General features: G+C 68.9%; 49 protein-coding genes (2 of these 49 running past the window's edge). 36 read left to right on the forward strand and 13 right to left on the reverse strand.

Annotated elements, in window-relative coordinates:
• The 5 genes in view from AC1VVG_RS31565 to hutC are tightly spaced (at most 49 nt apart) and all read left to right on the forward strand, a layout consistent with a single transcriptional unit that may run on beyond the window.
• A protein-coding gene (locus AC1VVG_RS31565; RefSeq protein ID WP_482837406.1) for an ABC transporter permease crosses the window boundary here: on the forward strand, positions 1 to 28 show its final stretch. It extends 695 nt beyond the left edge of the window; the window shows 28 of its 723 coding nt (coding positions 696-723); the start codon falls outside the window, past its left edge; it ends in the stop codon at positions 26 to 28.
• A 12-nt stretch (positions 29 to 40) separates the two neighbouring features.
• Positions 41 to 784 (forward strand): ABC transporter permease, encoded by a 744-nt coding sequence (locus tag AC1VVG_RS31570; RefSeq protein ID WP_034191852.1) that lies wholly within the window; start codon positions 41 to 43, stop codon positions 782 to 784.
• Positions 785 to 811: 27 nt separating this feature from the next.
• Positions 812 to 1,603, forward strand: a complete 792-nt coding sequence (locus AC1VVG_RS31575; RefSeq protein ID WP_059562514.1) for an ABC transporter ATP-binding protein — start codon at positions 812 to 814, stop codon at positions 1,601 to 1,603.
• 7 nt (positions 1,604 to 1,610) lie between these two features.
• A complete protein-coding gene (locus AC1VVG_RS31580) occupies positions 1,611 to 3,104 on the forward strand; it encodes an HAL/PAL/TAL family ammonia-lyase (protein WP_482837407.1) in 1,494 nt (497 codons plus the stop codon).
• Positions 3,105 to 3,153: 49 nt separating this feature from the next.
• Entirely contained in the window at positions 3,154 to 3,882 is a 729-nt protein-coding gene (gene hutC, locus AC1VVG_RS31585; protein WP_482837408.1) for a histidine utilization repressor, read from the forward strand.
• 166 nt (positions 3,883 to 4,048) lie between these two features.
• Here hutC and AC1VVG_RS31590 read toward each other — a convergent pair whose 3' ends face one another.
• A complete protein-coding gene (locus AC1VVG_RS31590; RefSeq protein ID WP_051701119.1) occupies positions 4,049 to 5,095 on the reverse strand; it encodes a DNA topoisomerase IB in 1,047 nt (348 codons plus the stop codon).
• Between the two features lie 490 nt (positions 5,096 to 5,585).
• On the opposite strand from AC1VVG_RS31590, the gene AC1VVG_RS31595 reads away from it, so the two are divergent.
• The 4 genes from AC1VVG_RS31595 to yjfF all read left to right on the forward strand — a co-directional run bounded on the left by AC1VVG_RS31595 (position 5,586) and on the right by yjfF (position 10,259).
• The gene (locus AC1VVG_RS31595) at positions 5,586 to 6,548 is read left to right on the forward strand and encodes an ABC transporter substrate-binding protein (RefSeq protein WP_482837409.1); all 963 of its coding nucleotides are present in this window, start codon (positions 5,586 to 5,588) and stop codon (positions 6,546 to 6,548) included.
• Between the two features lie 74 nt (positions 6,549 to 6,622).
• Positions 6,623 to 8,137, forward strand: coding sequence for a sugar ABC transporter ATP-binding protein (locus AC1VVG_RS31600; protein WP_124608709.1), 1,515 nt, complete (start codon positions 6,623 to 6,625; stop codon positions 8,135 to 8,137).
• Positions 8,134 to 9,174, forward strand: a complete 1,041-nt coding sequence (locus tag AC1VVG_RS31605) for an ABC transporter permease (RefSeq protein ID WP_049029265.1) — start codon at positions 8,134 to 8,136, stop codon at positions 9,172 to 9,174. The genes AC1VVG_RS31600 and AC1VVG_RS31605 overlap by 4 nt, the downstream gene beginning before the upstream one ends.
• A complete protein-coding gene (yjfF, locus tag AC1VVG_RS31610; RefSeq protein ID WP_200086730.1) occupies positions 9,171 to 10,259 on the forward strand; it encodes a galactofuranose ABC transporter, permease protein YjfF in 1,089 nt (362 codons plus the stop codon). Before AC1VVG_RS31605 ends, yjfF begins: the two co-directional genes overlap by 4 nt.
• Positions 10,260 to 10,318: 59 nt before the next feature.
• Here yjfF and AC1VVG_RS31615 read toward each other — a convergent pair whose 3' ends face one another.
• On the reverse strand, positions 10,319 to 11,407 hold the full coding sequence (locus tag AC1VVG_RS31615) for an aldose epimerase family protein (protein ID WP_175026818.1): 1,089 nt from the start codon (positions 11,405 to 11,407) through the stop codon (positions 10,319 to 10,321).
• Between the two features lie 27 nt (positions 11,408 to 11,434).
• The gene (locus AC1VVG_RS31620) at positions 11,435 to 12,628 is read right to left on the reverse strand and encodes a XylR family transcriptional regulator (protein ID WP_124608713.1); all 1,194 of its coding nucleotides are present in this window, start codon (positions 12,626 to 12,628) and stop codon (positions 11,435 to 11,437) included.
• A gap of 264 nt (positions 12,629 to 12,892) precedes the next feature.
• On the opposite strand from AC1VVG_RS31620, the gene xylA reads away from it, so the two are divergent.
• The 6 genes from xylA to AC1VVG_RS31650 all read left to right on the forward strand — a co-directional run bounded on the left by xylA (position 12,893) and on the right by AC1VVG_RS31650 (position 20,048).
• Entirely contained in the window at positions 12,893 to 14,215 is a 1,323-nt protein-coding gene (xylA, locus tag AC1VVG_RS31625; RefSeq protein WP_482837410.1) for a xylose isomerase, read from the forward strand.
• Between the two features lie 4 nt (positions 14,216 to 14,219).
• Entirely contained in the window at positions 14,220 to 15,698 is a 1,479-nt protein-coding gene (gene xylB / locus AC1VVG_RS31630; RefSeq protein WP_482837411.1) for a xylulokinase, read from the forward strand.
• Between the two features lie 104 nt (positions 15,699 to 15,802).
• Positions 15,803 to 16,831: a D-xylose ABC transporter substrate-binding protein gene (gene xylF, locus AC1VVG_RS31635; RefSeq protein ID WP_482837412.1), complete on the forward strand. Its 1,029-nt coding sequence runs from the start codon at positions 15,803 to 15,805 to the stop codon at positions 16,829 to 16,831.
• A 60-nt stretch (positions 16,832 to 16,891) separates the two neighbouring features.
• Positions 16,892 to 18,451: a D-xylose ABC transporter ATP-binding protein gene (gene xylG, locus AC1VVG_RS31640; RefSeq protein WP_034191841.1), complete on the forward strand. Its 1,560-nt coding sequence runs from the start codon at positions 16,892 to 16,894 to the stop codon at positions 18,449 to 18,451.
• Positions 18,448 to 19,683, forward strand: coding sequence for a sugar ABC transporter permease (locus AC1VVG_RS31645; RefSeq protein WP_124670020.1), 1,236 nt, complete (start codon positions 18,448 to 18,450; stop codon positions 19,681 to 19,683). Before xylG ends, AC1VVG_RS31645 begins: the two co-directional genes overlap by 4 nt.
• Positions 19,684 to 19,718: 35 nt before the next feature.
• Complete coding sequence (locus AC1VVG_RS31650) at positions 19,719 to 20,048, forward strand: hypothetical protein (RefSeq protein ID WP_482837413.1); 330 nt, start codon at positions 19,719 to 19,721, stop codon at positions 20,046 to 20,048.
• Between the two features lie 89 nt (positions 20,049 to 20,137).
• Here AC1VVG_RS31650 and AC1VVG_RS31655 read toward each other — a convergent pair whose 3' ends face one another.
• The gene (locus AC1VVG_RS31655; protein ID WP_482837414.1) at positions 20,138 to 21,094 is read right to left on the reverse strand and encodes a mannuronate-specific alginate lyase; all 957 of its coding nucleotides are present in this window, start codon (positions 21,092 to 21,094) and stop codon (positions 20,138 to 20,140) included.
• Between the two features lie 178 nt (positions 21,095 to 21,272).
• On the opposite strand from AC1VVG_RS31655, the gene AC1VVG_RS31660 reads away from it, so the two are divergent.
• The 6 genes from AC1VVG_RS31660 (at position 21,273) to AC1VVG_RS31685 (ending at position 28,156) form a co-directional block, all read left to right on the forward strand.
• Positions 21,273 to 22,769, forward strand: a complete 1,497-nt coding sequence (locus AC1VVG_RS31660; protein WP_069704969.1) for a sensor histidine kinase — start codon at positions 21,273 to 21,275, stop codon at positions 22,767 to 22,769.
• On the forward strand, positions 22,751 to 24,136 hold the full coding sequence (locus AC1VVG_RS31665; RefSeq protein ID WP_482837415.1) for a sigma-54-dependent transcriptional regulator: 1,386 nt from the start codon (positions 22,751 to 22,753) through the stop codon (positions 24,134 to 24,136). The genes AC1VVG_RS31660 and AC1VVG_RS31665 overlap by 19 nt, the downstream gene beginning before the upstream one ends.
• A gap of 168 nt (positions 24,137 to 24,304) precedes the next feature.
• Positions 24,305 to 25,075: a hypothetical protein gene (locus AC1VVG_RS31670; RefSeq protein WP_482837416.1), complete on the forward strand. Its 771-nt coding sequence runs from the start codon at positions 24,305 to 24,307 to the stop codon at positions 25,073 to 25,075.
• 40 nt (positions 25,076 to 25,115) lie between these two features.
• Complete coding sequence (locus AC1VVG_RS31675) at positions 25,116 to 25,661, forward strand: hypothetical protein (RefSeq protein ID WP_034191835.1); 546 nt, start codon at positions 25,116 to 25,118, stop codon at positions 25,659 to 25,661.
• 13 nt (positions 25,662 to 25,674) lie between these two features.
• The gene (locus tag AC1VVG_RS31680; protein WP_482837417.1) at positions 25,675 to 26,940 is read left to right on the forward strand and encodes an MFS transporter; all 1,266 of its coding nucleotides are present in this window, start codon (positions 25,675 to 25,677) and stop codon (positions 26,938 to 26,940) included.
• 37 nt (positions 26,941 to 26,977) lie between these two features.
• Positions 26,978 to 28,156: an arsenic transporter gene (locus AC1VVG_RS31685; RefSeq protein ID WP_482837418.1), complete on the forward strand. Its 1,179-nt coding sequence runs from the start codon at positions 26,978 to 26,980 to the stop codon at positions 28,154 to 28,156.
• Positions 28,157 to 28,186: 30 nt separating this feature from the next.
• Here the strand turns inward: AC1VVG_RS31685 and AC1VVG_RS31690 are convergent, their stop codons facing one another.
• Entirely contained in the window at positions 28,187 to 30,292 is a 2,106-nt protein-coding gene (locus AC1VVG_RS31690) for a TonB-dependent siderophore receptor (RefSeq protein ID WP_482837419.1), read from the reverse strand.
• A 401-nt stretch (positions 30,293 to 30,693) separates the two neighbouring features.
• Here AC1VVG_RS31690 and AC1VVG_RS31695 point away from each other — a divergent pair, with 401 nt between their 5' ends.
• The 9 genes from AC1VVG_RS31695 (at position 30,694) to AC1VVG_RS31735 (ending at position 39,770) form a co-directional block, all read left to right on the forward strand.
• Positions 30,694 to 32,277 carry an acetolactate synthase large subunit gene (locus tag AC1VVG_RS31695; protein ID WP_049036232.1) on the forward strand — a complete coding sequence of 528 codons (1,584 nt, stop codon included), beginning with the start codon at positions 30,694 to 30,696 and terminating at the stop codon, positions 32,275 to 32,277.
• Positions 32,278 to 32,326: 49 nt separating this feature from the next.
• Entirely contained in the window at positions 32,327 to 33,139 is an 813-nt protein-coding gene (locus AC1VVG_RS31700; protein ID WP_034191831.1) for an SDR family NAD(P)-dependent oxidoreductase, read from the forward strand.
• 15 nt (positions 33,140 to 33,154) lie between these two features.
• A complete protein-coding gene (locus AC1VVG_RS31705) occupies positions 33,155 to 34,192 on the forward strand; it encodes a WD40/YVTN/BNR-like repeat-containing protein (RefSeq protein ID WP_175027691.1) in 1,038 nt (345 codons plus the stop codon).
• Between the two features lie 12 nt (positions 34,193 to 34,204).
• Entirely contained in the window at positions 34,205 to 34,720 is a 516-nt protein-coding gene (locus AC1VVG_RS31710; RefSeq protein WP_175027692.1) for a VOC family protein, read from the forward strand.
• Positions 34,721 to 34,770: 50 nt separating this feature from the next.
• Complete coding sequence (locus AC1VVG_RS31715) at positions 34,771 to 35,376, forward strand: amino acid synthesis family protein (RefSeq protein WP_175027693.1); 606 nt, start codon at positions 34,771 to 34,773, stop codon at positions 35,374 to 35,376.
• Between the two features lie 26 nt (positions 35,377 to 35,402).
• Entirely contained in the window at positions 35,403 to 36,287 is an 885-nt protein-coding gene (locus AC1VVG_RS31720) for an alpha/beta fold hydrolase (RefSeq protein ID WP_482837420.1), read from the forward strand.
• Positions 36,284 to 37,912 (forward strand): bifunctional 3-(3-hydroxy-phenyl)propionate/3-hydroxycinnamic acid hydroxylase, encoded by a 1,629-nt coding sequence (locus AC1VVG_RS31725; RefSeq protein WP_473375812.1) that lies wholly within the window; start codon positions 36,284 to 36,286, stop codon positions 37,910 to 37,912. Before AC1VVG_RS31720 ends, AC1VVG_RS31725 begins: the two co-directional genes overlap by 4 nt.
• The gene (locus tag AC1VVG_RS31730; protein ID WP_034191827.1) at positions 37,902 to 38,234 is read left to right on the forward strand and encodes an NIPSNAP family protein; all 333 of its coding nucleotides are present in this window, start codon (positions 37,902 to 37,904) and stop codon (positions 38,232 to 38,234) included. The genes AC1VVG_RS31725 and AC1VVG_RS31730 overlap by 11 nt, the downstream gene beginning before the upstream one ends.
• Before the next feature lie 84 nt (positions 38,235 to 38,318).
• On the forward strand, positions 38,319 to 39,770 hold the full coding sequence (locus tag AC1VVG_RS31735; protein ID WP_175027740.1) for an NAD-dependent succinate-semialdehyde dehydrogenase: 1,452 nt from the start codon (positions 38,319 to 38,321) through the stop codon (positions 39,768 to 39,770).
• A 42-nt stretch (positions 39,771 to 39,812) separates the two neighbouring features.
• Here AC1VVG_RS31735 and AC1VVG_RS31740 read toward each other — a convergent pair whose 3' ends face one another.
• Positions 39,813 to 40,541, reverse strand: coding sequence for an IclR family transcriptional regulator (locus tag AC1VVG_RS31740; protein ID WP_034191825.1), 729 nt, complete (start codon positions 40,539 to 40,541; stop codon positions 39,813 to 39,815).
• A 306-nt stretch (positions 40,542 to 40,847) separates the two neighbouring features.
• Between AC1VVG_RS31740 and AC1VVG_RS31745 the strand changes: the two genes are divergently transcribed.
• Positions 40,848 to 41,903, forward strand: a complete 1,056-nt coding sequence (locus AC1VVG_RS31745; protein WP_124670012.1) for a porin — start codon at positions 40,848 to 40,850, stop codon at positions 41,901 to 41,903.
• Positions 41,904 to 41,931: 28 nt separating this feature from the next.
• Here the strand turns inward: AC1VVG_RS31745 and AC1VVG_RS31750 are convergent, their stop codons facing one another.
• From AC1VVG_RS31750 to AC1VVG_RS31775, 6 genes are all read right to left on the reverse strand, one after another.
• Positions 41,932 to 43,080 (reverse strand): porin, encoded by a 1,149-nt coding sequence (locus AC1VVG_RS31750; RefSeq protein WP_482837421.1) that lies wholly within the window; start codon positions 43,078 to 43,080, stop codon positions 41,932 to 41,934.
• A 193-nt stretch (positions 43,081 to 43,273) separates the two neighbouring features.
• Positions 43,274 to 43,837 (reverse strand): cytochrome b, encoded by a 564-nt coding sequence (locus AC1VVG_RS31755; protein WP_175027696.1) that lies wholly within the window; start codon positions 43,835 to 43,837, stop codon positions 43,274 to 43,276.
• 142 nt (positions 43,838 to 43,979) lie between these two features.
• A complete protein-coding gene (locus AC1VVG_RS31760) occupies positions 43,980 to 45,344 on the reverse strand; it encodes an aspartate aminotransferase family protein (protein ID WP_034191821.1) in 1,365 nt (454 codons plus the stop codon).
• Between the two features lie 62 nt (positions 45,345 to 45,406).
• Positions 45,407 to 46,852, reverse strand: a complete 1,446-nt coding sequence (locus AC1VVG_RS31765; RefSeq protein ID WP_482837422.1) for an aldehyde dehydrogenase family protein — start codon at positions 46,850 to 46,852, stop codon at positions 45,407 to 45,409.
• A gap of 260 nt (positions 46,853 to 47,112) precedes the next feature.
• Positions 47,113 to 48,552, reverse strand: a complete 1,440-nt coding sequence (locus AC1VVG_RS31770) for an APC family permease (RefSeq protein WP_049028482.1) — start codon at positions 48,550 to 48,552, stop codon at positions 47,113 to 47,115.
• Between the two features lie 283 nt (positions 48,553 to 48,835).
• Positions 48,836 to 49,780, reverse strand: a complete 945-nt coding sequence (locus tag AC1VVG_RS31775; protein WP_034191818.1) for a helix-turn-helix domain-containing protein — start codon at positions 49,778 to 49,780, stop codon at positions 48,836 to 48,838.
• Positions 49,781 to 50,321: 541 nt separating this feature from the next.
• Between AC1VVG_RS31775 and AC1VVG_RS31780 the strand changes: the two genes are divergently transcribed.
• Complete coding sequence (locus AC1VVG_RS31780; RefSeq protein ID WP_482837639.1) at positions 50,322 to 51,650, forward strand: MFS transporter; 1,329 nt, start codon at positions 50,322 to 50,324, stop codon at positions 51,648 to 51,650.
• A gap of 230 nt (positions 51,651 to 51,880) precedes the next feature.
• Here AC1VVG_RS31780 and AC1VVG_RS31785 read toward each other — a convergent pair whose 3' ends face one another.
• Positions 51,881 to 52,582, reverse strand: coding sequence for a FadR/GntR family transcriptional regulator (locus AC1VVG_RS31785; RefSeq protein ID WP_069704844.1), 702 nt, complete (start codon positions 52,580 to 52,582; stop codon positions 51,881 to 51,883).
• A gap of 234 nt (positions 52,583 to 52,816) precedes the next feature.
• Between AC1VVG_RS31785 and AC1VVG_RS31790 the strand changes: the two genes are divergently transcribed.
• The 4 genes in view from AC1VVG_RS31790 to AC1VVG_RS31805 are tightly spaced (at most 42 nt apart) and all read left to right on the forward strand, a layout consistent with a single transcriptional unit that may run on beyond the window.
• Positions 52,817 to 54,361: a sugar ABC transporter ATP-binding protein gene (locus tag AC1VVG_RS31790; protein WP_059562590.1), complete on the forward strand. Its 1,545-nt coding sequence runs from the start codon at positions 52,817 to 52,819 to the stop codon at positions 54,359 to 54,361.
• Positions 54,354 to 55,385 (forward strand): ABC transporter permease, encoded by a 1,032-nt coding sequence (locus tag AC1VVG_RS31795; protein ID WP_034191814.1) that lies wholly within the window; start codon positions 54,354 to 54,356, stop codon positions 55,383 to 55,385. Before AC1VVG_RS31790 ends, AC1VVG_RS31795 begins: the two co-directional genes overlap by 8 nt.
• Positions 55,386 to 55,427: 42 nt before the next feature.
• Positions 55,428 to 56,375 carry an ABC transporter substrate-binding protein gene (locus AC1VVG_RS31800; RefSeq protein ID WP_124608726.1) on the forward strand — a complete coding sequence of 316 codons (948 nt, stop codon included), beginning with the start codon at positions 55,428 to 55,430 and terminating at the stop codon, positions 56,373 to 56,375.
• 38 nt (positions 56,376 to 56,413) lie between these two features.
• Positions 56,414 to 56,438, forward strand: partial view of an aldo/keto reductase gene (locus AC1VVG_RS31805; protein WP_482837423.1) — the 5' portion only. The gene runs 992 nt beyond the window's last position; the window shows 25 of its 1,017 coding nt (coding positions 1-25); its start codon is at positions 56,414 to 56,416; its stop codon lies beyond the right edge, outside the window.

Genomic DNA, 56,438 nt, shown 5'->3' on the forward strand with positions numbered 1-56,438 from the left:
GTTCCGCCGCAATTTCGCGCGCAACTGACGGAGAACGCGCATGTCCATCGATTTCGGCTTTCTCCTCGATACGCTGCGCCAGCTGCTCGCGGCCGTGCCGACCACGCTCGGGCTGTTCTTCGCGTCGCTCGTGCTCGGCGGCCTGCTGTCGCTCGTGATCGTCACGATGCGCGTGTCGCCGCACTGGCTGCCGAACCGTTTTGCGCGCGCGTACATCCTGGTGTTTCGCGGCTCGCCGCTGCTGATCCAGATGTTTCTCGTGTATTACGGGCTCGGCCAGTTCGGCGTGATCCGCGAGAGCTTCATGTGGCCGCTGCTGCGCGAACCTTATGTCTGCGCGGTCCTGTCGCTCGCGCTGTGCACGGCCGGCTACACGGCCGAGATCCTGCGCGGCGGGCTGATGGCCGTGCCGGTCGGGCAGATCGAAGCCGGTTACTCGATCGGTCTGTCCGGTTTCGCGCTGTTGCGGCGCGTGATCGGCCCGATCGCGCTGCGCCAGTGCCTGCCCGCGTATTCGACCGAGGCCGTGCTGCTCGTCAAGTCGACCGCGCTCGCGAGCCTCGTCACCGTGTGGGAGGTGACGGGCGTCGCGCAGCAGATCATTCAGCAAACCTATCGGACGACCGAAGTGTTCGTTTGCGCCGCCGTCATCTATCTGGGCCTGAACTTCATCGTCGTGCGCCTGCTCGGCGCGCTCGAATGGCGGCTCTCGGCGCACCTGCGTGCGCCGAAGCCGTCCAGTGCGCCCGCGTCGGCCCGCAATGCCCGGCGCGTCGCCTCCTGAGCGCGCCATTCCTTCCTGGAGAATTCGATGAACACCGCTGCTCCCGTTGCGCTGTCGGTCAAGAACATCCACAAGTCGTTCGGCGATCATCATGTGCTGAAGGGCATTTCGCTCGACGCGCATGAGGGCGACGTCATCTCGATCCTCGGCGCGAGCGGATCGGGCAAGAGCACGTTCCTGCGCTGCCTGAACCTGCTCGAGACCCCCGACGACGGCTCCGTCGCGCTCGCGGGCGAGGAACTGGCGATGAAGCGCGCGCGCGACGGCAAGCTGCACCCGAGCGACCGCCGCCAGGTCGACCGGATCCGTTCGCAGCTCGGCATGGTGTTCCAGAACTTCAACCTGTGGTCGCACATGACGGTGCTCGACAACCTCGTCGAAGGGCCGCTGCGCGTGCAAAAGCGCAGCCGCGCCGAAGCGGTCGAGGAGGCCGAGGCGCTGCTGGCGCGCGTCGGCCTCGCGGACAAGCGCGGCTACTATCCTGCCCACCTGTCGGGCGGGCAGCAGCAGCGCGTCGCGATCGCCCGCGCGCTCGCGATGCATCCGAAAGTAATGCTGTTCGACGAACCGACGTCGGCACTCGACCCCGAGCTGGTCGGCGAGGTGCTGCGCGTGATGCGCTCGCTCGCGGAAGAGGGCCGCACGATGCTGGTCGTCACGCATGAAATGGGTTTTGCGCGGCACGTGTCGAATCGCGTGATGTTCCTGCATCAGGGCGAGGTCGACACGGACGGGACGCCCGACGCGGTCTTCGGCGGCCAGACCTCCGAGCGCTTCCGGCAATTCGTGTCGAGCCACCACGACCGCACCACCAACTGAGGCCGTCATGACCGTATTCCGCGCGGCACGGCCGCTCGACTGGCGCCAGGTTGCGGCGGTGGCGGCAGGCGCGCCGCTGGCATTGACCGACGACGCCCGCGCGCGCGTCGTCGCCGCTCGCAAACTCGTCGACGAAATCGTCGCGCGCGGCATTCGCGCGTACGGCGTCAACACGGGGGTCGGCGCGCTGTGCAACGTGATCGTATCGCCGGCCCAGCAGAGCGAGCTGTCGCGCAATATCCTGATGAGCCACGCGGTGGGCGTCGGCGTGCCGCTCGGCGCGGCGGAAACGCGCGCGATCATCGCGGCGGCGATCAACAATTACGTGCACGGGTATTCGGGCGTGCGGGTCGACGTCGTCGAGCAGCTCGTCGCATTGCTCGAGCACGATTGCCTGCCCGAAGTGCCGGCGCACGGGTCGGTCGGCTACCTGACCCATATGGCGCACGTCGCGCTCGTCTGCATCGGTCACGGTCATGCGCGCCATCGCGGCGAGCGCATGTGCGGCGACGAGGCGCTGCGCCGTATCGGTCGCGAGCCGCTCGTCCTCGGCGCGAAGGAAGGGTTGAGCCTCGTCAACGGCACACCGTGCGTCACCGGCCTGGCCGCGCTCGCCCTCGCGCGCGCGGAACGGTTGCTCGACTGGGCCGACTGGATCGCGTCGATGAGCTTCGAGAACCTCGGCGGGCAACTCGCGTCATTCGATCCGGCGTCGCTCGCGCTGCGGATTTCGCCGGGCATCGGGCAGGTCGGGGCGCGCTTGCGTGCGCTGCTGGCGGGCAGCGGGATGCTGTGCGCGGCGAGCGGCCGGCATACGCAGGATCCGCTCAGCCTGCGCACGATTCCGCACGTGCATGGCGCGGCGCGCGACGTGTTCGCCGTGACGGCGGAGGTGGTCGATCGCGAGCTCGCGTCCGTCACCGACAATCCGATCGTCGCCGGCACGCGGGAGGCACCCGTCGCGCATTCGCAGGCCCATGCGGTCGGTGCGGGTATCGCGCTCGCGATGGACAGCCTCGCGGCCGCGATGGCCCAGGTCGCGGCGATCGCCGAGCGACGTCTCGACCGGCTCGTGAATCCGCTCGTCAGCGGGCTGCCGGCGTTTCTCGCGACGCCGGGCGGCAGTTGCTCCGGTTTCATGATCGCGCAGTACACGGCGGTCGCGCTGGTCGCGCAGAACCAGCGGCTCGCGGCGCCGGCGAGCCTCGACGGCGGTATCACGTCGGGGCTGCAGGAAGATCACCTGTGTCATGCGACGCCGGCCGCGCTGAAGGCGCTCGACATCATCGAGAATACGACGCGCGTGCTCGCGATCGAGCTGCTGGCCGCCGCGCAGGCATACGACCTGCAATCGGGCGAAACGGGGCGGGCCGCGTCGACCGATGCGTTGTGGCGGCAGGTGCGCGAGCGCGTGCCGGCGTATCACGACGACCGGCCGCTCGCGGACGATATCGCGATCGCGGCAGGCATCGTCGCGGGCGTGCCGCCGTCGTTGCAGTGACGATGACCGGGCGCGGCGAATCATCCAATTTTCATTCGGTCGAGGGCGCATGAACGAAACGGAACGCGAACTTTCCGCCCGGCCGGCGCGTGCACTGCCGGCCTATCAGCAGATCAAGCGCTACGTGGTCGAACGGATCGCGAAGGGCGACTGGAAGCCCGGCGGCGCGATTCCCACCGAGGCCGAACTGGTCAAGGAATTCGGCGTGGCCCGGATGACGGTGTCGCGCGCGCTGCGCGAACTGACGGCCGAACGCGTGCTGACCCGCATCCAGGGAGCCGGCACGTTCGTCGAACGCCGGCATTACGAATCGACGGTGCTCGAAATCCGCAACATCGCGGACGAGATCGCGGAGCGGGGCCATCGGCACAGCGCGCGGGTGCTGCTGATCGAGCGCAGCGTCGACCCGAAAGCGATCGATGCGCTCGGGCTGCGGTCGGGGCCGGTGTTTCACTCGCGCATCGTGCATTTCGAGGAAGACGAGCCGATCCAGTTCGAGGATCGCTACGTCAATCCGGTCTTGTTTCCCGACTATCTCGAGCAGGATTTCACGCTCGAGACGCCGAATCACTACATGGTGCGACTGGCACCGATCCAGCGTGCCGAGTTCAGGATCTACGCGGAGAAGCCCAATGCGCAGGTGCGTCGGCACCTCGTGATGGAAATCGGCGAGCCGTGCCTGTTGCTGCGGCGTCGCACCTGGGTGGGCGATCACGTCGCGACGTCGGTGCAGCTTTGGCATCCGGCATCGCGGTTTCATCTGGCGGGCCGCGTCTAGGGGCGGCCGGGCTGGCATGCAGCGGCGTCGTGCGGGCCTGTGGTGTGAACGAGTTCGGGGAAACGGGCAGATCCGGCTGTCGGTCATGCGCCCGGAACCCGGTTGAAGACGACACGGGTTCCGGGCAGTGCCGGTCGCTAAACGGGCGGCGGCACGATGCGCACGGTCATTTCGCCGCGCGCCGGCCGACGGCGCCGAGCACCGCCACGAAGGCCGCTTCGTCCGCACGCAGGCCGCGCGGCGTCCGCTCGACCGCGAGCGCGGCGAGCGCACCCGCCTCGAAGGCGTCCAGCACGGCCGGATGGATGTAGCAGCGCCGGCACACGGCCGGCGTGTTGCGCAGCAGGTCCGCCACCGCGCGCACGGTCTCGACGATCTGCTTGCGCGCGTGCGTGATGCCGCGGTGCTCCACGCGCCGCAACAAGCCGAGTGCGTGCACGCTGCCGGCCCAGGTCCGGTAATCCTTCGCGGTGAAATCGGCGCCGCCGGCGTCACGCAGGTAGTCGTTCACGTCGGACGAGCCGACCGGATGGCGCGCGCCGTCGTCGTCCACGTACTGGAACAGCTCGTGACCGGGCAGCTCCGCGCAGCGCCGCACGATCCGCGCGACCCGCGCGTCGTCGACCGTCACGTCGTGTTCGATCCCGCTCTTGCCGGCGAAGCGCAGCCGCACCTGGCCGGGCTGGATCTTCAAATGGCGCTTGCGCAGCGTCGTCAGCCCGTACGAGCCGTTTTCCCGCGCGTATTCGGCGTTGCCGATCCGTGCGAGCGTGGTGTCGAGCAATCGGACGATCGTCGCGACGACCTTGTCGCGCGGCATGCCCGGCAACGCCAGATCACGCGCGACGCGCGCGCGGATGCGCGGCAGCGCCCGCGCGAAGGCGGCCATACGCGCGTACTTGTTCGCGTCCCGCGTCTCGCGCCACAGCGGGTGATAGCGATACTGCTTGCGCCCGCGCGCGTCGCGGCCGGTTGCCTGCAGATGTCCGCGCGGGTCCATGCAGATCCATACGTCGGTGTACGCGGGTGGAATCGCAAGCGCGTCGATGCGGGCGATTTCGTCGGCGTCGCGAACCCGCGCACCGTCAGGTCCGTAATAGGCAAAGCCGTGGCGGAGCCGCCGGCGCGTATAGCCGGGGCGACGGTCGTCGACATGACGCAGGGGCCCGCCGGGCATGCGCGCATTCGGCCGCGATGTCGCGCGTTTCGTCATGCCGCGGCGCGTCGATCGACGCGTGTGCCGATCCGCGTATCGCCGGGCCGTGTTCCGGGCGGACATCCTGCACGCATGTTCTGCTCCTGGTCGTTCGTCGGTTCGAGCCCCGGGGAGCAAGAATCGTGCGCCGATCCCGGCCCGGCTGCGGCCGCGATACCACGCGTGCGAACGAACACACGATGACGAAGGCGGCATTCGGCGGATTCGCCGAACGGAACATGGCGTGGCGGGCGAGTGCGTCGCAAACGCGGCCAGGGCCGGCTGTAACGGGCGGGGCGTGCGTTTAGGTGTTTATACGTATGCCGATTCCGATATCGCCTCAATCCAATATTTCATTGGAAGGTTATCGGACTTGTTCCTAGACTGATGCGGGGCATGCAGACCGGGCCGGCCGAACGCGCCGGCCGGCACCGGCCCCGCACCGCGTTCGCGCCATGCAGAATCAGAACAGCGCCGCGGCAGACAATTACATCATCGGAGACGGACCATGACATTCATCAGGAAGCTGGCGGCCGGTGCGCTCATCGCCGCGGCGACGGTATGGGCGCCGGGCACGTTCGCCCAGCAGAAGCCGATCACGCTTGGGTTCTCGCAGGTCGGCGCGGAAAGCGCGTGGCGCACCGCGAACACCGTGTCGGTGAAGAGCGCGGCGAAGGACGCCGGCATCAACCTGAAATTCTCCGACGCGCAGCAGAAGCAGGAGAACCAGATTCGCGCGATTCGCTCGTTCATCGCGCAGAAGGTCGACGTGATCGCGTTCTCGCCGGTCGTCGAATCGGGCTGGGAGCCCGTGCTGACCGAAGCGAAGGCCGCGCACATCCCGGTGATCCTGACCGACCGCGCGGTCGACGTGAAGGATCCGTCGCTGTTCGTGACGATGATCGGCTCGGACTTCCTCGAGGAAGGGCGCCGCGCGGGCCACTGGATGGAAGAGCGCTACAAGAACGACCCGGGCCCGATCAACATCGTCGAGCTGCAGGGCACGGTCGGTTCCGCGCCGGCCAACGACCGGCGCGCGGGCCTGCTCGAAGTGATCAAGAACAATCCCAAATTCAAGGTGATCGCGTCGCAGAGCGGCGACTTCACGCTCGCCGGCGGCAAGCAGGTGATGGAAGCGTTCGCGAAGACCTACGGCAAGCAGATCAACGTCGTCTACGCACACAACGACGACATGGCGCTCGGCGCGATCCAGGCGATGGAGGAAGCCGGGATCAAGCCCGGCAAGGACGTGAGCGTCGTGTCGTTCGACGCGACGAAGGGCGGCTTCCAGGCGATGATCGCCGGCAAGATCAACGTCGACGTCGAATGCAGCCCGCTGCTCGGCCCGCAACTGATGAGCGCGGTGAAGGACGTCGTCGCCGGCAAGACGCTGCCCAAGCGCATCGTCACGAACGAGACCGTGTTCCCGATGAGCGTCGCCGCGCAGGTGATGCCGACCCGCAAGTACTGACCGGCCCGGCAGGTCCGGCTCGGGCCGCCGCATCGCGGCCGCCCGAGGATCGCAACCGCTTCGAGGGAGGCTGCATGGAGAGTCCGCCGGTGGTCGAGATGATCGGCATCGACAAGTCGTTTCCGGGCGTCAGCGCGCTGCAGCGCGTGAACTTCCGGCTGTTTCCGGGCGAGATCCACGCGCTGATGGGCCAGAACGGCGCGGGCAAGTCGACGCTGATCAACGTGCTCACCGGCGTGCATGCGCACGATGCAGGCGAGATTCGCGTCGGCGGCCGGCCGGTGCGCTTCGCCGCGCCGCGCGAGGCCGAGGCGGCCGGCATCCAGACGCTCTACCAGGAAGTGAACCTGTGCGCGAACCTGTCGGTCGCGGAGAACATCTTCGCGGGCCGGCAGCCGATGCGGCGCGGCGCGATCGACTGGAACGCGATCCATGCGCGCTCGCGCGCGGCGCTGGCCGAGCTCGACCTGTCGCTCGACGTCACGCGCTCGCTCGATGCGTATCCGATCGCCGTCCAGCAGATGGTCGCGATCGCGCGCGCCGTGTCCGTCGACGCGCGCGTGCTGATTCTCGATGAGCCGACGTCGAGCCTCGACGACGGCGAGGTCGCGCGGCTGTTCGACGTGCTGCGTCGGCTGAAGGCGTCGGGCATCGCGATCCTGTTCGTCACGCACTTTCTCGAGCAGACCTATGCGGTGTCCGACCGGATCACCGTGATGCGCAACGGCGAGCGCGAAGGCGAGTATCTGGCGCGGGACCTGCCGGTCGACGCGCTGGTCGCGAAGATGACCGGCCGCGAACGGATGTCCGACACGCTGCAGGCCGGCGCGGCGGCCGTCGAGCGCACGGCTGGCGGCGCCGCGCCGTTCCTGTCGATGCAGCAGGTTGGCCGGCGCGGGATGATGAGCGCGCTCGATCTCGACGTGCGCCCGGGCGAAATCGTCGGGCTGGCCGGCCTGCTCGGCTCGGGACGGACCGAAACCGCGCAACTGGCGTTTGCCGCCGAGCGTGCGGACACCGGCGCGATCGAGATCGACGGCGCGCGCACGCGGCTCGCGTCGCCGCACGATGCGGTCCGGCACGGCATCGCGTACTGTCCGGAGGATCGCAAGAAGGAGGGCATCGTCGCCGCGCTGTCGATCCGCGAGAACATCATTCTGGCGCTACAGGCGCGACGCGGCTGGTGGCGGCTGATCGGGCGCGCGCGGCAGCGCGAGATCGCCGAGACGTACATCGCCCGGCTCGGCATCAAGGCGCGCGACGCGGAGCAGCCGATCGGGCTGCTGTCGGGCGGCAACCAGCAGAAGGTGCTGCTCGCGCGCTGGCTCGCGACGGCCCCGAAGCTGCTGATCCTCGACGAGCCGACGCGCGGCATCGACGTCGCCGCGAAGTTCGACATCATGGAGCGCGTGCTCGCGTTGTGCGCGACCGGGCTCGCGATCCTGTTCATCTCGTCGGAGATCGGCGAGGTGGTGCGCGTGAGCCACCGGATCGCGGTGCTGCGCGACCGGCGCAAGGTCGCCGAACTGACCGGCGCCGACGCTTCCGAGGAGCAGGTGTACCGGCTGATCGCGGGAGGCCAGTCATGACGCGGCTGCGCACGCTGTTTCGTCATCCGCTCGCGTGGCCGGTGCTGACGCTCGTACTGCTGCTGGCGCTCGACGTCGCGTATCGTCCGGGTTTCCTGTCGATCGCGCTGCTCGACGGTCACCTGTTCGGCGCGCCGATCGACATCCTGAACCGCGCGGCGCCGCTCGTGCTCGTGTCGCTCGGCATGACGCTCGTGATCGCGACGCGCGGGATCGACATCTCGGTCGGTGCGATCGTCGCGATTGCCGGCGCGGCCGCGGCGATCGTGCTCGATGCGGACCCGTCGCGGGTCGGCCTGGCGCTCGCGGCCGCGCTCGGTGTCGGGCTGCTGGCCGGCGCGTGGAACGGGCTGCTCGTCGCGTTCGTCGGGATGCAGCCGATCATCGCGACGCTGATCCTGATGGTGGCCGGCCGCGGCGTCGCGCAACTGCTGACGGGCGGTCAGATCATCCCGATCGGCGCGCCGGGCTACCTCGCGCTGGGCGGCGGTTATCTCGCGACCGTGCCGTGCGCGGTGTGGATCGCGGCCGCGACGATCGCGGCGACCGCGCTGCTGGTGAACCGCACGGCGCTCGGGCTGTTCATTCGCGCGATCGGCGTGAACCCGGTCGCGACGCGGCTCGTCGGGCTGCGCTCGGGCGCGGTCGTGTTCGGCGTCTATCTGTGTTCGGGCGTGATGTCGGCGCTGGCCGGCATCCTCGCGAGCTCGAACGTGCGCAGTGCGGACGGCAACAACGCGGGCCTGCTGCTCGAACTCGACGCGATCCTCGCGGTGACGCTCGGCGGCACGTCGCTGCTCGGCGGCCGCTTCAGCCTCGCCGGCTCGGTGCTCGGCGCGCTGATCATCCAGACGCTCACCTACACGACCTATTCGATCGGCGTGCCGCCGGAGGCGACGCTCGTCGTCAAGGCGGTCGTCGTGATCGTCGTGACGCTGATCCAGTCGGACGCGGCGCGTGCGCTCGTCGTCCGGTTCGCGTCGCGACTGCTGCCTGCCGCGCGTTCGCGCGCCACCACCGGAGCGACGCCGCGATGAACCGATTCCTCGCACGGCTTGCCGATCCGCGCACGCTGCCGATCGTCGTGACGATCGTGCTGTTCGCCGCGCTGTTCGGCTTCGGGTCCGTGATGTACACGGGCTTCTTCTCGATGCAGGTGCTGACCGGGCTGCTCGTCGACAACGCATTCCTGCTGATCGTCGCGATCGGGATGACCTTCGTGATCGTGTCGGGCGGCATCGACCTGTCGGTCGGCTCGGTCGTTGCGCTGACAACGATCTTCTGCGCGGTCGGCGCCGAGCGGCTGCACTGGCCCGTGTGGGTGATCGTGCCGCTCGTGCTCGCGTTCGGCGCGCTGTACGGCGCGGCGATGGGCGCGCTGATCCATTACTTCCGTCTGCAGCCGTTCATCGTCACGCTGGCCGGGATGTTTCTCGCGCGCGGCGCGTGCTTCCTGATCACGACGCAGTCGATCACGATCAACGAACCGGTGTTCCATGCGATCGCGGGCATCAGCGTGCCGGTCGGCGGCGGGATGCTGAGCGCGGGCGCGCTGATCGCGCTCGCGACGCTGGCCGTCGCGATCTACGTCGCGCATTTCACGCGCTTCGGCCGCAACGTGTATGCGATCGGCGGCAACGAGCGCTCGGCGCTGCTGATGGGGCTGCCGGTCGCGCGCACGAAGATCGGCGTCTACGCGCTGAGCGGCTTCTGTTCGGCGCTCGGCGGCGTGGTGTTCACGCTGTACGTGCTGTCGGGTTACGGGCTGCAGGCGCAGGGGATGGAGCTCGACGCGATCGCCGCGACCGTGATCGGCGGCACGCTGCTGACGGGTGGCGTGGGCTACGTGATCGGCTCGGTGTTCGGCGTCGGCATCCTCGGCACGATCCAGGTGCTGATCACGTTCGACGGCACGTTGAGTTCGTGGTGGACGCGAATCGTGATCGGCGCGCTGCTGTGCGTGTTCTGCGTGCTGCAGCGCGTGATCGAGCGGCATGCGACGCGGCGGCGCACGGGCGGCACGGGGCTCGGTGCGCGGCCGGCCGATGCGGCGCCGGCGGCACGGCCGGCCGGGACGGGCGAGGATGCGGCGCTGGTATCGGCGACGATGCGGCGCGTGTAGCGGATCGCGCGACAACGCGTGCGGCGCGGCGGCTCGACAGGTCGACGCCGCGCGCCGCGTCATGCGCGAACGCCGACGCGGTATTGCGTGGTCTGCCGATAGACGGCGCCCGGTTGAACGATGACGTCGTCGCGCAGGTCGGCCATGTTGACCTGATCCGGAAAGCCGCCGGCCTCGACGCACAGCGCGGCGTGTCGCGCGCAGCGCGTGCCGCCGCTCACGCGCACGCCGTCCAGATAGTTGCCCGTATAGAGTTGCAGGCCGCGCTGATCGGTCGACACGATCAGCTCGCGGCCGCTTTCCGGATCGTAGATGGTCGCGACCGGCCTGACCGCGCGCGCGCCGTCGCGCAGCACGAAGCAGTGATCGAAACCGCGCGCCCGCGCGAGTTGCGCGTGCGGCCAGTCGAGGCGCGCGCCGAGCGGCGCGCTCTGCCGGAAGTCGAACGCCGTGCCGGTCACATCGGCGGTGCCGGTCGGGATCAGCGCGTCGTCGACTTCGAGGAACGCGTCCGCGTCGATGCTCAGCACGTGGCCGCGTACGTCGCTGCCCGCGCGGCCGCTGAGGTTGAAGTAGCTGTGATTCGTCAGGTTGAGCGGCGTGGGCGCGTCGGTGACGGCGGTGTAGTCGATCGTCAGCGTGCCGTCGTCGTCGAGCGCGTAGCGAACCTGCACGCTCACGTTGCCCGGAAAACCGGCGTCGCCTTCGGGCGAATCGAGCTGCAGCGTCAGCCCGCCGCCATCGTCGACGACCGCCCAGCGCTGGCGGTGAAAGCCGTTCGCGCCGCCGTGCAGCAGGTTGTCGCGCTCGTTGCGATCGAGCCGGTAGTCGACGCCGTCGAGCGTGAAGCGCGCGCCGGCGATCCGGTTCGCCCACCGGCCGATCGTCGCGCCGAGGTAGACGCCCGAATCGACGTATTCGGCGGGCGTGTCGTGCGCGAGCACGATATCGGCGAAGCGTCCGGCACGGTCGGGTGCGAGCCACGACACGACGGTCGCGCCGAGATCGCTGACGACCACGCGCATCCCGTGCGCGTTGCGCAGCGTATAGCGCCGCACCGCGTCGCCGTCGGGCAGCGTGCCCCACGGCTCGGCATGCACGCGTGCGGCGCCGGGCGCCCGGTGGAGAGAGTCGGTATCGATATGCATGGGCGGATTCGATGGGTAAAGGCGGCTTCAATGCGCGGCGATCGCGCGTTCCTGGTATTCGCGCGGCGTGCAGCCGAGTTCGCGCCGGAACACCGCGTACATGTACTGGAGCGACGTGAACCCGCAGCGGATCGCGACTTCGGCGCTCGACGCCTGCCGGCCGGCGAGCAGCGCCTGCGCCGCTTCGAGCTTGTGGCGCAGGATTTCCTGGTGCACGGTGCGCTGCAGTTCGCGCCGGAAGTGTTCCTCGAGCAGCGAGCGCGACACGCCGACGTAGTCGGCGACCTGCTCGGTCTTGATGCCCTGGCACGCGTACTGGCGGATGAAATGGCGTGCACGCATCACGTACGGGCTCGTGAGCGGCTGGTGGCGTGTCGATTCGAGCACGTTGATCCCGACGGGCGGCACGAGAATCCGCCGGTCGGGAAAACGCGCGCCGCGCAGCATCTGGTGCAGCAGGTGCGCGGCGGTCCGGCCCATTTCCTCGGTGCCCTGGATCACGGACGACAGCGGGATGCGCGTCAGCGTGCGGGTGAGCGGATCGTTGTCGATGCCGATGATCGCGACCTGTTCCGGCACCGCGAGGCCGGCGATCAGGCAGGCCTGCAGCAGGTGCCGCGCGCGCGCATCGGTCACCGCGATGATGCCGACGGGCTTCGGCAGCGCGTGCAGCCAGCCGATCAGCTGCTCGATCGCGTGGTTCCAGGCCGATGCGCTCGTCGACAGCCCGCGGTAGATCGGCGCGTCGAGCCCGTCCGCGCGCGCGAGCCGGTCGAACGCCAGCTCGCGCTGCTGCGCCCAGCGGTTCTGCTGCGCGACGGGCAGGCTGTACATCGCGAAGTGCGCGAGCCCGGCGCCGATCAGGTGCGTGTACGCGAGCGACACGAGCTTCGCGTTGTCGGTCGCGATATACGGCACGCCGTCCGGATACTGCGCCGGATCCTCGTAAGACGAGCCGAGCGCGACGATCGGCAGCGGCGAGCCGGCGAGCGCGTCGGCCACGGCCGGATCGTCGAAGTCGGCCATGATGCCGTCGCCGTCGAAGTGCTCGATGCCGGCGAGCCGGCAGCGGAAATCGTCTTCGAGGAACAGGTCCCACACCACGCGCGTCGAGCGCAGGTACTGGCCGATGCCGCTGATGATCTCGCGGTCGTAGACCTTGTTGGCGTTGAACAGCAGCGCGATGCGGTGCGGTGTCTGGCTGGAAGGGGCGCGGGTCATCTCGGTCTCGAAGCGCGCGCAGTGCGGGGCGTCGCGCCGTTGTCTCCGGGGGCGCGGGGCGTGCCGCGCGATGGTTGGGTGTTCGGCGATTGTAGGACGGAACGCATGCCGTGCGCAGCGTGCTGGCAAGAAACGTTAAGCGTACTGCGCAATTTCGCAATTGCGGGCGGGCAGGCGCACGGGCACGATCCAGCCAGATCGAATTCGGCCCGCGTGCCCACGCGCCGCGCGCCGCACTGCAACAAGAAACCGCACGGAGACGCCATGTCGTATTTCGAACAGATTCCCGCGATTCGCTACGAAGGTCCGCAATCGGACAATCCGCTTGCCTACCTGTATTACGACCGCACGAAGCAGGTGCTCGGCAAGACGCTCGAGGCGCATCTGCGCATCGCGGTGTGCTACTGGCACACGTTCGTGTGGCCGGGCCACGACATGTTCGGCCAGGGCGCGTTCCGGCGGCCGTGGGACCAGCCGGGCGATGCGCTCGAGCGGGCGCGGCAGAAGGCGGATGCGGCGTTCGAGTTCTTCACGAAGCTCGGCACGCCGTTCTACACGTTTCACGACACCGACGTCGCGCCGGAGGGCGACAGCCTGCGCGAGTACGTCGAGAACTTCGCGCGGATGACCGACTACCTCGGCGAGCGTCAGCAGGCCACGGGCGTCCGGCTGCTGTGGGGCACCGCGAACCTGTTCTCGCATCCGCGCTTCGCGGCGGGCGCGGCGACCAACCCGAATCCCGACGTGTTCGCGTGGGCGGCGACGCAAGTGCGTCACGCGCTCGATGCGACGCACCGGCTCGGCGGCGAGAACTACGTGCTGTGGGGGGGCCGCGAAGGCTACGAGACGCTGCTCAATACCGATCTCGTGCGCGAGCGCGAGCAGTTCGCGCGCTTCCTGTCGATGGTCGTCGAGCACAAGCACCGGATCGGCTTCACCGGCGCACTGCTGATCGAGCCGAAGCCGCAGGAGCCGACCAAGCACCAGTACGACCACGACGTCGCGACCGTGCACGGTTTCCTCACGCAGTACGGATTGCAGAACGAGATCCGCGTGAATATCGAGGCGAACCATGCGACGCTCGCCGGCCATTCGTTCCATCACGAGATCGCGAACGCGTTCGCGCTCGACGTGTTCGGCAGCGTCGACGCGAATCGCGGCGATCCGCAGAACGGCTGGGACACCGACCAGTTTCCGAACAGCGTCGAGGAACTGACGCTCGCGTTCTACGAGATCCTGCGCCACGGCGGTTTCACCACCGGCGGCATGAACTTCGACGCGAAGGTGCGCCGCCAGAGCGTCGATCCGGAAGACCTGTTCCACGGCCACGTGGGCGCGATCGACGTGCTCGCGCTGGCGCTGGAGCGCGCTGCCGTGCTGGTCGAGAACGACCGGCTCGACGCGCTGCGCCGGCAGCGCTACGCGCAATGGGACAGCGCATTCGGCCGCGAGATCCTGGCGGGCGGCTACACGCTGGAGTCGCTCGCCGCCGACGCGCTCGCGCGCGGCGTGAATCCGCAGCATGCGAGCGGCGGGCAGGAGCGGCTCGAGAACATCGTGAACCAGGCCATCTACGGGCTGCGTTGACGCCATGTATATCGGAGTCGACCTCGGTACGTCCGGCGTGAAGGCCGTGCTGCTCGACCGCGACGGTGCGGTGCGGGCCAGCGCGAGCCAGGCGCTGACGGTGAGCCGGCCGCGGCCGCGCTGGTCCGAACAGGCGCCGCGCGACTGGTGGGACGCGGCGTGCGGCGCGCTGGCGGCGCTGGTCGCCGACGCGCGCGCGGCCGGCATCGATCCGCACGACATCGGCGCGATCGGGCTCACCGGGCAAATGCATGGCGCGACGCTGCTCGATGCGCAGGGCGACGTGCTGCGCCCCGCGATCCTGTGGAATGACGGCCGCGCGGACGTCGAGTGCGCGGAACTCGAGCGGCTGGCGCCCACGTTGCGTGCCGTCGCCGGCAATCTGGCGATGCCCGGTTTCACCGCGCCGAAACTCCTGTGGGTGCGCCGGCACGAGCCGGACGTATTCGCGCGGATCGCTCACGTGCTGCTGCCGAAGGATTATCTGCGCTACCGGTTGACCGGCACGTTCGCGACCGACCCGTCGGATGCGGCCGGCACGCTGTGGCTCGACGTCGCGAAGCGCGACTACGACGACGGGCTCCTGGCCGCATGCGGGCTGTCGCGCGCGCAGGTGCCCGCCGTGTTCGAGGGCAACCGCATCGCCGGCACGCTGCTGCCGGGCGTCGCACGCTCGCTCGGGTTGCGCGAGATTCCGGTCGTCGCGGGCGGGGGCGACAACGCGGCCGGCGCGGTGGGCGTGGGCATCGTGCGGCCCGGCGACGCGCTGCTGTCGCTCGGCACGTCGGGTGTCTATTTCGCCGTGTCGGACGGGTTTCGCGCGAATCCCGAATCGGCGGTGCACAGTTTCTGTCATGCGTTGCCGCACACCTGGCACCTGATGTCGGTGATGCTGAACGCGGCCGGCTGCATCGATTTCACCGCGCAACTGGCCGGGTACGACGGCGTGGCCGCGCTGCTCGCCGACGCGCAAGACAACGCGCGCGCGGAGCGCCCGTGGTTCCTGCCTTATCTGAGCGGCGAGCGCACGCCGCACAACGACGTGAATGCGAAGGGCGTGTTCTACGGGATGACGCCCGATACGCGGCGCGCGGATCTCGCGAACGCGACGCTCGAAGGCGTCGGCTTCGCGCTGCTCGATGGGATCGACGCGCTGCATGCGGCCGGGCTCGCGCCGGACGGCATCACGGTGATCGGCGGCGGCTCGCGCAGCGCGTACTGGACGCAGATGCTCGCCGATCTGAGCGGCCGCGCGCTGACCTTGCGCGCGGGCGGCGAAGTCGGCCCGGCGCTCGGTGCCGCGCGGCTCGCGCATCTCGCGCTCGAACCGGAGGCGCCGCTCGACGCCGTGTGCCCGCAGCCGCCCGTCGTCGCGGTGCGGGAGCCCGACATGGCGCGCCACGCGTGGTATCGGGACGCGCGGCGCCCGACGTTTCGCGCGTTGTACCGCGCGCTCGAACCGGTGTTCGCGGCAGGCGCGTAGCACGCCGTACGATGCCGTGCCGCGCGGTGGCAAGACGATGGGCGACCGGTTTGGGTGGCCGCCCGGCGTTCGTGACGTTGTCCAATAAAGAGAGGAATGGAGACATGAAATCCGTGAAACGTCGTACCGTATTGAATGCGCTGGCCGGCGCCGCCGCGCTGGCGGTCCTCGCGCTGGGCGCGCCGCTCGCGCATGCGAGCAAGGACAAGCCGGAAATCGGCTTCTGCATCGACGACCTGCGCGTCGAGCGCTGGTCGCGCGACCGCGACTATTTCGTGGCCGCCGCCACGAAGCTCGGCGCGAAAGTGTCCGTGCAGTCCGCGGATGCGAGCGAGGAGCGGCAGATCTCGCAGATCGAGAACCTGATTTCGCGCGGCGTGGACGTGATCGTGATCGTCCCGTTCAATTCGAAGACGCTTGGCAACGTGGTGGCCGAGGCGCGCAAGGCCGGCATCAAGGTGGTGTCCTACGACCGGCTGATCCTCGACGCCGACGTCGATGCGTACATCTCGTTCGACAACGAGAAGGTCGGCGAACTGCAGGCGCAGGGCGTCGTCGACGCGAAGCCGAAGGGCAACTATTTCCTGCTCGGCGGCGCGCCGACCGACAACAACGCGAAGATGCTGCGCGAAGGGCAACTGAAGGTGCTGAAGCCGGCGATCGATCGCGGCGACATCAAGGTCGTCGGCCAGCAGTGGGTGCCGGAGTGGAGCGCGTCGACCGCGCTGCGGATCGTCGAGGATGCGCTGACCGCGAACAACAACCGGATCGATGCGATCGTCGCGTCGAACGACGGCACCGCGGGCGGCGCGATCCAGGCGCTCGCCGCGCAGCACCTGGCCGGCAAGGTGCCGGTGTCCGGGCAGGATGCGGATCTCGCCGCCGTCAAGCGCGTGATCGCCGGGACGCAGACGATGACCGTCTACAAGCCGCTCAAGCTGATCGCGAGCGAAGCGGCGAAGCTCGCGGTGGATCTCGCCAAGGGCACGAAGCCCGCGTTCAATGCGCAGTACGACAACGGCAGGAAGAAGGTCGACACGGTGCTGCTGCAGCCGACGCTCCTGACCAAGCGCAACGTCGACGTCGTCGTGACGGACGGCTTCTATACCCAGGCACAGCTGGCGAGCCAGTAACGGCGCGGTGCGCGGGCGGCCCACCGGCGCGTCCGCGCGCACACTGCGAGGCATGAGCGAATGACCGAACCCTTGCTGACGATGCGCGGCATCGTCAAGGAATTCGACGGCGTGAAGGCGCTGGACGGCATCGACCTGATGGTGCGGCCGGGCGAGTGCGTGGGGCTGTGTGGCGAGAACGGCGCGGGCAAATCGACGCTGATGAAAGTGCTGTCGGGCGTGTATCCGCACGGCACGTGGGACGGCGAGATCCGCTGGGAGGGCGCGCCGCTCGTCGCGTCCGGCGTGCGCGACACCGAGCGTGCGGGCATCGTGATCATCCACCAGGAATTGATGCTCGTGCCCGAGCTGTCGGTGGCCGAGAACATCTTCCTCGGCAACGAGATCACGCTGCCGGGCGGGCGCATGAACTTCGCGGCGATGGTGCAGCGTGCCGAGGCACTGCTGCACGAACTGCGGATCGACTCGATCAATGTCGCGCAGCCGGTGATGAACTACGGCGGCGGGCACCAGCAACTGATCGAGATCGCGAAGGCGCTGAACAAGCGCGCGAAGCTGCTGATCCTCGACGAGCCGTCTTCGTCGCTGAGCGCGTCCGAAACGCGCATCCTGCTCGACATCGTGCGCGACCTGAAGCGCCGCGGCGTCGCGTGCGTGTACATCTCGCACAAGCTCGACGAGGTCGAGGCGGTGTGCGACACCGTGACCGTGATCCGCGACGGCCGTCATGTCGCGACCGAGCCGATGCGCGCGCTGACGACCGACCGGATCATCGCGATGATGGTCGGCCGCGAGATCCGCGATCTGTATCCGCGCGAGCCGCACGATATCGGCGAGGTCGTGCTGGAGGCGCGCCACGTGACCTGCCGCGACGTGACGAACCCGCGCCGCAAGCGGGTCGACGACGTGTCGTTCAGCGTGCGGCGCGGCGAGATCCTCGGCGTCGCGGGGCTCGTCGGCGCGGGCCGTACCGAGCTGATGCAGGCGATCTTCGGCGCGTACCCGGGCGCGTGCACGGCGACCGTGCTGATGAACGGCCGGCCGTTGTCGATCCGGACGCCTGCCGATGCGATCCGCGCCGGCATCGCGATGGTGCCCGAGGACCGCAAGCGTCACGGCATCGTGCCGCAGCTCGGTGTCGGCCACAACATCACGCTGGCGGTGCTGCGGCGCTTCGCGGTGCGCGGCCGGATCGACGCGGCGGCCGAGCTGGATGCGATCCGCACCGAGATGCAGCGGCTGTCGGTGCGCGCCGCGCATCCGTTCCTGCCGATCGCGAGCCTGTCCGGCGGCAACCAGCAGAAGGCCGTGCTCGCGAAGATGCTGCTGGCCGAGCCGCAGGTGCTGATTCTCGACGAGCCGACGCGCGGCGTCGACGTGGGCGCGAAGGCCGAGATCTACCGGCTCGTGTTCGCGCTCGCGAAGCGCGGCGTCGCGCTGATCGTCGTGTCGTCGGAAATGCCGGAGGTGCTCGGGCTCGCCGATCGCGTGCTGGTGATCGGCGAAGGCGAGCTGCGCGGGGATTTCGTCAACGAAGGCCTCACGCAGGAACAGATCCTCGGCGCCGCGCTGAAATCCGGCCGGCGGCCGACCGAACCCACCGCAGCGAGTGCGACATGAATCCAGAACTTTCCTCTTCCACCCCGGCGACGCAGGACGCGGAGGCGCGCCGTTCAAGCGGCCACGACGCGGTGCACGCCGCGGGCCGCCCGACCGGCAGCCAGCTTCGCCAGGTCTTCGTGCGCTACAAGATCCTCGCGCTGCTGCTCGCGGTCGCGGCGATCTGGGCCTTCTTCTCGGTGCTGACCGACGGCGCGTTCGTCACGCCGCGCAACGTGTCGAACCTGCTGCGGCAGATGTCGATCACCGGCATGCTCGCCTGCGGGATGGTGTTCGTGATCATCGCGGGCGAGATCGACCTGTCGGTCGGCTCGCTGCTCGGGCTGCTCGGCGGCGTCGCGGCGATCCTCGACGTGAACCGCCACTGGCCGGTCGCCGCGACGGTGCCGGCGGTGCTCGCGCTCGGCGTGCTGATCGGGCTCTTCAACGGCTGGTGGTCGACCTACCGGCGCGTGCCGTCGTTCATCGTCGGGTTGGGCGGGATGCTCGCGTTTCGCGGGATCCTGCTCGGCGTGACGGGCGGCTCGACGATCGCGCCGGTGTCCGACGGCTTCGTGTTCCTCGGGCAGGGCTACCTGCCGCGCATGGCCGGGGACGGCCTCGCGCTGCTGCTGTTCGCGCTCGTCGCGCTGCTGGTCGTGCGCCAGCGCGGCACGCGGCGACGCTATCGCCTCGCGGTCGCGCCGCCGTGGCAGGACGCCGTCAAGATCGTGGGCGCGGGCGCGGTGCTGTTCGCGTTCGTCGCGACGCTCGACCGCTACGGCGGCATCCCGGTGCCGGTGCTGCTGCTGCTCGCGCTGCTCGGCGTCTTCTCGTGGATCGCGACGCAGACCGTGTTCGGGCGGCGCATCTACGCGGTCGGCTCGAATCTCGAGGCGACGCGACTGTCGGGCGTCGACACCGACCGCGTGAAGCTTGCGATCTTCGCGCTGATGGGGCTGATGTGCGCGTTCGCCGGCATCGTGAACACCGCGCGGCTCGCGGCCGGCTCGCCGTCCGCGGGCACGATGGGCGAACTCGACGCGATCGCCGCGTGCTTCATCGGCGGCACGTCGATGCGCGGCGGCTCGGGCACCGTGTACGGCGCGCTGATCGGCGCGTTGGTGATGGCGAGCCTCGACAACGGCATGTCGATGCTGGACGTCGACGCGTACTGGCAGATGATCGTCAAGGGCGCGGTACTGGTGCTGGCGGTGTGGATCGACGTGGTGTCGCGGTCGAACCGGCGGTGACGCAGCGTGCGGCCGCCCGTCAACGGGAGAGGGACATGAAACGGAACACGGTGCCGATGCCCGGCATCGCCAGGCTGGCGGCGCCGGCGCACGGAGCGCCGGCCGTCGAACCGGGCCGCGGGCCGGTGCTCGGCCTGGGCGATCCGCGCGACCGCCGGATCATCGCGGATGCATTGCGCACGCTGTTGCGCGAGCGCTCGGAAGCGCTCGCGTTCGCGATGCGCGTCGCGCGCGAGCACGATCGGCCGACGCCGGACGCGAACGATTTCGCGCTGACCGACATCATCCGGCTCGCGCGCATCGTCGAGCGCGCGGAGCGCGTCGGCGGCACCGTGAACGAGGTTGCGCACGAGGGCATGCGTTGACGCGCGGAAGAGGCGGCGCAACACCGTTCGCGCGGTCGGCATGACTCGATGCGCTCGCGCCGCGCGTGTCCCGCATCGTGCGCGGGCCGTTACGGCAGCGGCGCACCCCACGCCGCGGTCACGTCGCCGCCGAGCCGCCATTCGCTGAACGGGCGGCGCGGCGCGATGATCGCGGGCAGCCGGCGATCGCCGAAGCGTGCGTAGTACGGCTCGACCCAGCTCAGTTCGTCGCGGAACGTCCACGGGAACAGGTCCTGCCTGACCGGCGTGATCTTCCTGAAGCTGTCGGGGTTCTCCACCGCGTCGATCACGAGGTTGGCCAGGCGGCCGATCGCGCCGCCGTTCTCGCGGTACAGGTCGATCTTGCGCCGGTGCACGAGCTCCGCCGCGAACACGAGCGGCAGCAGCGCGAAGGTGTGATAGTGCAGCGCGCGGTTGCCGCGCTTGACTTCCCGCGCCAGCGAACCGTCCGCGGCGATGTCGCGGATTCCTTCGCGCACGCGCAGCAGGCCCGAGTCGATCAGGCTCGCGTTGTCGGTCACGGTGCCGATGGCGATCAGGTCGAGGCCCGCCCAGTACACGAGGTTGTTGTGCAGGCGGTTGATTGCCTCCGAATCGCGGGTGGCGATCGCGATGCGTTCGAGCCACGGGTCGATCGCGTTGAATGGCGCGCGGTTCGCTTCGCGCACGCCGGGCGGCATGCGCAGGATCACCATCGCGAAGTCGGTGCCGGCCCACGAACGCTCGAAATATCCCTGATAGCCGGAGATCTTGCCCATCAGCGCATCCGATTGCGCCCAACTGTCGAGCAGCGTCAGCGCGCACGACCAGTCGGCGCGTTCCGCCGCGGCGTTCAGCTTCGCGACGAAATCGCGCATCGGCTTCACGTCGCGCGCGTAGCCGGTCGGGTCGTCGTAGTAGCCGGGCGGATCGATCGTCCGCACCGGGGCGGGCACGTCGCAGGCGCGGCTCGCGGACGCGGTGCCGAACAGCGCACCGGCGGCGAACAAGGCGACGGAGAGTCTTCGGAAGGCAATGGCGCGCATGCTGTCCTCGAGGGGAAGGGGCGGGAGTGTCGAGCCGCAGGCAGTCTAGCGCTTGGTTCTTTCAGCGGCCTTTCCCGATGGCGACCGTTGCCGTCCGGCGCGACGCGTCGTATTCGCGCGGGTCCCGGCGTCGCATGCTTTACGTTATCCTGTCGCCCTCGACCGCATGCCCGATCCGATGAAGCGTCCGCCGTTCTCCACTCAACTCGTCATGCTCTGGGCGCTCGTCGCGGCGCTCTGCGCGACGCTGGTCGCGGTCGTCTGGGTCATGGCCAGTTCCGCCGAAGGGCAGCAGATCGCCGGTGCGCGGGCCGCGGGCGCAGCGGCCTGCGAAGCGGTCGCGTCGCGTTACGATACGTCCGCGCCGGCCGGCGCGCAGCCGGATGCCGCGCTGATGCATGCGATCCTCGATATCGTCCTCGCGCGCGCGCCGGACATGGAAGGCGGTTTCTGGACGGCGGGCGGCGGCGCCGCGGCGAGCGGTTTTCTCGCGTATTCCTTTCCCACCTATCAGGGCAGCGGCATCAAGCGCGACGTGCCGGACGCGGAAACGCCGCTGATTCTCCGCACGCTGCGCGCGGCCGCCGCGACGCGCGCCGCGACGTCGAACGCCGTCGAGGGCGCGCAGGACGCCGTGATCGCGGCGGCGTGCCCCGTCCGCGCCGGATCGGGCCTGTTCGTCTGGATGCTGACGCGCGCCCGCCCGCCGCTCGGCCGGCACGGCGAGCTGCTGGCGCTGGGCCTCGCCGGCGTGCTCGCGGTGATTCTCGCGATCGCGGCGGCGCTGGCCATCGGATTGCGCCGCTGGAAGCGCAATCTCGCGCGGATCGAGACCGGGCTCGGGCCCGACGGTCGCGAACCGCACCTGCCTTACGTCGGCGAGTCGGATCTCGACCGGATCATCGAGGCGTTCAACGCGCGCGCACGGCGTGCCGAACACTTGCAGCAGCAGGCCGCCGAACTCCGCACGCGGCTCGCGCAGGCGGAACGCTTCGGGATGCTGGGCAAGCTGGCCGCCCAGGTCGCGCACGAGATTCGCAACCCGATGGGCGCGATGCGGCTGAAAGCCGAAAACGCGCTGGCCGGCGACAGCGGGCGGCAGCAGGATGCGCTGCGCGTGATCCTGGCGCAGATCGAACGCATCGATGCGCAACTGTCCGGCCTGCTTGCGCTGACGCAGCCGGTCAGCCCGCATGCGACGCGGGTCGATGTCGACGTGTGGCTCGCGCAGGTCGTCGACGCGCACCGCGAGCTGGCGCAGCGCCGGTCGATCGAGCTCGCATGGTCGCGCGGCGAGCCTCGCGAACGCGTGGCGGAGCCCGCCGGTTTCCCCGTGTTCGATCCCGACCAGATGCGCCGCGCACTGGACAACCTGGTGCTCAATGCGCTGCGCCATGCCGGCGACGGCGGCGCGGTCACGCTGACCGCCGCGCGTCGCACCGATGCCGGACGCGACTGGCTGAGGATCACCGTGTCGGATACCGGCCCCGGCGTTCCCGCCGAGCAGCGCGACCGCATTTTCGAGCCGTTCGTGACGGGACGGGCGGACGGCACGGGCCTCGGTCTTGCGGTCGTCCGCGAAGTGGCCGCGGCGCACGGCGGCCAGGCCTGGCTCGACGACGTGCCGCGCGGCGCCTCCTTCGTCATTGAAATCCCATGGCAACCATCCTCATAGTCGACGACGACGCGGCGTTTCGCGACGGCCTGGCCGAGACGCTCGCCGATCTCGGCCATCGCGTCGTCGAAGCGGAGGCCGGGCAAGCGGCGTTGAGCGTGCTGCGCGATGGCGTCCGCGTCGATTGCATCTTTCTGGATTACCGCCTGCCCGACCTGGACGGGCTCGCGGTGCTCGCGCAATTGCGCGACGATCCCGCGCTGGCCGCGATTCCGGTCGTGATGCTGACCGCCCATGCGACCAGCGACAACACGATCGACGCGATGCGGCTTGGCGCGTTCGATCACCTGACCAAGCCGATCGGGCGTCGCGACATCGCGCAACTGCTCACGCGCGTCGTGTCCGCGAACACGCCGCCGGCGGCCGTCGAGCCGCACGGCGACGGGTTCGCGCGCGAACCCGTGTCGACCCGCCCCCGGCTGCTGGGCGTGAGCGCCGCGATGCGCGACGTGCAAAAGCAGATCGGCCGCGCCGCGACGAGCGACGCGACCGTACTCGTCACCGGCGAGACGGGTACCGGCAAGGAAGTGGCGGCCCGCGTGCTGCATGCGGCGTCGGCGCGGCATGCGCAGCCGTTCGTCGCGGTCAACTGCGCGGCGATTCCGGCCGATCTGCTCGAAAGCGAATTGTTCGGGCATCGTCGCGGCGCGTTTACCGGCGCGCATGCCGATCGCGCCGGACGGCTCGTCGAGGCCGACGGCGGCACGCTGTTTCTCGACGAGATCGGCGACATGCCCGCCGCGATGCAGGCCAAGCTGCTGCGCGCGCTGCAGGAGCGCCAGGTGACGCCGCTCGGCGCGGATCGTCCGACGGCGATCGACATTCGCGTGGTGGCCGCGACGCACCGCGATCTTGCCGCGGCGGTCGCGAACGGCACGTTTCGCGAAGATCTGTTCTATCGCCTGAACGTCATTCCGCTGCACTTGCCGCCGCTCGCGGAGCGCGTGGCCGACATCCTGCCGCTGGCCGCGCATTTCCTGGCGGGGGCGGCAGGCGCGCGTCCGTTGCACCTGACGAACGACGCGCAGCGGGCGTTGCTCGATCATTGCTGGCCCGGCAACGTCCGGGAACTGCGCAACGTGATGGAGCGGGCGGCCGCGCTGGCGCCCGGGCCGGCCATCGGTGCGGCCGATCTCGGGCTGGCCGCCGTGCCCGCGCTTCAGAACGGCAGCGACACGCTCGCGCTGCCGGCCTCGCTGTTCGACCTGCCGTTGCCCGATGCGCTGGCGGCGGTCGAGCGCGCCGCGATCCTGCGCGCGCTCGAGCGTGCGAACGGCAATCGCGCGGAGGCCGCGCGGCAGCTCGGTATCGGCCGGCAATCGCTCTACGCGCGCATGGCTCATCTGGGGATCGAGCGCGACGACTAGCCGCGCCGATGTGACTGTCGGAATCTCCGACAACGGCGGGTGAAACATGTCGGGAATCCCGACACGTCTCGCACGGTTCATCGTCCGGAACACCGCCCGGCGGGCGCGCGCGTGCTGGCACGCGTGTTGCAAATATCGACGCATCGCAACCCGTTGCCGGAGCCCGCCATGATGTCGACCCCACTTGCCGCGCGTTCGCGGCCGCCGCGGCGCGCCGCCGTTCGCCGCACCGCTGTCGGACTGTGCGCCGTCGCGCTGCTTGCCGCGGCGACCGCCTGCGCCGCGCAGATTCCGCCCGCGCCGCGTGCGGACGAGCCGCCCGGCGCACCGCCGCGCGCCGGCCTCGACCCGGCGCCGCCGGTCGGCGTGCCCGGCGGCGGCATCGCTCCCGACGCGCTCGTGTCCGGCACGCTGGCACGCATGACGATCAACCCGGAAGGCGACGTCGACGGTTTCGTGCTGACCGACGGCACGCTCGTCCGCCTGCCGCCGCATCTCGGCACGCAACTGGTCGCGCTCGCGCGGCCGGGCGAGCGCGTCACGGTGGCCGGGGAACGCCGCCTCGGCGACGACTTCCACGCGCGCGTCGTGCGCAACGACCGCACCGGCGCGTCGCTGTCGGACCAGCCGCCGGCACCTGCCGCGCCGATGCCGCCCGCGCTGCGCGGCGTCAATCTGACCCGGATCAGCGTGTCCGGCGTCGTGCGGCGCGTCATGCGCGCGCCGCGCGGCGAGCCGGACGGCGTGATGCTCGACGACGGCGCGATCGTCAAGCTGACCGTGCCGGCCGCCCAGCAATTCGGCGGGCTGCTCGTGCCCGGCGCGCGCGTGGCCGCGGTCGGGTACGGCACGCGCAACGCCTATGGCGAAGCGCTGCAGGCCACCGCGTTCGGTGCGCCGGGCCGCGTCGTGAATCTCTATGACGACGTCGCGCGCTGATCGCGCGTCGTTTTCTCTTCATCCAATAAGGAGTCCTGCCATGCACTGGATCGATCCCGCCTGCCTGCCCGAAACGCGCGGCCGCGTCACGCAGTTCCTGCTCAACCCGCACGGCGACATCGACGGCCTGGTCCTGAACGGCGACCTGCAGGTTCACGTGCCGCCGCATCTGGGCCGCGAACTGGTTCGCCACATCGAGGTAGGCGACCGCATTCGCGTGCGCGGCGTCAAGATGCGCGGCGCCGAGACGATCGCCGCGGTGCAACTGACCGGGCGCCACGGCGTCGAGATCGTCGACGACGGGCCCGTGCACGGTGCGCCGAAGCCGCCGCATGGCGGCCGCAAGCCGATGGAGATGAGCGGCGAGGTCGCGTTCGCGCTGCACGGCCCGAAAGGCGAGCTGAACGGCGCGTTGCTGGCGAACGGTGCCGTGCTGCGGGTGCCGCCCCATGCGGCGGCCGAACTGAGCGACTATCTGCGCGCCGGTGTCCATGTCATGGCGTGGGGACAAGGCGTCGTCACGCGATACGGCGCCGTGCTCGATGTCAGCGAGATCGCCGAACTCGTCGATGCGGAAGACGAATGACCGCCCGTCGACCATGAGACCGACGCGCGCGCTCGAGGCGCTCAACTTTTTCCTGGCCGACGTGCAGGCCGGCATCGGCCCGTTCGTCGGCGTGATCCTGCTGTCGCGCGGCTGGAGCGCCGACGCGATCGGCTCGGTCATGACGCTGGCCGGGCTCGCCGCGATGGCCGCGACGCCGCCGGCCGGCGCGCTCGTCGATGCGCTGCGCGCGAAGCGCGCGCTGATCATCGTGGCCACCGCCGTGACGGCGCTCGCCTCGCTGGCGCTGATGATCGCCGACGGCTATCCGGCGGTGGCGGCGTCGCAGATCCTGGCCGCCGTCGGCGGCGCGGCGCTGGCGCCGGCCGTCGCGGGCGTGACACTCGGCATCGCGCGCCGGCAGGGTTTCGACCGGCAGTTCGGCCGCAACCAGATGGCGAACCACGCGGGCAACGTGGTGGGCGCGGCGCTCGCCGGCTGGCTCGGCTGGCATGCGGGATTCGACGCGGTGTTCGCGCTCGTCGCCGTGTTCACGATCCTCGCGATCGCGAGCACGCTGGCGATTCCGGGGCAGGCCATCGACCATGCGTGCGCGCGTGGCCTCGACACCGAGCCTGCCGCGCCGCGAACGCTTGCCGCGCACGACGACCGGCCCGCGGGCGCGCCGACGATGCGCGTCGGCGGCATGCGCACGCTGGCCTCGAACCGGCCGCTGGTCCTGCTCGGTGCGTCGCTCGCGCTGTTTCATCTCGGCAACGCGGCGATGCTGCCGCTCTACGGGATGGGCGTGGTCGCCACGCATCGCAGCAACGCGAGCATGTTCACCGCGCAGACCATCGTCATCGCGCAGCTCGTGATGATCGCGGCCGCGTGGCTCGCACCCCGGTTGATCCGCGCGCACGGCTATTGGCGCGTGCTGCTGCTGTCCTATCTGGTGCTGCCGGTGCGCGGCGCGCTCGCCGCCGTCCTGATGAGCGAGGCGGGCGTCTGGCCGGTGCAGGTGCTCGACGGTATCGGCGCCGGCCTGCAGAGCGTCGTCGTGCCGGCGCTCGTCGTACGCCTGCTGCACGGCTCCGGCCGCGTGAACGCCGGGCAGGGCGCCGTCGCGACCGCGCAGGGCATCGGCGCGGCGCTCAGTCCCGCGCTGGGCGGCGTGCTCGCGCAGCACTTCGGTTATCCGGCCGCATTCGTCGTGCTGGGCGCCGTGTCGACCGGGTCGCTCGCGCTCTGGCTCGGCCAAGCGCGCGCGCTGAGCAGCGTGTGCGGCAAGCCGGCCGATCTGCCGGCCACGTCGTCATGAACGTGCCTGTCCTCTCCATGTCATTTCCGACTTGTCCATGAATTCCGTTTCGCTTGCATGGCTGATTTCCGCGCTCGCCACGGCGGGCGTCATCGCGCGTCCGTTCGGCTGGCCCGAGGCGACCTGGGCGGTGAGCGGCGCGCTGCTGCTGGTCGCATGCGGCCTGCTGCCCGTGCATCCGGCGCTCGAGGCCGTCGCGAAGGGCGGCGACGTGTACCTGTTCCTGACCGGCATGATGCTGCTGTCCGAGGTCGCGCGGCGCGAAGGGCTGTTCGACTGGGTCGCGACGCGCGTCGTCAATCGCGCGCAGGGTTCGCCCCGGCGCCTGTTCGCGCTCGTCGCGGCCGCGCGCCGCGCGAAGGCCGAGCCGCTGCCGCTGCTGTACATCTGCGCGTTCGTCGCGAACGCGGCGAGTTTCGTGCTGCCGATCTCGAACCCGGCGAATCTCGTGCTGTACGGCGCGCGCATGCCGCCGCTCGGCGCATGGCTGGCCCACTTCGCGGTTCCGTCCGTCGTGTCGATCGCCTGCACGTACGGGATGCTGCGGATCACCCAGCGACACGCGCTGCGCGGTGGTTGCGAATCGGGCCTGCCGACGCGGCCGCTCACCGGCGGCGGCCGTATCGCGCTGGCCGGCATCGCGGTCACGGCCGCCGCGCTGATGGCGGTGTCGGCGCTCGATCTTCCGCTCGGGTTGCCGACCGCAGCGGCGGGTGTCGTCACGGTCGCGTGCGTGCTGGTTCGGGATCGCATGGCAGCCGTGCCGATCGTTCGCGCGATTTCATGGAGCGTGTTGCCGCTCGTCGCCGGGCTGTTCGTCCTGGTCGAGGCGCTCGACCGGAGCGGCGCGGTGCGTGCGCTGGCCGGGCTGCTGCGCGCGCTGACGGCAAGCGGCGAGCAGACCGCCGCGGCCGTGGCGGGCGTCGCGATCGCGCTGGCGTCGAATCTGGTCAACAACCTGCCGGCCGGACTCCTCGCGAGCTCGACGATCGACGCCGCGGGCAGCCCGCACCGGGTGATCGACGCGATCCTGATCGGCGTCGACCTGGGGCCGAACCTGTCCGTGACCGGATCGCTCGCGACGATCCTGTGGCTCGCGGCTATCCGGCGCGAGGGGCTGCAGGTCGGCTTCCGCGCGTTCCTTGCGGTCGGCGCGTGCGTGATGTTGCCGGCCCTGCTGCTCGCGCTCGCCGCACGGCTCGCGCTCGGCGCGTGACCGCGGTACGCGGCGGCCGGCCGATTCCGGCTAGAACGCGTAGGCGAGCGACGCGAACAGGCTGCGCGGCGCGCCTGGCGTGACCCACAGGCTGTTGTAGGAGCTGACGTAGGTGGTGCGGTTGAACAGGTTGTTCAGCACGACCGACGCGCGCAGGTGCTTGTCGATCTGCACATAGCCGTTCAGCTGCACGGTCGCATAGGCCGGCAGGTCGAACCCGTCCTGCGTGTTCGCGGTATTGCCGGCCCTGCGTCCGACGTAGATCACGCCGGCGCCGGCGCCGGCCTTGTCCGCGAACGGCACCGCGGTTTCGTACAGGAGCAGCGCGCTGCCGCTCAGGCGCGGAATGTCGACGAGGCGTGCGCCGGGCGTCAGCACCGCGTCGCGCGTGACCGCGGCATCGACATAGGCGACGTTGACGAGGCCGCGCACGCCGTGACCCAGGTCGCCGTTCCATTCGAATTCGACGCCGCGGCTGCGCACCTCGCCCGCCGCGCGGGAGAAGCCGGCGTTGGCCGGATCGGCGGTCAGCACGTTGCGCTTGTTGACGTGGAATGCCGCGACGGTGGCGAGCCAGCGTGCGCCGGCCCATTTCGCGCCGACTTCGTAGCCATGCCCCTTCTCCGGATCGAACGCGCGGCCGTTTACGTCGGCGCCGTTGTTGGGCCGGAACGAATACGCGGTGTTCGCATACAGCGACAGCGCGGGGCTCATCTCGTACACGATGCCGAGGCGCGGACTCAACGCGGTCTGCAACTGGTGGCTCGTCGTGCCCTTCAGGCGGTTCTCGACCGACTGGTGAAAGCGATCCCAGCGCAGCCCCGCGAGGATTTTCCAGTGCGGCCCGAACGCGAGCGTGTCCTGCGCATAGACGCCCTGGCCGTCGTCGCGCTCGAGCAGGTTGGTCGCGGTGCGCGGCACGGGCGCCGGCTGGCCGTAGACGGGATCGAAGATGTCGATCGCATACGGCGCGGCGGCCGTGGGTGTCGAGCGCGCGACGAACTGGTCGTAGTTGAAGCGGTACGCGTCGATACCCAGCACGAGCGTGTGGCCGATGCCGCCGGTGCGGAACTTGCCGGCCGTTTCGACGCGGCCTTGCAGGTCGTTCGAGTGGAACGCGACTTGCCGGTAGCGGCGCCACAGCGTGCGGCCGTCCGGCTGCAGCGCGAACGCCTCGGACGAGCGGCCGGACAGGTCGGTGGTGCGCTGCGCGAAGCCGGCGTTGACCGACCAGTTCGCATCGACGCGATGCTCGAGCGTGAACTGATGGCCCGTGTTGCGCACGTCGAAGTCGCCGTCGCGCGGCTCGCCGAGGAAGCGCGACGCGGGAATCGCGCCGAGCTGCCCGCCCACCGCGACCACGCCGCGATCGAGCGGCGCGCGCTGGCGCACGCTCTCGAATTCGTAATGGAGCGTCGTGTCCGCGCCGATGTCCCACGTGAACGACGGCGCGAACAGGTAGCGCTTGCTCGACACCGTATCGCGGAAGCTGCCGTTGTTCTCGTTCATCGCGACGAAGCGGTACGCGAGCGATTTCGTCACGGGGCCGGTCGAATCGAGCGTCTCGCGCAACGCGCCATAGCTGCCGGCCGACACGCCGACGGTATTCGCGCGCGTGAACTGCGGCTGCTTCGTCGTGTAGCTGATGAGGCCGCCCGGATCGCCGCGCCCGTACAGCGCCGACGCCGACCCCTTGAGCACTTCCATGCGCTCGAGGTTGACGGTGTCGCGCGGGACGCCGATGCCGCGATTCCACGAAAAGCCGTTGACGAGGTAATCGGTGCCGGACGTGTTGCCGTCGCCGGCGAAGCCGCGCACCGCGTAGTTGTCCCACAGCCCGCCGAAGCTGTTTTGCCGCGCGACGCCCGCGACCCAGTCGTACAGGTCCTCGCCGCGTGTCGCCGCGACGGTCCGCACGAGTTGCGCATCGACGCTGCTGACCGCGAACGGGATCTCCATCACGTCCGCGTCACCACGCGTGGCGCTCGTCGAGTCACGCGTGCGAAACGGCGCGCTCGCGCGCTGCCCGGCGATCTCGATGGTCGGCAGCGTCGCCTCCTGCGCGTCGGCGGTGCCCACGCCGGCCGCGCCGACGACGATGGCCATCGGTGCGGCCGCCCATTTCTTCCTGCTCATACCCTGTCCTTTGATGTGGTTGGCGTTCGGGCAGGGCTGACGGTTGCGCATCGGCATCTGTGTTCCAAACGGTACATTTGCGCGGAAATTTAATGTAAATGAGAGGCATTTGCAATCGTAAGCTCGCATTTTTGTGTGCGACGCGATGCGGCTCGTCACAGGCACGCGGCCATGGAAGTTGGCGCAATCGGTGGATTTCGTGAATTCCGAATGGCGGGAATTTGCGACGAGCTCAGGACATGGGAAATCGCCGGGGTTGAGCCTTGATAGCACTATCCAGTCGAATTTTTTCCGGGTAAACGAGGATCGGTTTGGCGTTATTCGCGCACTGGCGAGTTTGACAAATCCCGTAATTCGGGATTAAAGTGGTCTCCACTTCATTCAAACCGTCGAGCGGACGCATGAACATCCCACAGTTGGACATCGATGCCGGAACACGAAGCGGGGCGGGCGTCGTGCTCGCCACGGCGCGCGACGCGGGCGTCGACGTCTGTTTTGCGAACCCCGGTACCACCGAGATGCCGTTCGTCGGTGCGCTGGATACCGTGGCGGGCGTGCGCCCGATCCTCGGGCTGTTCGAGGGCGTATGCACCGGGGCGGCCGACGGTTACGGCCGCATGGCCGGCAAACCCGCGATGACGCTGCTGCACCTCGGGCCCGGGCACGCGAACGGCATTGCGAACCTGCACAACGCGCGCCGCGCCCGCACGCCGATCCTGAACATCGTCGGCGATCACACGCGCGATCATCTGAAGTACGACGCGCCGCTCACGTCCGACATCGAATCTCTCGCCCGCCCGGTGTCGGTGTGGTATCGCAGCGTGGCGCGCGCCGCGGATCTCGCGACGGATACGGCCGACGCGATTGCGGCCGCGATGGGCGCGCGGCGCGGCGTCGCGACGCTCGTGCTGCCGGTGGATCTGCAGTCGGTCGCGGTGCGCGGCGGTTCGGTGTCGCCGGCCGTCGTTCGCGCGGCCGCGGTGTCGTTCGACCGAACCCGGGTCGAGCGGGTCGCCGATCAGTTGCTCGGCGGCCGGCCGGCCGTGCTGCTGCTGGGCGGCCGCGCGCTGTCGGCACGCGGGCAGCGCGCGGCGGCGCGCATCGCGGCGGCGACCGGCGCGACCTGCTTCGGCGAGACGTTTCCGGCGCGCGCCGAGCGCGGCGGCGGCCTGCCGGACATCGACCGCCTGCCGTATTTCCCCGAGCCGGCGCTCGCCGCGCTGGCCGGCCGGCGCGTGGTGCTGGCGGGGGCGCTCGCTCCCGTCACCTACTTCGGCTACGAAGGCATTCCCGGCGAACTCGCGCGCCCCGAGGACATCGTGACGCTGGCCGAGCCGGGCGACGCGGCGGACGACGCGCTGGACGCGCTGGCCGCGCGCATCGGCGCGCCGGAGGGCGCCGGCGGCGTGCCCGTCGAGCGCTGGCAGGTGGAAAGCGGGCCGCTGACGCCGCAAGCCGTCGGTCGCGTGCTGGCGAATGCGTTGCCCGACGACGCGATCGTGTCGATCGAGGGCGGCACGTGCGGTTATCCGTTCGTGACCGCGTCGGCGCGCGCGCGCCGTCACACGATCCTCACGAATACCGGCGGCGCGATCGGCCAGGGTTTGCCGGTGGCGCTCGGCGCCGCCGTCGCGTGCCCGGCACGCCGCGTGTTCGCGCTGCAGTCCGACGGCAGCGCGCAGTACACGATCCAGTCATTGTGGACGATGGCGCGCGAGCGTCTGCCGATCATCATGCTGATCGCCTCGAACCGGCGCTACGGCATCCTGCAGACCGAGCTCGCACGCGGCGGCCTGCCGGCCGACACGCCGCACGCGAGCCGCCTGACGCTGCTGGACGATCCGCCGATCGACTGGCTCGCGCTGTCGCGCGGCTACGGCGTACCGGCCGAGCGTACGAGCACGGTGCAGGCGCTGTCCCAGGCGCTCGACGACGCACTCGCGCACACCGACGGGCCGCGGCTCATCGAAATGTGCCTGCCCTGATCGCGCCGCCCGCTGGCTTCTTCACTCCCGACTCTGATCTTTCATCGTTATGGACCTGCAACTCCACGGAAAAGCCGCATTCATCACCGGCGGCAGCATGGGCATCGGCAAGGCGGTCGCGCTCGAACTGGCGCGCGAAGGCGTCAACGTCGCCATTGCCGCGCGACGCCTCGAACACCTCGAGGCCGCCGCCGCCGAGATTCGCGCGACGCTCGCGCCGCTGGGCGACGCGGCCGGCGCGATCCTGCCCGTCACGCTCGACACGACCGACATGGCGTCCGTCGAAGCGGCGATGGCGGCGAGCGTCGAACGTTTCGGCCGGCTCGACATCCTGCTGAACGGCGCCGCGCATCCGGGCGGCCTCGTGCGCGCGGAGCTGGAGCACGCGGATCCGCAGGGGCTGCTCCAGGACATCGACATCAAGGTCGTCGGCTACCTGCGTTGCGCGAAGGCGGCAGCGCCCTACATGCGGCGCCACGGTTTCGGCCGGATCGTCAATGTCGGCGGGCTCACGGGCCGCGGCAGCAAGCAGCTGTCCGGCATGCGCAACGTCGCGATCGTGCACCTGACCAAGACGCTGTCCGACCAGCTCGGCCCGTTCGGCATCACGGTCAACACGATTCACCCGGGCGTCGTCGAGACCCCGCACATTCACGAGCTCTACGAGAAGGAAGCGCGGAAGCAGGGGCTGACGGCCGCGGAGGTCGAGGCCAACTACGTGAAGGTCACGCCGATCCGGCGCGTGCTGCAGCCGGAGGAAATGGGATGGATCGTGGCGTTTCTCGCGTCCCCGAAGTCCGGCTCGATCACCGGCGAGTCGATCGGCTGCGACGGCGGGCTCACGCGCGGCATTTTTCTCTGACACAAGGAGCATCGCATGACTGCAACCGTACTGGTCGCCACCGCCGGACAAGGCATCCTGCGCTCGAACGACGACGGCAAGACCTGGCATCGCCTCGGGCTGGACGAGCCCATCGAGTTCGACGGCATCGTGCGCGCGCTCGCGGTGGACCCCGCGACGCCGTCGCGGGTGTATGCCGGTGCCGATTCGGGGCTGTGCATCAGCGAGGATGGCGGCGCGCACTGGTTTCGCCCCGAGAACCTGCTGAACGGGCAGACAGTCTGGTCCGTCGCGATCGATCCCGCGAATCCGGCCGTGCTGTATGCGGGCACCGGCGCGCCGTCGCGCGCCGCGCTCTACAAGTCGAGCGACGCGGGTCTGACCTGGGCGCGAACGGCTCCCGAGTTCCCGGAGTTCTGTTCGGGCGTCAATCGTCCGCGGCTGCTGACGATCTGCGTGGACCCGGAGGACGGCCGCAACGTGTGGTACGGCGTGGAGGAAGGCGGCGCATGGCGCAGCCGCGACGCCGGTGCGACCTGGACGCGCGTGGACGGCCCCGGCACGGCGATCCGCAACAGCGACATTCATGCGATCGCCGTGCTGCCCGCCGGGCCGCACCAGCCGAAGACCACGGTGCTGCTGACGGTGAACGCGGTGCACGTGAGCGACGACGACGGCCTGACCTGGGACGGCAAGCTGTCGCGCGACCGCTTCGACGGGCTGTACTACACGCGCACGGTCGTCCAGCTGGCGGCGCCCGGCGGCGACCTGCTGATGGCGATCGGCGACGGCACGCCTGGCACGCGCAGCCGTATCTACCGCTCGCCCGATCGCGGCCGTGCATGGCACGAGACGGATCTGCACACGCCGCCGAATTCGACGTTCTGGGCATTCGGCGTCCATGCGGCGCGGCCCGGGCTCGTCTATGCGGGGACCAAGTACGGGCACCTGTTCCGTTCGCACGACGGCGGCCGGAGCTGGACCAAGGAATGGCGCGATTTCAGCGAGATCACGGCCGTGGCGTGGACGCCGTTCGAAGCGCCGCTCGTCGCCCACGCGCAGTCGACGCATTGAGCGGAGCGAGCGATGACCCAGCCTGACCTCCAGCAACGGGCGGCGCATGCGAACGCGCTTGGGCTGCCGCTGCCGGTACCGCGCGTGCAGCGCACGCACCTGTCGCTGTTCGTGCGCGATCCGGTGCGCTCGAGCATCTGGTATGCCGACGTGCTCGGCATGACGGAAACCGCTCGCGGCGAGCAGTGGGTGTTCATGTCGTTCGGCCAGAAACACCATGACATCGCGCTGATTCGCGCGGCGTCCGATGCGGAACTCGGCACGATCGGCCTGCAGCACTACGGCCTCGAAATCGCGGGCGGCCTGACCGAACTGCGTCGGCTGTACGGGATGCTGATCCGTCGCGACGTGCCGATCGTGAAGATCACCGATCACAAGGTCGGGATCGGCGTGTATTTTCCGGACCCGGACGGCAACCGGCTCGAATTCTTTTGCGAAACCGTCACGGACGACGAGGAAGGCAAGCGCGTGCTGCACCGGTACAACGCGCCCAGCGATCCCTTCCAGCTCGAACCGCTGTTCGACTGACGCGCCGTCCATTCATTCCAACATCATCGATACTTTATAGAGGATTACTGATGAGCAAGATCGCCAATTTCGAAGGCTTTCATATCCGCAAGTGGTATACGCAGATCGAGGATTCGCTCGCGAACGAGTCCGGCCAGCTCGCGGACGGCGAGCCGCTGCGCAAGATCGTGATCGCCGCGGCCGTGCACAACCCGTATGCGGGGCGGTACAGCGAAAATCTTGACGATCTCGTACGCCCGTCGCCGGCGCTCGGGCAGGAATTCGCGCGACGCATCGCGTCGCTCGCGGCGGGCCAGGCGATCGAGAGCTACGGCAAGGCGTGCCTGGTCGGCTCGGCCGGCGAATACGAACACGGCAACGCGTTCCTCACGTCGATCTTCGCGGAGCCGATCCGTGCCGCGCTCGGCGGCGGGAAGTCGTGGGTGCCGTCGAGCGGCAAGCGCGGCCCGATCAACACGGTGATCGACGTGCCGCTCGCGCACAAGGATGCGCTCTACGTGCGCTCGCATTACGACACGGTGACCTGCCTGTTTCCCGACGCGCCCAACGACGACGAAGTGCTGGTGATCTTCGCGTTCGCGACGCGCGGCCGCCTGCACGCGCGGCTCGGCGGCCTGAAGGCGAGCGAGATCGTCGGTCGCGACGGCCTGGTGTGAAAGCAGGGGCTGCCGGAGAGCGAATGATGAATACGGTGTCCGTCAAGGATGGATGGGTCGAGAGCGACGGGTTGCGGCTGCACTACGTGAGCTGGGGGCGCGACGATGCGCCGGCCGTGGTGATGCTGCACGGCTTGCGCAGCTACGCGCGGACGTGGGAGCCCGTCGCCGACGCGCTGGCCGACCGCTACCGGGTCGTTGCGCTCGATCAGCGCGGGCGCGGGCTGAGCGACTGGGATCCGCGGCGGGACTATTACGCGGCGGCCTACGTGCGCGATCTCGATGCCCTGGTGCGCGCGCTCGACCTGCGACGATTAGTGCTGGCCGGGCATTCGATGGGTGGCGCCAATGCGTTCGTCTACGCGGCATCGAATCCGGACCGGCTTGCCGGTCTCGTGATCGAGGACATGGGCCCGGGCGCGTCGGCCGGCTCGCAAGGTGCCGAGCGCATCAAGCGCGAGCTGAAGGAAACGCCGGACGCGTTCGCGTCGTGGGACGACGCGCGCGCATTCTGGCGGCATCAGCGGCCGAACATCGCGGAATCCGCGCTCGATTCGCGGGTCGCACACTCGCTGAAGGAAGACGCGCACGGACGGATCGTGTGGCGGCACGACGCCGCCGGGATCGCGGCGGCACGGCTGGCCGCGACGCCGGAGCAGCTCGTCCATCTGTGGCCGCTCGTCCTCAACCTGCACGTGCCCACCCTGCTGTTGCGCGGCGGCGCGTCGGACTTCCTGTCCGCGGAAGTGGCGGCCGAAATGGCGGCCGCCAATGCGGGAATCGAACGGATCGACCTGCCCGGCGCGACGCATTACGTGCATGACGACCAGCCCGATGCATTCAATCGCGCACTGCGATCATGGCTCGATCGTCTCGACGATCCGGCGTGGCGGACGGGGGCCGACGCATGAAGGCGAACAATCCGGAGCGGACCTCGGTCGCTATCGTCGGCGCGGGGCCGAACGGCGTGGCGATGGCGAATCTGCTCGGCCTCTACGGCATCGCGACGGTGATCGTCGAGAAGGCCGCGGAGATCGTCGAATTTCCGCGCGCGGTCGGCATCGACGACGAAGCGTTGCGGATGTTTCAGACAGCGGGGCTCGCCGACGAACTGAGCCGCGACATCATCCAGAACGTGCCGCTGCGCATGTTCAAGGCGAACGGCGAATGCTTTGCCGATATCCGCCCGTCGATCCGCGAATTCGGCTGGTGGCGGCGCAACATCTTCATGCAGCAACTGGCCGAACGAACGCTGCGCGCCGGGCTGGCCCGCTATCCGCACGTGTCGCTGCGGACCAGTCAGGAAGTGGTGGATGTCGAACAGGACGACGGAGGCGTCACGTTGCAGGTGCGCCGCGCGGACGGCCGGCAGTACGCGCTCCAGGCCGACTACGTGGTCGCGGCCGACGGCGGACGCAGCCCGATGCGCGAGCTGCTCGGCGTCATGCTCGCCGGCACGACGCATCCGATCAAGTGGGTCGTGGTCGACGTGAAGAACGCCGGCCTCGACCAGCCTTGCACGGCGCTGAACTGCGACCCGCGTCGCCCGAACGTCTGCATCTATCTGCCGTTCGATTTCCGGCGCTGGGAATTTCTCGTGTTTCCGCACGAGGACGAAGCGGCGATCGCCCAGCCCGACTCGATTCGCGCGCTGATCGCGCCGTACGTCGACGACATCGATCGCGTCGAGATCGTGCGGGCGCGCACCTACACGCACCATTCGCGCGTGGCCGAGCGTTTCATCGTCGGTCGCGTGGCGTTCGTCGGCGATGCCGCGCACCTGAGTCCGCCGTGGATCGGCCAGGGCCTGAACGCGGGCCTGCGCGACGTGGGCAACCTCGCGTGGAAGCTGGCCGGCATCGTCCGTGGCGCGTTGCATCCCGGCGTGATCTCGACGTACGAATCCGAGCGGCGCGATCACGCGAAGGCGATGATCGACCTCGCGGACACCTTTGGCGCGATGCTGATGCCGACCAACCGGCTCGTCGCGTTTCTGCGCGATCGCGTTCTCGGGCTCGTCCGCTTTGCACCGGGGCTGAAGGACTACATCCTGCAGATGCGGTTCAAGCCGATGCCGAGCTACACGCGCGGCATCGTGCTGCCGGGCGGCTCGGATGCGGTCGGCAGGATGATCGTGCAGCCCGACGTCGAAACGGCCGATGGCCTGCGCCGCAAACTCGACGACGTGCTGGGCCCGTGGTTCTCGATCGTCGGCTGGCAGTGCGATCCGCAAGCGTGCCTGAGTGACGACGATCGTGCGTACTGGACGTCGCTCGGCGCGACCTTCGTGCAGGTCAGCCGTTCGCGCAGCGGGACGAGTCGCGCCCGGCGCGTGACCAGCGTGCACGGCAGCGCTTGCGTCGAGGACGTCGACAACGCGCTGGCGGCATGGTTCGACCGGCATGCCGGCCCGCTCGTGGTGGTGCGCCCCGATCGCTACGTGGCGGCGCAGACGGACGCCGCGGGGATGGCCCGCGCGACCGCGGCCTTTCAGGCGTTCGCGCCGCGACAACGGGAGGAAGCGCATGTTTGTTGAGCAACGCACCTATACGCTGGTGCCGGGCGGCGTCGCCGAATATCTGCGGCTGTATGCGGAATGCGGGCGCGCCGCGCAGGAGCGGGCACTCGGCACGATGATCGGCTGTTTCGCGACGGAAGTCGGGCCGCTGAACCAGCTCGTCTATCTGTGGGCATTCGATTCGCTCGACACGCGTGCGCGGCGGCGGGCCGCGCTGATGGCCGATCCCGAGTTCGGGACGTTCCGCGGCAAGGTCCGGCATCTGCTCGTCAGGCAGGAAAACCAGATTCTCCGGCAGGAAATCGGCGGCTTGCTGCAAGCGCCGCAACAGGCGGCGTGACACGACCGTCGCACCGTCCGCGCCCACCGCGCACTTTCAACCGAGGGTACCGTCTTGATTCCGTTTACGCCGCTGACTTCGCGCATGGTGCCTGATGCGTGCGCCGATTATCCGCCGCTTCGTCTGTATGTCGATGGGCGGTTCCTGCCGGCCGACGGCCGGCGCACGCAGCCCGTCGTCGATCCGGGCAACGGCCGCGTGCTCGGCGACCTGCCGCATGCGACGCGGGCCGATATCGACGCCGCCGTGCATGCCGCGCATCGCGCGTTCGCGGCATGGCGCCGCGAGTCGCCGCTCGTGCGCTCGGACATCCTGCGCCGCGCCGCTTCGCTCGTGCGCGAGCGCGCCGAGTCCATCGGCCGCCACATCACGATGGACCAGGGCAAGCCGCTTCGGGAGGCGGTCGCGGAGGTCGTGTCGTCCGCGGAACAGCTCGAATGGCACGCGGAGGAGGGGCGTCGCACCTACGGCCGCGTCGTGCCCGCGCGTTCGCCGGACGTGATGCAGACGGTGCTGCGGGAGCCGATCGGCGTGTGCGCGGCGTTTTCGCCGTGGAATTTCCCGTTCAGCCAGGCGATGCACAAGATCGCGGCCGCGCTTGCGTCGGGGTGCACGCTGGTGCTGAAGGGGCCCGAGGAATCGCCGAGCGCGATCGTCGCGCTCGCGCACCTCTTCCACGATGCGGGGTTGCCGCCGGGCTGCCTGAACATCGTGTGGGGTGTGCCGGGCGACGTATCGACGCAGCTGATCGAGGCGCCGCAGGTGCGCAAGATCTCGTTCACCGGTTCGGTGCCGGTCGGCAAGCGGCTGGCGGCGCTCGCCGCGTCGCACATGAAGCGCATGACGATGGAGCTGGGCGGACACGCACCGGTGATCGTCTGCGCGGATGCCGAGATCGAGCGCGCCGCGACGATGCTGGCCGCGTACAAGTTTCGCAATGCCGGGCAGGTGTGCGTGTCGCCGACGCGGTTCTTCGTGCAACGCGCGGTATTCGACCGCTTCGTTGCCGCGTATCTGGAAGCGGTCGGCAAGATCCGCGTCGGCTACGGACTGGAGGAGGGCGTCACGATGGGGCCGCTCGCGCATGCGCGGCGCGTGTCGGAGATCGACGCGTTCGTCGCCGACGCGAAGGCGAACGGCGCGGCGATCGTCGCGGGCGGCACGCGTTTGCCGGGGCCCGGCCATTACTTCGCGCCGACGGTCGTCGTGGCGCCGCCGCGCGAGGCGCGCCTGATGAACGACGAGCCGTTCGGCCCGATCGTCGGGATCGTGCCGTTCGATGCACTCGACGATGCGCTCGCCGAAGCCAATCGTTTGCCGTTCGGCCTGGCATCGTACGCATTCACGACATCGGCACGCAACGCGCACCGCATCGGCCGCGCGCTCGAGGCCGGCATGGTCAACATCAATCACTTCGGCATGGGGCCGGCGGAGATCCCGTTCGGCGGCGTGAAGGACAGCGGCTTCGGCAGCGAGGGAGGCACGGAGACCTTCGACGGTTATCTGGTCACCAAATTCATCACGCAACTGAACTGACGGTGCGCACGCCGGCGCCCGCGCGCGGCGTCGCGCCAGCCTTCAGGTAGCTTCGCCGATCTGCGCGGTGGCGTCGATCAGCAGCTTGCCGAGCACGTGCTCGTCGAACAGCGCGAAGTGCTCGGCGCGGAAGACCAGCGACAGGCTGCTGTTGATCTCGCCGCTGCTGGCGGTGCGGATCGGGGCGGCGATGCCGACGAAACCGGCGTCGAGTTCGCCGCGCGAGATCCAGTAGCCGGTCTCGACGATCTGCTGACAGTGCCGCCAGAACTGCGTCCAGTCGGCCGCGAACTCGCCGAACGCGGCATTGTGCCGTTCGTGCAGCCGTTTCAGGCGCGCGCGCGACATCGCGGCCACGATCACTTTCGACGACGCGCCCTGGAACAGCGGCATGATGCGGCCGCGGCCGAAACCGAGCTGCAGGTTCTCGGCGCCGGTTTCGTGCATGACGTTGATGATCTGTTCGTCGAACAGCGTCGACACGAGCGCATCGCCGCCGGTGACCTGGACCAGTTTCTGGATGACGGGCTTCGCGGCGGTGAGCGTCGGGTCCGACTGCCGCATGTTGTAGTCGAGATGGATGATGCGCGGGCCCAGCGTATAGCGGCCGTTGGTGCCGACAAGCAGGCCGACGGAAGCCAGTTCCTTCACGTAGCGATAACACGTGGTGCGTGAAAAACCCAGGTGTTCGGCGATTTCCTCGGCGGTCATCGACGTCGCGGACGAAGAGAAGACGTCGAGGATGGACAGCATTTTGGTGAGGCTCGACATGACGTGATCCGGAAATCAGGCGGCTTGCGGCAATGGAACGGGACGATCGGAAACGGCTCGCGCCGCGGTCGCGGGTGACGCGACACATCGGCGACGGCAGGGCCGTAGTCTAACTTAAGTCGTGGCGGCGGCAACGGGACTTGCATCAAGGAACGCGTCTGGCATATGCAAGCGACGGCACGGCGGGTGCTGCGCATCAAATCAATATGGAATCCTATGTTAATGGTGAAAATCGTGCAACCCGACGCGGACTGCGTGCGTCCGGCTCGCGGACGCGACGCGCGAAAATTCGATGAGGAGAAGAAGATGGGAACGTGGTTGAAGATGATGGCGCTGTGCGGCTGCGGTGCCGTTTCGCCGGTGTTCGCGCAGTCGAGCGTGACGCTCTACGGTTCGCTGGACACCGGCATCACCTATACGAGCGACGTCGCATCCGCGCCGCACGGCGGCCGCCAGCTCGCGCTCCAGGCGGGCGTGTCGCGCAACGACGTGTGGGGTCTGACGGGCAGGGAAGATCTCGGCGGCGCCAACTTCGCGGTATTCCGGCTCGAAAGCCAGTTCCAGACATCGGACGGCACGCTGACCGTGCCGGGCTCCGCGTTCAGTTCGCAAGCGTACGTCGGGCTCGGCGGCGACTGGGGCACCGTGACGCTCGGGCGCCAGTTCGATTTCGTCGGCGATCTCATGCCGTCGTTCGCGATCGGCGCGAACACGCCGGCCGGGCTGCTCGCGTGGGGCTTGCCGGCGAACGCGTCGGCGGGCGGCGCGCTCGACAACCGCGTGTGGGGTGTGCAGGTGAACAACGCGGTGAAGTACGTGAGTCCGACGTTCGGCGGTGTCGCGTTCGGCGGCATGTGGGGGTTCGGCAACGTGCCCGGCACGGTCGCGCGTGGCAGCGTGCAAAGCGCGATGCTGTCCTACACGCAAGGTGCATTCAGCGCCGCGCTCGCCTATTTCGGCCAGCACGACGTGACGGCCGGCGGCAATCTACGCAACTTCTCGGGCGGGGCCGGCTACAACGTCGGGGCGTTCCGCGTCTTCGGCATGGTGTCGGACGTCCGGATCAGCGCCGCCGCGCCGCTGCGCGCCACCACCTACGACGCCGGGTTGACCTATGCGGTCACGCCCTCGTTGCAGCTCGGCGGCGGTTTCCAGTACCAGCAGCGCGGCGGGGACATCGGCTCGGCCAACCAGATCACGCTGAGCGCCGACTATTCGCTGTCGAAGCGCACCGGGCTGTACGCTGTGTTCGCGCGCGGGCACGACAGTGCTTACGGCGCCCAGGTCGAGGCCGCGCTCGGCGCAGCGGCGGCAGGCGCGTCGCAGACGGCGGTGCGCGTCGGGGTGCGGCATCAGTTCTGACCGCACGGGAAAGCCCGGGTTGCCGCGCTCAGAACCGGTGCATCATCCCGATCCGCAGCGCCAGCTGGTTGCGGCCCGACGACTGCCCGGCCGTGCCGAGCACGTGCGCATAGTCGAAGTCGGTGCCGGTGTTGCCGGTTGCATGCTGGTACGCACCCTGGATGTAGGTCGAGGTCCGCTTGCTGAGGTCGTAGTCGAGCATCATCGACAACTGGTGCCAGCTCGGCGATACGTCGCCGGCCGTCGTGGCGACATGCGCGTGCGTGAACGTATAGGCGGCGCCGAGCCAGAGGTCCGGCCGGAAGAAATACTGGCCGTTGACCTCGAAGTTGTCGAATTTCCACGCGTTCTGCGTGCCTGCCGCGGGCGGGTTCGCGAAGTAGAGATTCGACTCGGGGTGGGTCACGTCGACGTGCGAATACGCGGCGGAGAGCGTGAACGTGTCGCTGAACTTGTATGACGCGCCGGCATCGATGTTCTGCTGCGAGCGGCCGCTGAATACCGTGTCGTCGCTCGACAGCGCGCCGCCCGCGGTCGCGCCGCCGTTGTTCGCCTTCAGGTAGGCGACGGCGGCGGAGAACGCGCCCATCTGGTACTGCACGGCCGCGCTGTAGACGCGGTTTCGCGCGAAGCCGCCCGCCTGGTTCGAGAGGCCGTAGAGCACTTCGCCCTTGAAGCCGGCATACGTGGGCGACACGTACTTGACGCTGTTCTGGATGCGGTAGTCCCAGTCGGCGTTGTCGTTGTCGTACGGGTGCGCGCCGAAGTCGCCGAGCCAGTTTCCGGTGGCCGTGAACGGGCTCCACATGTCGAGCGTGGGGTCGTACTGGCGGCCGAGCGTGAGCGTGCCGAACCGGTCGGAATCGAGTCCGACATAAGCCTGCCTGCCGAACATCCGGGACGTCACGCCGAGCGCACCCGTACTTGCGTTGAAGCCGTTTTCGAGCTGGAACAGCGCTCTCAGGCCGCCGCCGAGGTCTTCGGTGCCTTTGAGTCCCCAGTTGCTGCCGACGGTGTCGCCGCTGACCATCTGGTAGGCCTTGCTGCCGCCCGCGTTGCTCGTGAAATTGACGCCTTCGTCGATCAGCCCGTACAGCGTCACGCTGCTCTGCGCATGGGCCGTCAGGCCGAATCCCATCGCGCCGGCGGCCGATACGGCCGCAATCATCTTCTTCATCGTCGATCTCCAGGTGAGCGCCGGATTGCCGGCGCGGTACCGGTTTCGAGGGCGTGCAGGGGCATCGGACGCCCGAACCGGTCCGGTAGTAGTTAGTAAAACGAAGCAAGGAAAATGCAGGAAACCGGGCCGCCGTCACCAGGCGGCCCGAAGGCGAATCCCGACCGGGCCGCGCGCCCGGACGGCGGCGGCGTTACAGCATCCGCCGCAGCACGTCGTTTTCCGGATTGCGGTCGAAGAACCGGTGTTTCAGCGCGCCGAGAACGTGCAGGACGATGAGCGCGAGCAACGTGTAGGCCAGCGTCCGGTGCAGCCACTGGAACGCCTCGAACCAGTGGTCATTTTTCGGCAGCAGTTCAGGCACGCGGAACAGGAAGAACGGCACGCCGTCGCTCTGCGTATAGGTACTGGACATCGAATAACCCATCAGCGGCACGACGATCGCCAGCGTGTACAGCAGGATGTGGCCGATCCTGGCGAGCTTGCGGTCGAGCCTCGGCAGGGTCGCAGGCAGCGGCGGCAACGGCTTCATCGAGCGGATCGCCAGTTGCGTGACGACCACCAGCAGCGTGAGCACGCCGAATTCCTTGTGGGTCGGGTAGTACCAGTCGAATTTGGCCGGCAGGTTGTCGTCGAGCCGGACCATGGTCCAGCCGGTCCACAGCTGCGCACCGATCAGGATCGCCCGGGCCCAGTGCAGCAGCCGAAGGGCGAGCGGGTATTTCTCCACCGTGAATGCAACGGCCTGGTTTTCCATTTGGCGTGTGATCCTCGAAAACGAAATAACGGCGGGCGGGGCGCCGGGCATCGACGTCCCGCGAGGGTGCCCATCGGCGCGCGGGGGCATGGCCATGCGCACGAACCCGGGATGCCGGGCCCGCGCACGAAGGCCGGCGGCGTCAGGCGATCGACCGCGAATCCGCGCAGCACGCCTGCAGCGCCTCGCGCAGCGTGACCGCGATGAAGTCGGCTTCGTCCGGCAGCAGCGTCAGCGGCGGCGACATCACGACCTTGTTCGCGATCGCGCGGACCAGGACCCCGCGCTTGCGCGCGGCATCGGCCACGCGCGCCGCAAACCCCTGGCCCGGGTCGAGCGGCGTGCGGCTGGCCTTGTCGGTCACCAGATCGAGCGCCAGCATCAGCCCCTTGCCGCGCACGTCGCCGACGGTCTCGAAGTCGGCTTTCAGCGGCTGAAGCTGCTCGAGCAGGCGCTGGCCGACCCGTGCGGCATTGCCCGGCAGATCCTCGGCTTCGACGATGTCGAGCACCGCGAGCGACGCGGCGCACGCGAGCGGATGCCCGCTGTACGTGTAGCCGTGCATGACCACATGCGAGAAGCCCGCGCCGTGTTCGATCGCCTGCGCGATGCGCCCGTTGTACAGCGTCGCGCCGAGCGGCACGTAGCCGGCCGAAATCCCCTTGGCGACGCACAGGATGTCGGCGGCGACGCCCCAGCCGCGACTGCCGAGCATGCTGCCGGTCCGGCCGAAGCCCGTCACCACCTCGTCGGCGATCAGCAGGATGCCGTTGCGGTCGCATACGTCGCGCACGCGCGCCCAGTAATCGGCCGGCGGGACGATCAGGCCGCCCGCGCCCTGGACCGGTTCCGCGACGAACGCGGCGATGGTCTGCGGACCGTGGAACGCGATCGTTTCCTCGAGCTGTCCGATGCAATGCTCGACGAGCTGCTGCGGATCGTCGCAGTTCCACGGGTTGCGATAGAGCCAGGGCGTATCGAGCAGCACGCAGCCGGGCAGCAGCGGGCCGTGATTGTAATGGTAGACGCCGTTGCCGCCGATCGACGTGCCGCCCATGTGCACGCCGTGATAGCCGTTGCGCAGCGACAGGAATTTCGTGCGCGACGGCTCGCCCGCGGCGATCCAGTACTGGCGCGCCATCTTGAGCGCGGTTTCGATCGCGTCGGATCCGCCGCTGCCGAACATCACGCGCTGCATGTCTTCCTGCGCGAACATCGCGCACAGGCGGTCGGCCAGGTCGTAGACGCGTGGGTGGGCGACGCCGTCGAAGGTCTGGTAGTACGACAGTTCGTCCATCTGCCGGGCGATCGCGCTTTTCACTTCCGGCCGGTTGTGGCCGACGTTGACGTTCCACAGGCCGCCGACGCCGTCGAGCATGCGGTGGCCTTCGACGTCGTACACATAGTTGCCGTCGCCGCGCGCGATGACGACGGTGGGGGTCGTATGCCCGGCGGCCGCCGAGCTCATCGGATGCCAGAATCGTTTTTGACGCGTTTGATAGTCCATGGTGTCTCTCGTCTCTCTTACGAAGTGCTTGAACAGGAGGCGGCGCGGTGTGCGCCGCGGGATCACAGGGCTGCGGTGACGATCTTTTCCTCGAGGTACGAATCGAGCGCGGCCTTGGACAGGTCGCGCCCGATCCCGCTTTGCTTGGTGCCGCCCCACGGCAGGCGCGCGTCGATCGGGCTCCACGCATTGATCGCGACGGCGCCGACGTCGAGCCGCTCGGCGACGCGGTGCGCGGTGCCGACGTCCTGCGTCCACACGGAAGCGGACAGGCCGAACGGCGTGTCGTTGGCGATGCGAACCGCCTCGTCCTCGGTGTCGAACGGCATGACCATGCCGACCGGGCCGAACACTTCGTCACGGGCGATCCGCATGCCCGGTTGGACGCCGCCGAGCACCGTCGGGCGCATGAAGCAGCCGCGCGGCGGCAGCTGTTCGTCGCCGGCCAGCAGCACGGCGCCTTCGGCGAGCGCGCCGTCGACCAGCGCGCGGACGCGTGCGAGGTGACGCGGGTTGATGAGGGCGCCCATCTGCACGCCGGGCTCCGACGGCGGACCGACGCGGATCGCGCGGGCCGCATCGGCGAGCCGCGCTTCGAGTGCGGGCGCGATCGAGCGATGCGCGAGCACGCGCGAGCCGGCGGCGCACGTCTGGCCCTGGTTCGCGAACATGCCGGCCATTAGCGACGGGATCGCACGGTCGAGATCGGCATCCGCGAAGACGATCTGCGCGGCTTTTCCGCCCAGTTCGAGCGTGACGCGCTTGAAGGTCTTCGCCGCGGCGCCTGCGATCGCGCGGCCCACTTCGGTGCTGCCCGTGAAGCTGATCTTGTTGACGAGCGGGTGCGCGACCAGTGCGGCGCCGACTTCCGCGCCCACGCCGTGGACGATATTGACGACCCCGGCAGGGAGGCCGGCTTCGCATGCGAGTTCGCCGAGCCGGGCCACGGCCAGCGGCGCATCCTCCGACGGCTTGACGACCACCGTGCAGCCGGCCGCCAGCGCCGGCGCGAGTTTCCACACGGCGATCATCAGCGGCGCGTTCCACGGGATGATCTGGCCGGCCACGCCCACCGGCGCACGCCGCGTGTAGCTGAGCGTCGGGCGGCCCATGAAGCCATCGGTCGGAATCGTGCGGCCCTCGAGCTTGTCGGCCCAGCCGGCGAAGTAGCGCAGCGTGTCGATGCACATCGGAAGGTCCATCATGCGCATCTCGGCGAGCGGCCGTCCTTGCTCGACGGCGAGCAGCTGCGTCAGCGCATCGCCGTCGCGTTCGACCAGGTCCGCCAGCCGCAGCAGCCAGCGGGCTCTGGCCGGCCCGCCCGCGCGGGCCCACGCGTCGTCGTGCAGGGCATCGTGCGCGGCACGCGCGGCGCGATCGACGTCTTCGGCGCCCGACGCGGGCACCGCGGCGACGTAGTCGCCCGTCGCCGGCGCAAGTTTTTCGAAGGTGCGGCCGGCGGAGGCATCGCAATGCCGGCCGCCGATCAGATTCTGAATTTTCATCATGGTGTCCGTGTTTCCCAGGGGCGAATCGTCGGGCCGAACCGGTGGCGGCGAGGGCAGCGGCCACGGTGCGGCTTCAACGTCGCTTTCACTGTATGTCGATGAAATCGCGGGCCTTGTCCGCTATCGGCAATCGTTGCGAGGCGATCGGGACAGGGAATACCCGCGCCGGCGCGACGCAGTGGGCGCGGGTCGCCGGCACCGGGACAGCGTCGACGGGGCGTCGTGCGACGGCGGTGCCGTGCGGCACCGTCCGGGGGCGGCTACTGGACGGCGCGCCCGAGTGCGCGGTACAGGTCGGGGTCGCTGCGCTTCAATCGCAAGGCGGCGCGGATGCCGAGCGCGCCGACGGCGACCAGGAAATACGGAAACATCGCGACAAAGGTGGAATCCGATCCGCTCAGCACGGACAGGTTGCGTACGACCAGCACGAGGCAGGCACCGAGCGCGATCATGCTGACGAGCGGCGCGATCAGGCGGTGCACGACGCTGGCATCCCGGCGATCGCGCGCGAAGAACGCGATCACCGAGGCCGCCACGAGGATCTGCACCGCGATGATGCCGATCGTGGCCAGCGCGCTCATCCACGAGAACACGACCGCGAACGGGTCGAGGCGAAAGGCGGCCGATCCGGCGATGGCCGCGAGCGCGATCAGCGTCTGCACTTTGCCGGCGACGTCGGGGCAGCGATGCACGGGGCACGTATGGCCGAGCTTGCGCCACAGCACACGTTCACGGCCCATCGCGTAGAAATAGCGCGTGATCGTGTTGTGGAACGACAGGATGGCCGCGAACAGGCTCGTGACGAGCAGGACGTTCATCGCGTCCGTCGCGATGCCGCCGAGCAGCCGGCCGCTGACGGCGAACCAGAGATTGGCCGGGTCGTGGGCCGCCTGCGCGGCGATCCGGCTCTCCCCCCATGCCTCGACGATCGCCCACGACGACAGCGCGTAGAACGCCATGATGAGAAGCACGGCAACGTAGGTCGCGCGCGGAATCGTGCGCTTCGGGTCGCGTGCCTCCTCGGAGAAGATCGCCGTTGCCTCGAAACCCATGTACGAGCCGAGGACGAACACGAGCGCGGTGCCCAGCCCGGGCGCGAACACCGTCGACGGGCTGAACGGTTTCGCGCTGAAGCCGCCGGTGCTCGCGCCGTGCGCGACGATCGCGAGATCGAGCAGCATCACGATCGCGATCTCGCCGATCATCAGCATGCCGAGCAGCCGGCCGCTGAACTCGATGCGCCGCGCGCCGCAGACATGGACGGCGACGACGCAGGCGAGCGCGAACGCCCACCACGGCACGTCGACGCCGTAGTGGCGCTGGATGCTGTCGTTCAGGAAGAAGCCGAACATGCAGTAGATCGCGATCTGCACCGCGTTGTACGCGACGATCGCGACGAACGCGCCACCCACGCCGGCCGGACGTCCGAGCCCGTTCGCGATATACGCGTAGAACGCGCCCGCATTGGAGATATGCCGGCTCATCGCGGCATAACCGATGCTGAAGATCAGGTACATGATGCCGGCCAGCACGAATACGCCGGGCACGCCGGGGCCGTTGCCGAGCGAGAATGCCGCGGGCGTCGCGCCGACCATCGCGGTGAGCGGCGCGGCCGCGGCGACGACGAAGAAGACGATGTGTGAGAGTCCGACCGCGTTCCTGCTGAGCCCCGCGTCGGACCGGGATGACGATTCGTTCATGAGTAGTCCCGCTGACCGGATCGTCCATCAGGAATCGACACCGGCATGTCTGATCAATATCCCGGTGCCGCGGGCCGATCCTGACGAACCGGCCATGGAGGCTGATGTCCGCCGGCGACACCGGTGTGCGCTTGGCCGGCCGCCCGGTGCAACGCACCGCGGAGCAGGCCGACGACGCAATTTACGGTGCCGAAAAACCGGGCGTTGTCCGCTATCGGCAATCCGCATGCGTCGGGCGGCAGGGGATTACCCGGATGCGGCGTCACGGCGCTTGCGCACGGACTCAGCTCAGGCGCGGCGTATGCGACGGCAACTCGTGGAAATGTTGCTGGTAGTACGCGGAGAAGCGCCCGAAGTGGCAGAAGCCGAATTGCGCCGCCGCGTCGCCGATGCGTATCGTCTCGGGCGTCGTCATCAGGAAGCGCCGCACCGCGTTCAGCCGGATCGAGCGGAGGTAGGCCGTCGGCGTCGTGCCGACGACGTTCTGGAAGCTGTATTGCAGCGTGCGGCGGCTGATGCGCAGGTGGTGGCAGAGATCGATGACGGTCGGCACGTCGTCGCTGTCGAGCGCGATCTCCTGGCTGCGGCGCACGATGTAGCTCTGCGTCGACGCCGACGGCAGCGCGCCGGCGCCGGACGCGTCGGTCTGCACGAGGTCGAGCAGGATACCGACGACGCTGTGCGCGAGCACGCGTTCGTCGAACGCATCGCGCGCCGTGAGCGAATCGCGGTCGAGCGCCTGGCAGAGTACCTGCTCGAGGCCGTCCAGTGCATCGCGGTAACGCGCGGGCGCGATGGGGAGTACCGGCTGCTGCAGGATGCGCGCCGGCAGGTGCGCGAGTTCGTCGACCTCGCGATCGGCGGTAAGGGTGCGATCGATCGTGAAGGCGAGCACTTCGGTGTCGCTCGGAAGGTGCGCGACGAATTCCTCGCCGCCGCGCAGCGTCAGCAGGCTCGGGCGCTCGACGGTACGGCCCTGGACCACCGGCGCAACCGCACTGGCGATCGGCAGTGCGAAGCAGAGCCGGCCGCGCGGCGCGAGTCCGTGCTGCATCACGCGCTGGTTGATGCGTTCGCGAAAGACGTGAAAGCGCTGGCCGGCGACCTGGCGCAACGTGGTCGTGGCCGTGCCCGGACTGATCTGATCGTAGTGCTGCGACCAGTTTACGATCGCCTGCGAATGGAGGAACACATCCGAGAAGCACAGTGTTTCAGCGTGCAGGTTCATGGCGTGGCTAATGCATTCCGTCTCAAATTCGACGCCGGCCGAAGCCGGCTCATGCTGCCAGGCGCGGGCAGCGGGCTCGCGCCATGCGCGCGGTTCGCCTGGATGGCTTCCGAAGGTGCCGTACGACGCGGCCAGTTTCCCCGACGATCATATCCAGAAAAAAACACGGGGGGAGGCGATCTCAACCCTCGGGGATCTATTTTTTGTAAATCTCATTATAGGGGATTGTATTTATTTCTATGATGGGGTTTACATAGGGTGTCGCGCGATACCTTGCACGCGGGAAAGAGGGCCTGGTGATCGAGTTTTTTCGATATTTATTACGAAACTGACGGGTTCGGGTTGCGGCGGCATCGCGTGCGTAGCGTCCAACGGCCTCTCTCGTGTTAACTACCGATAAATACCGAATGGCGGGATTTGTATAATCATCCGGTAAAGCTTCGCCCGCTCGTGCGCGCACAACGTGTGTCGACGCCATCGCTGGCGGCCCCCACGCAATGCAAACGAAGGTCGACGCATTTCCACATACCGGGAGCGGTCCATGTCCGAGTCATCCCCTGCCTTCTTGTATCGTCGGATCGCGCTGCGCGTGATTCCGTTTCTGTTCCTCTGCTACGTCGTCAACTTCGTCGATCGAGTCAACATCGGGTTCGCCAAGCTGCAGTTCCTGCAGGACCTCGGCTTGAGCGAAGCCGTATTCGGCTCCGCCGCGGCCATCTTCTTCATCAGTTACGCCGCATTCGAGGTGCCGAGCAATCTGCTGCTGGCGCGCATCGGCGCGAGCCGCACGCTCATGCGAATCATGGTGCTGTGGGGCCTCTGCACGGTCGCGCAGATGTTCGTGACCGGCAGCGCGTCGCTGTACGTGGTGCGTTTTCTGCTCGGCGCCGCTGAGGCCGGCTTCTTTCCGGGCCTGATCCTGTACCTGTCGTACTGGTTTCCGGATACGGTGCGCGCCCGTGTCAACAGCGTGCTGCTGCTCGCCGTTCCGGTCGCGGGGATGATCGGCGGGCCGCTGTCCGGCTGGATCATGGCGCACATGCAGGACGCGATGGGGTTGCGCGGATGGCAGTGGCTGTTTCTGATCGAAGGGTTGCCGGCCATCGCGCTCGGGCTGGTTGCGCCGCTGATGCTGAGCGACCGGCCGGAACAGGCGGCATGGCTGTCGCCGTCGGATCGCCAGGCGCTCCTGCGCGACCTTGACGCGGAGCGGGCCTCGGCCGTGATCGGCCATGGCCCGGTGGGCGTTCTCGACATCGTCCGCAACGCGCGCGTGCTGGGGCTGGCGGCGATCTATTTCTGCGTCTACGTCGGGATGGGCACGGTGACGTTCTGGTCGCCGACGGTGCTGAAGGCGGCCGGGGTGACGGGCGTTGCCGGAATCGGTTGGTTGTCCGGACTGATTTCCGCATTTACGATGATCGGCAACGTGGCGATCGCATGGAGTTCCGACCGGTACGGCGAGCGCCGGTGGCATACGGTGGCCTGCATGCTCGTCACCGCGTGCGCTCTGCTGTTCCTGCGCTTCGCTGTCGGCCATGTCTGGCTCACCGTGACCTTGCTGGCGATCGCGCAGCTGTGCGCGTTCACCGTGCCGATCGTGTTCTGGACGATTCCGGCGGCGCAACTGACCGGGCGGGCGGCGGCGGCGGGCATCGCAGTCATCAGCATGCTGGGTTCGCTCGGCGGCGCGTTCGGTTCGTGGCTGGTCGGCGCCCTGTTTGCGCGGACCGGCGCGCCGTATGCCGGGCTCGCGGTGGTCGCGGGGCTGCTGGTGGTGGGCTCGGTGCTGGTGACGAGCCTGGTCCCGCGCTCATTGCCGCCGCGCCGCACGGCGAGCGAACGGGCGGCGTTGCAGGGCGTTGAATAGCGCGTGGCCGGGCCCGCGTGTCGCGGCGCCAACGGCCTGCCCTCGGCGTCGCGGGCAGCGGCTCGCGCGAATCGGCCGGACCCGGTCGGCGTGACGCGCGATGACGCTGCCGCGTTTACGCGACAAGCGCCGGAATTTTTTCAGCGGAGATCCGGACGGAGATTGGGACGGATATCGGGCCGGCCTCGTTTGGCAACGCGTTCGCCCGCATGTGCCGACGCCCGCAGCAGTCAATCCGGCTCGGCTTTCAGGCCACCCTCGATCCACCGCGCTTCGGACGCGCGAAGATGCGCGCGGATGGCCGTCTGCGCCGCGATCGGATCGCCGGCCTGCAGCGCGAGGAGCACGTCCTCGTGCTCGCGCACGGCGGCCGTCCACGTCTGCGGATTTTCCGCGTGGCCGCGCATCGCGGTCGCGATCGGATCGTGGCGGCTGTCGAACAGCTCGCCGACGAAGCGGGTGAGCACCGAATTGCCGGCGGCTTCCGCGATCAGCATGTGGAACTGCCGATCGGCTTCGACCGGCGATTTGCCGGCTTCCGCGAGCCGCTTCATGCGCTGAAGCGTGCGGCGCAGGCGGTCGAGCATCGCGGCCGTCATCCGCGCGGCGGCCAGCGCGGCCACGCTGCCTTCGATGGCCGCGCGGGCCTGCATCAATTCCGACGGACTGTCGCCGAGCGTGACCATCGTGCCGACATCGTCGGCCGCCGTGTCGCGGACATAGACGCCCGAGCCCATCCGGATCTCGATCTGCCCGCCGATTTCCAGCGCGATCAGCGCCTCGCGAAGCGACGGGCGCGATACGCCGAGCGTCAGCGCCAGCTCGCGCTCCGGCGGCAGCCGCTCGCCGATCGCGAATTCGCCCTGGCGAATCAACGCGACGATCTGGGCCGCGACCGATTGGTAAAGCCGCTTGGGTTCTGTCGATTTCATCCGATGGATTGGGGTCAATGCGCTTTCGGCGCAAGCGCGTGTCGCGGAGTCTATCACGCCCGCCGCATCGCCCTTTGCAGCGGCGGGTTCATCCGGATGTCCGGGTTTTCACTATTGGTAAGATCGGGATTGAGATAGTTAAATTGGTTTGACCAAAATGGGTTTGATTGATGTAATCCCTCCAAATTGGACTGACCAGACGAAGCCGAGGTCGATCCGCCCCCAGGAGACGCAATGGCATTGCCTCGCAATCTGCCCGGCCAGGCCGCGCAGGACGAAACCGACCGGGAGATCCTGCGCCTGGACGGCATTCGCAAGCGCTTCCCCGGCGTCGTGGCGCTCGACGGCATTCGCCTCGACCTGCGCCGCGGCGAGGTGCATGCGGTGTGCGGCGAAAACGGCGCGGGCAAATCCACGCTGATGAAGATCATCAGCGGTCAGTACCTGCCCGACGAGGGCGTCGTTCACTATCGCGGCGCACCGGTGCAATTCCGTTCGGCCTCCGAAGCGCAGGCGGCCGGCATCGCGATCATTCACCAGGAACTCAATCTCGTCCCGCACCTGAGCGTGGCGGAGAACCTGTTCCTCGCGCGGGAGCCGCGGCGCGGGCCGTTCGTCGATACGAAACGCATGAACGCGGACGCGGCGCGCTGCATCGCGCGGATCGGCCTGAATGTCGCGCCGACGACGAAGGTCGGCGTGCTGTCCATCGCGCAGCAGCAGATGGTCGAGATCGCGAAGGCGCTGTCGCACGACGCGCGCGTGCTGATCATGGACGAGCCGACGTCGTCGCTGACGGAGTCGGAAACGGTGCAGCTGTTTCGCATCATCGAGGAACTGCGGGCCGACGGCGTGGCGATTCTGTATATCTCGCATCGCCTCGACGAAATGGCGCAGATCGTCGATCGCGTGACCGTGCTGCGCGACGGGCGCCATATCTCGACGGACGATTTCGCCGACGTGAGCCTCGACGACATCGTCGCGCGCATGGTCGGACGCACGCTCGACGACGCCTATCCGTCCCGGCAATCGGTGCCGACGGACGACGTGCTGCTCGACGTGCGCGCGCTGCGCCGGGACGGCGTGTTCGGACCGGTGTCGTTCGCGTTGCGCCGCGGCGAGATCCTGGGTTTCGCGGGATTGATGGGCGCCGGCCGCACCGAGATCGCCCGCGCGATCTTCGGCGCGGATCGCCCGGACGGCGGCACGATCGCGCTGCACGGCCGGCCCGTGACGATCCGCTCGCCGCGCGAGGCGATCCGGCACGGCATCGCGTATCTGTCGGAGGACCGCAAGAAGGAGGGGCTCGCGCTGCCGATGCCGGTCGCGGCGAACCTCACGCTCGCCAACGTGCGCGGTATCTCGTCGCGCCTGGGCTTCCTGCGCTTCGACGACGAGCTCGAGGTGGCGCGCCGCTACGTGCAGGACCTCGCGATTCGCACGCCGTCCGTGCACCAGCGCGTGCGCAACCTGTCCGGCGGCAACCAGCAGAAGGTCGTCATCGGCAAATGGCTCTACCGCGGCTCGAAGATCCTGTTCTTCGACGAGCCGACGCGCGGGATCGACGTCGGCGCGAAGTTCGCGATCTACGGGCTGATGGACCGGCTCGCCGCCGACGGCGTCGGCGTGGTGCTGATCAGTTCGGAACTGCCCGAACTGCTCGGCATGACCGACCGGATCGCCGTTTTTCACGAAGGTCGGCTGACCGCGTTGCTCGACACGAAACACACCAGTCAGGAGGAGATCATGCACTATGCGTCGGGGCGTTCCCATGCTTGAAATGACATCCGATCGGAGCCAGGCCGACGAGCGGGCGGCGCGACAGCGGCGGCGCGACCTGATCCAGAAGTTCGCGGCGCTGGGCAGTCTCGTCGTGCTCGTGTTCGCGTTCTCGATATCGAGCGCGGCATTCTTCTCGGTCGACAACCTGATGACCGTCGGCCTGCAGGTGACCTCCATCGCCTATCTGGGCGTGGCCGCGACCTGCGTCATCATCACGGGCGGCATCGACCTGTCGGTCGGCTCGGTGCTCGCGCTGGCCGGCGTGTGCGCCGCGCTGCTGGTCAAGGCGGGCGTGCCGGTGCCCGCCGCGATGGCGGCCGGCATCCTGGTCGGCGCGCTGTGCGGGCTCGTCAACGGCATCTGCGTGACGCGCATGGGCCTGCCGCCGTTCATCGCGACGCTCGGCATGATGCTCGTCGCGCGCGGCATCGCGCTCCAGATCACGGGCGCCCGGCCCGTATCGGATCTCGGCGACGCGTTCGGCGCGCTCGGCAACGGCGCGCTGCTGCGGATCTCGCACATCGGCGCGGACGGGTTCCCCGACACGACGTTTCCCGGCATTCCGTATCCGGTCGTGATCATGATCGTGCTGTTCGTCGTGGTGTCCGTGCTGCTGTCGAGGACGTCGCTTGGCCGTCACATCTACGCGGTCGGCTCGAACGCCGAGGCGGCGCGGCTGTCGGGCGTGAACGTCCAGGGCGTGAAGCTGTTCACCTACGTGCTGTCCGGCGCGCTCGCGGGCGTGACCGGCTGCGTGCTGATGTCGCGGCTCGTCACCGGGCAGCCGAACGAAGGCGTGATGTACGAGCTCGACGCCATCGCCAGCTCGGTCATCGGCGGCACGTCGCTGATGGGCGGCGTCGGCACGATCTCCGGCACGGCGATCGGCGCGTTCGTGATCGGCGTGCTGCGCAACGGCCTGAACATGAACGGCGTGTCGAGCTTCATCCAGCAGATCATCATCGGCGTCGTGATCCTGGGCACGGTCTGGATCGACCAGTTGCGCAATCGCCGGCCCTGACCGGCAGCAAGCAGTCCCTACCAACGAGAAGCGGAGCGAGACATGAACAAATCCATCCTGCTGGCGGCCTCGGCGTGCCTGTTCGCGGCATGCAACAGCGGCGCGTATGCGGCCGGCGGCGAGATCGCGGTGATCGTCAAGACGGTCAATTCGAACTACTGGCAGAACGTGCAGAAAGGCGCGAAGGCGGCGCTCGACGGGGCCAGCGGCTACACGATGACGTTCCAGGGGCCGGCGGCCGAATCCGACATCAGCGGGCAGGTCAACATGGTCGACAACGCGGTCACGCGTCATGTGGCGGCCATCGTGCTCGCGCCGTCCGATCCCGATGCGCTCGTACCCGCGATCAAGAAGGCGTGGGAAGCGCACATTCCCGTCGTGCTGATCGACTCGGCCATCTCGGATGCCGGCAAGCCGTACTACCAGGCGTTCCTGTCGACCGACAACGAGAAGGCGGGGGCGTTGTGCGCGAAGGCGCTGATCGATCGCGTCGGGCAGTCCGGCAAGATCGCGATCATGTCGTACGTGCCGGGCGCGGGGTCCGAGGTCAGCCGCGTCGGCGGCTTCCGCAAGTACATCGAGCGCCACTCGAAGCTGCAGATCGTCGGCCCGTATTACTCGCAATCGCAAATGGCGACCGCGCTGAACCAGACGACCGACGTGTTGTCGGCGAACCCGGACCTGAAGGGCATCTTCGGCGCGAACGAGCCGACCGCGGTCGGGATGGGCCGTGCGCTGAAGCAGTCGGGCAAGGCGGGCAAGGTGGTGGCGATCGGGTTCGACGGCAACGAGGACCTGCAGGGCTTCGTGCGCGACGGCACCGTGCAGGCGATCGCCGTGCAGGGCTCGTGGCAAATGGGGAACCAGGGCGTGCGCACGGCGCTCGACGTGATCGCGCGCAAGCCCGCGCCGAAGCTGATCGATACCGGCGTCGTGATGGTCGACAAGCAGAACCTCGATTCGCAGGCGTCGAAGAACGTCCTGTACTGACCGGCCATGCGTCCTTTCCGTACTACCTGTCACGCCTCATGAACGCAAACGATACGCGCACCT

Source organism: Burkholderia sp. L-4 (assembly GCF_056856535.1).

What these genes read in the sequence shown, in the direction of transcription:
- AC1VVG_RS31740 (WP_034191825.1), bottom strand. Translation starts at nt 40,541, where the DNA reads ATGTCGAGCCTCACCAAAATGCTGTCCATCCTCGACGTCTTCTCTTCG.
- hutC (WP_482837408.1), top strand. Translation starts at nt 3,154, where the DNA reads ATGAACGAAACGGAACGCGAACTTTCCGCCCGGCCGGCGCGTGCACTG.
- AC1VVG_RS31800 (WP_124608726.1), top strand. Translation starts at nt 55,428, where the DNA reads ATGAACAAATCCATCCTGCTGGCGGCCTCGGCGTGCCTGTTCGCGGCA.
- AC1VVG_RS31595 (WP_482837409.1), top strand. Translation starts at nt 5,586, where the DNA reads ATGACATTCATCAGGAAGCTGGCGGCCGGTGCGCTCATCGCCGCGGCG.
- AC1VVG_RS31785 (WP_069704844.1), bottom strand. Translation starts at nt 52,582, where the DNA reads ATGAAATCGACAGAACCCAAGCGGCTTTACCAATCGGTCGCGGCCCAG.
- AC1VVG_RS31570 (WP_034191852.1), top strand. Translation starts at nt 41, where the DNA reads ATGTCCATCGATTTCGGCTTTCTCCTCGATACGCTGCGCCAGCTGCTC.
- AC1VVG_RS31710 (WP_175027692.1), top strand. Translation starts at nt 34,205, where the DNA reads ATGACCCAGCCTGACCTCCAGCAACGGGCGGCGCATGCGAACGCGCTT.
- AC1VVG_RS31790 (WP_059562590.1), top strand. Translation starts at nt 52,817, where the DNA reads ATGGCATTGCCTCGCAATCTGCCCGGCCAGGCCGCGCAGGACGAAACC.
- AC1VVG_RS31775 (WP_034191818.1), bottom strand. Translation starts at nt 49,780, where the DNA reads ATGAACCTGCACGCTGAAACACTGTGCTTCTCGGATGTGTTCCTCCAT.
- AC1VVG_RS31725 (WP_473375812.1), top strand. Translation starts at nt 36,284, where the DNA reads ATGAAGGCGAACAATCCGGAGCGGACCTCGGTCGCTATCGTCGGCGCG.
- AC1VVG_RS31605 (WP_049029265.1), top strand. Translation starts at nt 8,134, where the DNA reads ATGACGCGGCTGCGCACGCTGTTTCGTCATCCGCTCGCGTGGCCGGTG.
- xylB (WP_482837411.1), top strand. Translation starts at nt 14,220, where the DNA reads ATGTATATCGGAGTCGACCTCGGTACGTCCGGCGTGAAGGCCGTGCTG.
- AC1VVG_RS31755 (WP_175027696.1), bottom strand. Translation starts at nt 43,837, where the DNA reads ATGGAAAACCAGGCCGTTGCATTCACGGTGGAGAAATACCCGCTCGCC.
- AC1VVG_RS31770 (WP_049028482.1), bottom strand. Translation starts at nt 48,552, where the DNA reads ATGAACGAATCGTCATCCCGGTCCGACGCGGGGCTCAGCAGGAACGCG.
- AC1VVG_RS31715 (WP_175027693.1), top strand. Translation starts at nt 34,771, where the DNA reads ATGAGCAAGATCGCCAATTTCGAAGGCTTTCATATCCGCAAGTGGTAT.
- AC1VVG_RS31665 (WP_482837415.1), top strand. Translation starts at nt 22,751, where the DNA reads ATGGCAACCATCCTCATAGTCGACGACGACGCGGCGTTTCGCGACGGC.
- AC1VVG_RS31680 (WP_482837417.1), top strand. Translation starts at nt 25,675, where the DNA reads ATGAGACCGACGCGCGCGCTCGAGGCGCTCAACTTTTTCCTGGCCGAC.
- AC1VVG_RS31655 (WP_482837414.1), bottom strand. Translation starts at nt 21,094, where the DNA reads ATGCGCGCCATTGCCTTCCGAAGACTCTCCGTCGCCTTGTTCGCCGCC.
- AC1VVG_RS31695 (WP_049036232.1), top strand. Translation starts at nt 30,694, where the DNA reads ATGAACATCCCACAGTTGGACATCGATGCCGGAACACGAAGCGGGGCG.
- AC1VVG_RS31645 (WP_124670020.1), top strand. Translation starts at nt 18,448, where the DNA reads ATGAATCCAGAACTTTCCTCTTCCACCCCGGCGACGCAGGACGCGGAG.
- AC1VVG_RS31620 (WP_124608713.1), bottom strand. Translation starts at nt 12,628, where the DNA reads ATGACCCGCGCCCCTTCCAGCCAGACACCGCACCGCATCGCGCTGCTG.
- AC1VVG_RS31700 (WP_034191831.1), top strand. Translation starts at nt 32,327, where the DNA reads ATGGACCTGCAACTCCACGGAAAAGCCGCATTCATCACCGGCGGCAGC.
- AC1VVG_RS31690 (WP_482837419.1), bottom strand. Translation starts at nt 30,292, where the DNA reads ATGAGCAGGAAGAAATGGGCGGCCGCACCGATGGCCATCGTCGTCGGC.
- AC1VVG_RS31720 (WP_482837420.1), top strand. Translation starts at nt 35,403, where the DNA reads ATGAATACGGTGTCCGTCAAGGATGGATGGGTCGAGAGCGACGGGTTG.
- AC1VVG_RS31780 (WP_482837639.1), top strand. Translation starts at nt 50,322, where the DNA reads ATGTCCGAGTCATCCCCTGCCTTCTTGTATCGTCGGATCGCGCTGCGC.
- AC1VVG_RS31615 (WP_175026818.1), bottom strand. Translation starts at nt 11,407, where the DNA reads ATGCATATCGATACCGACTCTCTCCACCGGGCGCCCGGCGCCGCACGC.
- AC1VVG_RS31670 (WP_482837416.1), top strand. Translation starts at nt 24,305, where the DNA reads ATGATGTCGACCCCACTTGCCGCGCGTTCGCGGCCGCCGCGGCGCGCC.
- AC1VVG_RS31575 (WP_059562514.1), top strand. Translation starts at nt 812, where the DNA reads ATGAACACCGCTGCTCCCGTTGCGCTGTCGGTCAAGAACATCCACAAG.
- AC1VVG_RS31765 (WP_482837422.1), bottom strand. Translation starts at nt 46,852, where the DNA reads ATGATGAAAATTCAGAATCTGATCGGCGGCCGGCATTGCGATGCCTCC.
- yjfF (WP_200086730.1), top strand. Translation starts at nt 9,171, where the DNA reads ATGAACCGATTCCTCGCACGGCTTGCCGATCCGCGCACGCTGCCGATC.
- AC1VVG_RS31660 (WP_069704969.1), top strand. Translation starts at nt 21,273, where the DNA reads ATGAAGCGTCCGCCGTTCTCCACTCAACTCGTCATGCTCTGGGCGCTC.
- AC1VVG_RS31705 (WP_175027691.1), top strand. Translation starts at nt 33,155, where the DNA reads ATGACTGCAACCGTACTGGTCGCCACCGCCGGACAAGGCATCCTGCGC.
- AC1VVG_RS31750 (WP_482837421.1), bottom strand. Translation starts at nt 43,080, where the DNA reads ATGAAGAAGATGATTGCGGCCGTATCGGCCGCCGGCGCGATGGGATTC.
- xylA (WP_482837410.1), top strand. Translation starts at nt 12,893, where the DNA reads ATGTCGTATTTCGAACAGATTCCCGCGATTCGCTACGAAGGTCCGCAA.
- AC1VVG_RS31795 (WP_034191814.1), top strand. Translation starts at nt 54,354, where the DNA reads ATGCTTGAAATGACATCCGATCGGAGCCAGGCCGACGAGCGGGCGGCG.
- AC1VVG_RS31685 (WP_482837418.1), top strand. Translation starts at nt 26,978, where the DNA reads ATGAATTCCGTTTCGCTTGCATGGCTGATTTCCGCGCTCGCCACGGCG.
- xylF (WP_482837412.1), top strand. Translation starts at nt 15,803, where the DNA reads ATGAAATCCGTGAAACGTCGTACCGTATTGAATGCGCTGGCCGGCGCC.
- AC1VVG_RS31760 (WP_034191821.1), bottom strand. Translation starts at nt 45,344, where the DNA reads ATGGACTATCAAACGCGTCAAAAACGATTCTGGCATCCGATGAGCTCG.
- AC1VVG_RS31580 (WP_482837407.1), top strand. Translation starts at nt 1,611, where the DNA reads ATGACCGTATTCCGCGCGGCACGGCCGCTCGACTGGCGCCAGGTTGCG.
- AC1VVG_RS31745 (WP_124670012.1), top strand. Translation starts at nt 40,848, where the DNA reads ATGGGAACGTGGTTGAAGATGATGGCGCTGTGCGGCTGCGGTGCCGTT.
- xylG (WP_034191841.1), top strand. Translation starts at nt 16,892, where the DNA reads ATGACCGAACCCTTGCTGACGATGCGCGGCATCGTCAAGGAATTCGAC.
- AC1VVG_RS31730 (WP_034191827.1), top strand. Translation starts at nt 37,902, where the DNA reads ATGTTTGTTGAGCAACGCACCTATACGCTGGTGCCGGGCGGCGTCGCC.
- AC1VVG_RS31600 (WP_124608709.1), top strand. Translation starts at nt 6,623, where the DNA reads ATGGAGAGTCCGCCGGTGGTCGAGATGATCGGCATCGACAAGTCGTTT.
- AC1VVG_RS31650 (WP_482837413.1), top strand. Translation starts at nt 19,719, where the DNA reads ATGAAACGGAACACGGTGCCGATGCCCGGCATCGCCAGGCTGGCGGCG.
- AC1VVG_RS31735 (WP_175027740.1), top strand. Translation starts at nt 38,319, where the DNA reads ATGGTGCCTGATGCGTGCGCCGATTATCCGCCGCTTCGTCTGTATGTC.
- AC1VVG_RS31590 (WP_051701119.1), bottom strand. Translation starts at nt 5,095, where the DNA reads ATGACGAAACGCGCGACATCGCGGCCGAATGCGCGCATGCCCGGCGGG.
- AC1VVG_RS31675 (WP_034191835.1), top strand. Translation starts at nt 25,116, where the DNA reads ATGCACTGGATCGATCCCGCCTGCCTGCCCGAAACGCGCGGCCGCGTC.